The following is a 56013-nucleotide window of genomic DNA, read 5'->3' as shown; positions in this document are numbered from 1 at the left end:
GGCCGTCTTTGCAGCGACCTGATCGCACGCGTCGATCACCGCGCCGACTCCTTCGGGGAGGATCGACGGCCAGTTGGCCGGTTCGACGAAGTCTTCGATGCAATGGACCTCGCAACCGGGATGGATCAAGGCGATGCGCTCGCGCATCGCCTCGACCTTGGCCTGCCCCACCGTGTTGGACAGGGCGTGGATCTGGCGGTTGATGTTCGACTCCGACACATTGTCGAGGTCGATGAGGGTCAGCCGCCCGACGCCGCTGCGTGCAAGCGCTTCCACGGCCCAGGAACCTACGCCGCCGACCCCGACGACCGCCACGTGCGATGCGCGGATGCGGGCGGCCCCTTCCGTGCCATACAGACGGTCGAGCCCGCCGAATCTGCGTTGCAGGTCAGCCTCGATGCCAGGCGGTGGCAAGGACACTGCACCTGCGACCGCTTCCGCCGCGGCGCTCGGCAACATGCTCGCCGTCACCGCAGTCGGGCCAGGCGTTCCTTGGCCGCGGCCGCGGCCTCCGCCTGCGGATAGACACGGATGAGGTCTTCCAGCGTCTTGCGCGCGGCGCGCGTGTCCTTGAGCTCGATCTGGCAGTTGGCGATCGACAGGGCCGCTTCCGGTGCACGGGCGTGGTCGGGCGCAGCCGCCAGCAAGGCCTTGAAGTTGTTGATGGCTTCCTTGTAGTCGCGGGTGGCGTACTGGGCATTGCCCAGCCAGAACCGCGAGGAAGGCACATAACCACTGCGCGGATACTGGCGAATGAAGTTGCCGAACGCCGTGACCGCATCCGGGAATTTGCCGGAGCGGAAAACAGCCAGTGCCGCTTCGAAATCGCGCTTCTCCGCAGGATCGGCCTGAAACTCCTGGCCGTCCGACGTGACCTTGACGGGCTCGAACTGCCGCAGCCGTTCTTCCATGCCCTGGGCCATGTCCTTCTGGCGGCGCTGCAGATCCGCCACGTCGCGCTGGAGCTGTTCGTTCTGCCCGCGCAGGCTGGCCTGCTCGGAACGCAGCGCTTCGATCTGCGACTGCAGGTCGATCAGGCTGCGGCGCATCTGCGCGCCTTCTTCCGATGTGCGGCGCTGGTCATCGCCACCCCGCTGCTGCAGCGCGTCGATGCGCTGGCGCAGTTCAAGGATGGCGCGGCGCGCCTCGTCATCCTCGAACAGCGCTGCGTGGCTGGAAGAAGCGCCGAAGGCAGCGGCAAGCGACAGGGCCGCCAGCGCCACCGCATTGCGGGCCCGGGCCCGCTGCTGCACGAAAGTGGTCATCAACGGTAGGACAGTTCAGCGCGGCGGTTCTGGGCGTAGGAGTCTTCGGAACCGCCTTGGGCAGCCGGCTTTTCCTTGCCGAAGCTCACGGCTTCCACCTGGCTGTCCGGCACACCCAGCAAGCCCAGGGAACGGCGCACGGCTTCGGCGCGCTTCTGGCCCAGCGCCAGGTTGTACTCGCGGCCGCCGCGCTCGTCGGTATGGCCTTCGATCATGACCTTGCGGCCCTGGTTGGCCTTGATGAAGCGGGCGTGCTGTTCGATGAGCGATTGGTACTCGGGCTTGACCACATAGCTGTCGAAGTCGAAATACACGATACGGCTCACGCCCGCAGGACCGGCGGCGTCGCGTGCGGACTGGCTCAGGTCCACCGGAGCCACGCCGCTCTGCGAGCTGCCGTTGGCATTGGCGCCGTCGGGCACGGTGGACGTTGCGCCCTTGTTCTCGACGGGCACGTCTTCCAGCTTCACACCGGAGCTGCAGCCGGCCATGACGGCGGCCACGGTCAGGGCCAGGGAAATACGCTTGAAGGGAAGGCTGATCATTGGGAAGGTTCTCCTCTAGTCCAGATTGTCGATATCAAAAATTGCGAAAGGGTTCAGATCATTGTTTCTGGAACGGGCCCCAGTCCGGCTCGCGGATGTCTCCGCCCTGCCCTGCGAGGCGCGCCTTGATCTTGCCGTCCAACGTCGCGGTCATGAGCGCCTCGCGGCCCTGCTGCTGGGTCGCGTAGACGATGAGGCGGCTGTTGGGTGCGAAGCTGGGATTCTCGTCGGCGGTGGTGTCCGTGATGGCGTTGACCGTGCCTGTCGCCAGGTCCATGACGTGCAGTTTGAAAGCGCCTCCCACCCGGGAGATGTAGGCCAACCACTTGCCGTCGGGGCTGATGCTGGGAGAAATGTTGTAGGTGCCCGTGAAGGTGACACGCTCTGCACTGCCCCCCGAAGCCGGCACGCGGTAGATCTGCGGTGCCCCACCCCGGTCGCTCACGAAGTAGATGCTGCGCCCGTCGCTGGAATAGGTGGGCTCCGTGTCGATGCCGGAACTCTGCATGAGGCGGCGCGGCTCGCCGCCGTTGGCGTCGATCGTGTAGAGCTGCGAATTGCCATCGCGGCTCAAGGTGACGGCCAGCGTGCGACCATCGGGCGACCATGCCGGAGCGCTGTTGGAACCCCGGAAGTTCGCTATCAACCGGCGGCGGCCCGACGCCACATCGTGCACATAGACGACCGGCTTGCGCGATTCGAAGGAGACGTAGGCCACTTGCGATCCGGAAGGCGACCATGCCGGCGAGATGATGGGCTCGGGGCTGGAGAGCGCCGACTGCGCGTTCTCGCCATCGGCATCGGCAATCCACAGGCTGTAGCGGCTGCCCGCCTTGGTCACATAGACGATACGGGTCGAGAAGATGCCGCGCTGGCCCGTGAGCTTTTCATAGACGTAATCGGCCACCCGGTGGGCCACCAGGCGGAGGTCTGCTTGCGTCACCACGAAACTCTGGCCGCCCAGGTCTTCGCCGCGCACGGTCTCCCACAAACGGAAACGCACGTCGTACCGCCCGTCGGGCAGGCGCGTGATGCTGCCGGTCGTGAGGGAGTCGGCGCCCTTTTGCTTCCACAGCGCCACGTCGGGCCGGGAGGTCTCGTCGAGTTGCTGGCCGGACGCGTCCACTGCACGGAACTGCCCGCTGCGCTCCAGGTCGGCCTGCACGATGGCAGAAATCTTCTGGGGCGCGCTCCCCTCACCACGGAACGGCGCGATGGCCGTCGGCAACTGGGTGAGCCCGACGCCCGTGATTTCGACACGGAACTGCGCGAGCGCGGAAGCAGAGGATGAAGCAGCGGCGAGGGCCACGATGGCGTGGCGTCGCGTGGACAGCGGCAGGGCCGCGAGGAGAGATTGGGATGGGCGGTCTGAAGTCATTGACAGCGTTGGGATACCGGGCCATTCGCCGGAGGAAGCCGGAAGGACAGGGCCCGAATGTTACACACAGGGCGCATACCCCTGTGACAAACTGTGCATGTTGGCGGCATGGTCCTACGTAGAATCCGCCCCTCATGCAAGCTCCTGCCCCCCCGAAAGCCGCTGCGCCGGCGCCTGCCGCCGCCCCCCCTGCCCCTGCGCTTCCCTTGAGCACGCGATTGAGGCGCCTGTCCGTGTATTTCGGGGGACAGCGCCTCGCCTGGGCGCTGGCCGTTCTGGCCACCCTGGTCGGCGCCGCCACGGAGCCGCTCATGCCCGCCCTGCTGAAGCCCCTGCTCGACGAGGGATTCACCGAAGGCTCGCTGAAGCTGTGGATGGTGCCCATCGCCGTGATCGGCGTGTTCCTGGTGCGCGGCTTCGCGCAGTTCGCGGGGCAATACGCCCTCGCCCGCATCGCCAACGAGGGCATGCTGAAGCTGCGCGAATCGCTTTTCGAGCGCTTGCTGGCTGCCGACATGGGCCTCTTCTCGCGGCAATCGGCCAGCACGCTCTCGAACACCGTGGTGTACGAGGTGCAGACGGGCTCCACCCTGCTGGTGCAGGCGCTCATGGGTATTTCACGCGATGGTTTCACCCTGGTCGCGCTGCTGGGGTACCTGGTGTACCTGAACTGGCAACTGACGCTGATCGTGGCCGTGGTGGTGCCGGGCGTCGCCTGGATCATGAAGACGCTCTCGCGCCGCCTCTACCAGATCACCAAGACCAGCCAGCAGGCCACCGACCAGCTCGCCTACGTGGTGGAAGAGAACGTGCTCGCGCACCGCATGGTGCGCCTGCACGGCGCGCAGGCCGGCCAGACGCAGCGCTTCGGCACCTTGAGCCACAGCCTGCGCCGGCTCGCGATCAAGGCCACCATCGCCTCCGCTGCGATGACGCCCCTCACCCAGCTGCTGGCGGCCGCGGCGCTCTCCGGAGTGATCTGCGTGGCCCTCTGGCAAAACAACGCCAGCGACACACGCGCGGTCACCGTGGGGGGGTTTGCCGCATTCATCACGGCGATGCTGATGCTGATCGCGCCGATCCGCCGGCTGGCCGATATCGCCAATCCGCTCACGCGCGGCGTCGCGGCACTGGAGCGTGGCCTGTCGCTGCTGGAAGGCACCCCTGCCGAGACCGGCGGAAGACACGCTCCCGCTGCGCGTGCGCAAGGCGCACTGGTGCTGGACGGCGTCAGCGTGGCCTTCGGTACCGACCTGGCTCCGGCGCTGGACCGCGTGCACCTCACCGTTCAGCCGGGCGAGATCGTTGCGCTGGTGGGCCCGTCCGGCGCGGGCAAGACGACGCTGGTGAACCTGCTGCCCCGCTTCCTACAGCCCACCGAGGGCCGCGTGCTGCTCGACGGCCAGCCGATCGCCGACTGGGATCTGCAGGCCCTGCGCGCGCAATTCGCGATGGTCAGCCAGGACGTGGTGATGTTCAACGACACCGTGGCAGCCAACGTGGCCCTGGGCCATGGGGTGGATGAAGCACGCGTGCAGTCCTGCCTGGAGGCCGCCAACCTGGCAAGCCATGTGGCTTCGATGCCGCAAGGCATCCACACGGTGGTGGGGCACAACGCAACCCAGCTGTCCGGTGGACAGCGGCAGCGCCTGGCGATCGCCCGCGCGCTCTACAAGGATGCGCCGATCCTGATCCTGGACGAAGCCACTTCGGCGCTGGACACCGAATCGGAGCGTCTCGTGCAGGATGCGCTGCAGCGCCTGATGCGCGGGCGCACCACGCTCGTGATCGCCCACCGCCTCTCCACCATCGAGCATGCGGACCGCGTGGTGGTGATGGAGCGCGGCCGCATCGCGGAGCAAGGAACGCACGCAGAACTCATGGCCCGTGGCGGGCTCTACGCTCGCCTGCAAGGCCTGGGTCACCCCTGATCCGGGGTCCGGCAGCAGCCTTTCAGCCGCCGGCGCGGCCTACCACTTGCCCTGCTGGGGCTGGCGCCGCCGGATGGCCTCACCCACCAGATCCGCCATATCCTGCCGCGCGGCGCGGCGCGCGAAATCGGCGGCGGTCAGGCCGACCTGGTTCTTGATCGTCGGATCCGCCCCCTGCTCCAGCAGAAAGCGCGCCACGTCGGCGCGGCCATAGCTCACGGCCATCATGAGGGGCGTGGTGCCGTTGGGCGATTCGGCATCGATGTAGGCACTCTGCTCGATGAGCATCTGCGCCAGCTCCAGTTGCCGATCGGTCGTGCCCGACGCGGCGTAGTGCAGCGGCGTCCAGCCGGTCTTGTTGACATCGGCATCCTTGGCGATGAGTGCGCGCGCCGCGGCGACCTGCCCGCGCAGGCAGGCAATCATCAGCGGGCTCTCGTCCTTGGCGTTGCGCGTTTCCACCTTGATGCCGGGCGCTGCCATGAGCGCATTGAACGCCTGCATGGAGCCCTGCTGCAGCGCGAGCGTGAGGCCGACCTCGCCCTTCGCATTGCGCGTGTTGGGGTCGAAGCCCCGGCGGATGAGCGCCGTGATGTCCCGGGCTTCGTCGCGCACGATGGACGTGAAGAAGTCGTCGTAGGCGCCCGCATGCGCGCAGGCGCTGCACAGGCCGGCAGCGGCCACGGCGATGGAAGAGGCGAAAACCCGGCGCGACAGCGTAGGGGTCATGGGGCGGCCTTTCGGAAGAACAGCGTATCGAAATTGCGGCTCGTGGCCTCGCCCACGGCCTCGGCATCCAGCCCCTTCAGCGCGGCGATCTGCTGCGCCACGAAGGGGACATAGGACGGGTTGTTGGTCTTGCCGCGGTAAGGCACCGGTGCGAGGTACGGACTGTCGGTTTCGATCAGGAGCCGGTCGAGCGGCACGAAGGCGGCCACGTCGCGCAGCGGCTGGGCATTCTTGAAGGTGAGGATGCCCGAGAACGAGATGTAGTAACCGAGGTCCAGCGCGGCCCGCGCCACCTCGGCGCTTTCCGTGAAGCAGTGGAAAACGCCACCCGCACGGTTGCCCGGGCCGTCTTCCCCTTCCTCGCGCAGGATCGCCAACGTGTCGTCGGAGGCACTGCGCGTGTGGATGACCAGTGGTTTGCCGCAGGCCCGCGCCGCGCGGATGTGGGTGCGAAAACGCTCGCGTTGCCATTCCAGATCGGCCACGCTGCGGCCGCCCTTGCGGTCTTCCATGCCGTAGTAGTCCAGCCCCGTTTCACCGATGGCGATCACGCGCGGCAGAGCGGCGCGGCCGAGGAGGTCCTGCACGGAAGGTTCGGTGACGCCTTCGTTGTCCGGGTGCACGCCCACCGTGCTCCAGAAGTTGTCGTACCCGAGCGCCAGCGCATGGACGCTGCCGAATTCCTCGATGGTGGTGCAGATGCAGAGCGCGCGGGTCACGCGGGCCTCCGCCATGGCCTCGCGGATGGTGGGCAGTTGCGCGGACAGCTCGGGAAAACTCAGGTGGCAATGCGAATCGGTGAACATGGCGGAAGGGATGTTAGGCGGGCCGGATCGCCGCGCCCGTAGGAAAACCGGCTGCATGGACGCATGCGCCAGCCCGGATGCCATCAGCGCGCCCTGGCCGCTGCGGTCAAGCCGGCAGGGGTGCCGCAGGCTGCGGCAAGGCGGCGCGGTGCTGCTGCGGGCCGCAGGCTCAGATGGTCTGCGTGGGCCGCTCGGAGCCCAGGGCCGAGCCCAGGATCTCTTCGATGCGGGCCTTGAGCACGCGGGACTTGTCGTCCTTCGGAAACTGGATGCCCACACCCTGCGTGCGGTTGCCGGCAGCACGGGCCGGCGTGACCCAGGCCACACGGCCGGCGACGGGGTAGCGCTGGGTGTCTTCGGGGAGGGTGAGCAGCACGTACACGTCGTCGCCCAGACGGTAATCGCGCTGGGTGGGGACGAAGATGCCCCCTTCGACGAAGAACGGGATGTATGCCGCGTAGAGCGCCGCCTTCTCCTTGATGGCCAGCTGCATGACACTGGGGCGGGGGGCGCTGGGGGGGGTGCTCATGGTGGGGCTTGGCGGTCGATCAATGGCGGGAGTTTAGGGCGTTTCGCGCCTGGGCAACAAGCGCCTCCAGCATGAGGCCGGCGTTGAACGGATGGTCCGCGGTGCGGGCTTCCTTGGCCAGGGCACGGGCCCAGCGCGTGAGCGGCCCCACACCCGGAGGGGTCGGCAGGTCGGCCTCCGCGAAGTACCGGGGCGCCGCGCCCACCCGCCGTGCGAGCAGGTCATGGCAGAGCTTCTGCAGTGCGTCCACGGCCTCGGGCGGCGACATCTCCGCCAGCGCGGTGGCATCGCCACGCGCCACCGCCCGCGGAATCTGCGCCCACGTCTGCGGGCTGCGCCCGCCCTGCGACAGGGCCAGCGCGTCCTCGGGCCGCCCGCCGGCCGCGCGCAGCAGCGCCGCAGCGGCGTCGGCCGCCACGCCCTGCTCCGCCAGCCAGGCGAGCGATTGCGCCTCGTCGGGCCATTGCAGCGTATGGCCCAGGCACCGGCTGCGGATGGTGGGCAGCAACTGGTGCGCGGCCTCGCTCGCCAGCACGAAGCGCACGTCGCCGGCGGGCTCCTCCAGCGTCTTCAGCAGCGCATTGGCGGCGATGGTGTTCATCTGTTCGGCGGGGTACACCAGCACGGCCTTGCCCCGTCCGCGCGCGGAGGTGCGCTGCGCGAACTGCACCGCATCGCGCATGGCCTCCACGCGGATCTCGCGGCTGGCCTTGCGCTTCTTGTCGTCGATCTCCGCCTGCGCCTTCTCGGGCAGTGGCCAGCCGCGCGCCACCATGTCGGTTTCGGGCATGAGCACGCACAGATCGGCGTGCGTGCGCACTTCGATGGCATGGCAGCTGCCGCACTGGCCGCAGGCGCCATCCGGCGCAGGCGCTTCGCACAGCCAGGCGCGCACCATCTCCAGCGCCAGCGTGTATTGGCCCAGGCCGGACGGGCCGCTCAGCAGCCAGGCATGGCCCCGCTGGGCGAGCAGTTGCCGCCGCTGCGCGGCGATCCAGGGCGGGAGGGAAGCAGCCATGGTCATGCGGGGCTCCCTTGCGCGCCCAGCACACCCCGGTCGCGCAGAGCCGCCATGAGCTGGGCCCGCACCGCTTCGCGCGGCTGGTCGGCATCGAGTCGCGCGAAGCGGCCAGGGTCGGCGGCCTCGCGGTCCGCGTACCCCCCGGCCACCCGGCGGAAGAATTCGGCGGGCTGGGCCTCGAAGCGGTCCGGCGCCCGGGCGCCGGCGAGGCGCGCCGCCGCCACGTCGGCCGCCAGGTCAAACCACAGCGTGAGGTCTGGATTCAGGATCGAATCACCTTCATGCCGCAGTCCCGACTGGGTTATCTGCTCCAAATTTGATAGCACCGTGCGATCGAAGCCCCGCCCAGCGCCCTGGTACGCGAAGGTGGCATCGGTGAACCGGTCGCACAACACCGCTTCGCCCCGTTCGAGCGCCGGGACGATCACGGTGCGCAGGTGGTCGCGCCGGCCCGCGAAGACGATCAGCGATTCGGTGAGGGCGTCCATGGCCTCGTTCAGCAGCAGCGTCCGCAGGTTTTCGGCCAGCGGCGTGCCGCCCGGCTCGCGGGTGACCGTGACGGTGCGGCCCTCGCTGCGCAGCGCCTCGGCCACGGCTTCGATGTGCGAGGACTTGCCCGCACCGTCGATGCCTTCGAATGTGATGAACCAACCCCGTCGCTGCATGGAAGAAAGACCTCTGGTAATGCGTGCCGCGTGCCTGCCGTGCCGAACCCGGGGCGGCCCTGCGCCCCGCCCCGGTGCTACGGCTGGAGCCCCTGCCCCCGCTGGAAGCGGTTCACGGCGCGGTTGTGCTCGTCGAGCGTGGGACTGAACTGGCTCGTGCCGTCGCCCCGCGCCACGAAGTACAGCGCCTGCGTGCGCTCGGGCTGCACGGCCGCGATGAGCGAGGCCTTGCCGGGCATGGAGATGGGCGTGGGCGGCAGGCCCGCCCGGGTGTAGGTGTTCCAGGGCGTATCCGCCAGCAGGTCGCGCCGGCGCAGGTTGCCGTCGAACTTCTCGCCCATGCCGTAGATGACGGTGGGATCGGTCTGGAGCAGCATGCCGGTGCGCAGCCGGTTGCTGAACACACCGGCGATCTGGCCGCGGTCGGAGGCACGGCCGGTTTCCTTCTCCACGATGCTCGCGAGGATGAGCGCCTCGTCCGCGGTCTTGAGCGGCGTGTCGGCCGCACGCTGCGCCCAGGCCGCCTCCAGGCGCCGGTCCATCGCATGCAGCGCGCGGCGCAGCACGGCCAGATCGCTCGTGCCCTTGGCGTAGGTGTACGTGTCGGGAAAGAAGCGGCCCTCCGGGTGCACGCCCGGGCGTTCGAGCCGCACCATGATGGCGTCGTCGGCCAACCCCTGGGTGTCGTGCCGCAGCTGCTCTTCGCGGCCGAGGGCCTGCCGGAACTGGCGGAAGGTCCAGCCTTCCACCAGGGTGATGGCGCGCAGCGCCTCTTCGCCGCGCACCAGTTTCTGCAGCAGGCCGAAGGGCGTCGTACCCGGGGGGATTTCGTAGTTGCCGGCCTTGATGAGGCGGTCCTTGCCCGAGATGCGGAACCACGCATACAGCAGGCGCGGATCGGTGTCCACGCCCGCGGCCACGGCGGCCGCGGCGACACCGCGCGGGGTGGTGCCGGGCTCGATCTCGAGTTCCAGCGCCGGCGGTGCGCCCGCACCCGAGCCTGCGGCCGCGCGCAGCGGCAAAGGCTGGTTCAGCCACCAGTAGCCGGCGCCGGCCGCCGCGAAGGCCACCAGCACGATGAATAGGAATAGACGGCGCACGACCCGAGAAGCAGAAGGGAAAGAGCCGGGCATGATAATTCACGGCATGACGTCCCCCCTGAATGGCCTGGCCCCCCTCAACGGGCTCGGCGTGATCCGCGTGCAAGGCGAAGACGCGGCGCAGTTCCTCCACGGCCAGCTCACCCAGGATTTCCTGCTGCTGCCGCCCGGGCAGGCCCGGCTGGCGGCCTTCCTCTCGGCCAAGGGCCGCATGCAGGCCAGTTTCATCGGCTGGCGCCAGGGCGATGCCGAGGTGCTGCTGGTCTGCAGCCGCGATCTGCTCGCCCCCGTGCTCAAGCGGCTTTCGATGTTCGTGCTGCGCGCCAAGGCAAGGCTCAGCGACGCCACGGCCGACTTCGCGCTCTGGGGCCTGGCGGGCGACGCCGTGCAGGGCGGCGCGCAGGCCCCCTGGAGCCGCGCCGACACGCCCCAAGGCACGCTGATCCATCTCTACCCCGCGGCCGGCCAGCCGCGGGCGCTGCTGGTGCAGCCCGCCGGGCAGCCCGCTCCCGCCGGCACGCCCCTGGCGCCCGGCCTCTGGGAGTGGGGTGAAGTGCAGAGCGGCGTGCCCACCCTCACGGCGCCCCTGGTCGAGCTGTTCGTGCCGCAGATGCTCAACTACGAATCCGTGGGCGGCGTGAATTTCAAGAAGGGCTGTTATCCGGGCCAGGAGGTGGTGGCGCGCAGCCAGTTCCGCGGCACGCTCAAGCGCCGCACCTACGTGGCCCATGCGCCCGAACCCGTGGACGTGGGCGCCGAGGTGTTCGCGGCCAGCGACGCCGAGCAGCCCTGCGGCACGGTGGTGCAGACAGCCCCCGCGCCCGGCGGCGGCTTCGACGCGCTGGTGTCGCTGCAGGTGGCCTCCACGGGAGAGGCGCTGCGCGCGGGCGGCCCGGAAGGCGTGCCACTCGCCCTGGGTGATCTGCCTTACGCGCTGCTCGAAGACATCTGAACGTGGCCGAGCCGCCGCGAACTGGTGATCGAGCGGTCGCCCTGCGCCAGACGCGTTGAAACCACCACGGCTTTTCCGGTCAGAGGGCCGCGGAGCAGGCCAGGCCAGCGGACGCCGTGGAACGGGCTCTGCCCGGCCACCGGCGTCGTCCCCCTTCCCGCGCGCCAGCGCGAGAGAAGGGGGAAGCGGCGTCAGCCGCTCAAGGGGATGCTCATATTCACGTGCGGAAGCCCGGCTTCCTCGTAGCGCTCGCCATCCACCTCGAAGCCCGCGCGGCGGTAGAAGTTCTCGGCGGTGCACTGGGCATGCAGCGTGACCCGCCGGTCGCCGCGCGCCCGCGCCGCATCCACGAGCGCATCGAGCACGGCCCGGCCCCAGCGCTGGCCGCGCACCGTGCGGTCCACGGCCATGCGGCCGATGCGGGCCTCGCCAGGCGCGGGCTGCAGCAGCCGGCCGGTCGCCACCGGCAGGCCGATGCGGTTGTAGGCGACGGCGTGCAGGGCCTCCGCGTCCAGCGCATCGGCCTCCAGTGCCGGGTCGATGCCCTGCTCCTGCACGAACACGGCCATGCGCAGCCGCAGCGCATCCGCGCCCAGCGTGGCCCAGTCGCCCACGCGCATCTCCACCACCCCGTGCCCGGCCTCGTGGGCCTCGATGAGCGCGCGCAGCGCGCCCGGCACCGGGCGCGAGGTCTGGCTGGCCGGGTCGGCGAACACGTAGACCAGCTCGCCCGACACCAGCAGGCGCTCGCCCGCGAAGATGCCGGCCTGGAACTGCATCGAACTGGTGCCGATGCGCGCGCAGCGCAGGCCCACGTCCAGCACGTCGTCCAGCCGCGCCGAGCCGTGGTATTCGAGCGTCGCCTTCTTCACGTACAGCTCGCCGCCCAGCGCCTGCATGCCCGCTTCGTAGGGCATGGCCAGGGCCCGCCAATAGGCCGACATGGCGGTGTCGATGTACATCAGGTAGTGGCCATTGAAGACGATCTTCTGCATGTCCACCTCGGCCCAGCGCACGCGCAGGCGTTCGGTGCAGCGGAAATCAGCGCGGCGCATCATGGGGTTTCCTCCGTGTCGGGATCGGGCAGTCCGAAGGCCGCACGCAGCGCGGCGGCGGCATGGGCATGGGCCGTGCGCGCCTCGGGAATGGCGCGGCCCATCTTGATGAATTCGTGCGTCACGCCGCGGTAGATCTCCAGGTCCACCGCAACGCCCGCGGCGCGCAGCCTGTCGGCGTAGGCGATGCCCTCGTCCACGAGCGGATCGCATTCCGCCAGGCCGACCCAGGCGGGCGCCACGCCGTCCACGTCGGGCGCGTTGAGCGGCGCGAAGCGCCAGTCGTCACGTTCGCCGCGGTCGATGTAGTGGCTGAAGAACCAGGTGATGGCCGGCTCCTCCAGCACGAATCCGCGGGCGTAGGCCGCATGCGACGGCGTGTCCTGGTGGGCCGTGCAGCCCGGGTAGAACAGCAGCTGCAGCGCGATCGGCAGGCCCGCATCGCGCGCCTGCAGGGCGGCCACCGCGGCCAGCGTGCCCCCGGCGCTGTCGCCGCCCACCGCCAGCCGGGCGGGGTCGAGTCCCAGGGACGCGCCCTCCGCGGCCAGCCAGGCCAGCGCGTCCCAGGTGTCGTGCACGGCGGTCGGAAAGCGGTGCTCGGGCGCGAGCCGGTAATCGAGCGAGACCACCGCGCAGCCCGCACGCCGGGCGATTTCGCGGCAGAGCGTGTCGTGGGTGGCGATGCTGCCCACCGTGAAGCCGCCGCCGTGCAGGTAGAGCAGCGCCGGCAGCGGCTCTCCGCCCTGGCGGGGGGCGTAGAGGCGCGCGGGCAAGGCATGGCCGTCCCGCGCGGGCAGGCGCAGTTCGTCCACGCGGGCCAGCGCGGGCTTGGGGATTTCGAGCACGCCGGCACCCAGTTCGTAGGCGGCTCGGGCCTCGGCGACGGGCACGGTTTCCATGGGCGGGCGGCGCGCGCGGTGCATGCGGTCGATCACGCTGCGCATCTGCGGCGTGAGGCGGTGCGCGGCGGCGGCGTTGGCCTGCAAGGCGGAGGAAGAATGAGAGGGAGCGGTCACGGAACGGAAACGGAAGAACGGGTCGGCAGGAAACGGGCAGGAACGGAAGGCGGAAGACCGGGACGGCGGCACCGCGGAGAACGCGAGATTACCGGCGCAGCCGAGGCCGCCGCCGATCATCCCTGAAACCGGCGGCCGGCGCAGCCCCGCACGTACCACGCCCCGCACGGCAGGGCCTGCGCTCCGCCGCGGAGGCTGCACTATTTGAACTGGACACGCACGGGCGCTGCCCCAGGCAGGCCGGCGAAGGTGGCCGTCACGGCCAGCCCGGGCTTGGGCGGCAGCAGCGCGGAGAACGAGCCGAGGCTCACGAGGTCGCCCGGCTGCAGCGTGATGTCTTCCTTCTGCAGCGCCCCGGCCAGCCAGACCACGGCCTGCAGCGGGTGACCCAGGATGTCGCTGCCGCGCCCGCCGCCCAGGCGCATGCCGGCGTCATCGGTGAGCGTGACCGCCATCGAGGCCAGCGCGTCCAGCAGCGCGTAGCGCTCGGCACGCAAGGCCGGCACGGCGATGGGCGTGCCGGCCACGCCCAGGCGCGCGCCCACATTGATCGCCGCCACGCCCGCGCCGTCGAGCTGCGGTGGGGCCTGCACGAGCAGATCGGGCAGTTCGATGAACGGGATCACCTGGTCGATGGCGTCCAGCACCTCCAGCGGCGTGCGCGCATGGTTGATGGCCGCACTCTTCACACGCACGAGCATGTCGGCTTCATAGAGCGGGCGCGCGCCGAAGGCCGCGTCCACCGCGCTGCCGGAGGGCAGAACCATGCCCGCGTAGAGCTTGCCCCAGACCGGCTGGTCGGTGCGGAACCGCTGCTGCACGGCCGGGTTCGTGAGCCCGGCCTTGTAGCCCACGGGCTTGCCGAGCCGCTGCGCGAGCAGGGCATTGAATTTGGCGCGCGTGCAGGCGGCGTCGGCCGCATCCATCGGCGGCGGATTGGCGGCCGGCGTGCGCGCGGCATAGTTCGCCGCAAGGTCGGCCACCTGCGCGTCGTCCAGGCAGGCGGCCTGCGCGCCTGTCGCACAAGCGACGGCCACCAGGGCCGCTGTGAGGGTTTGCTGCAGGACCATGGAAAGCTCCGGGGTAATAGATTGGTGGATGGAACCGGCGCTGCTGCCACCGGCAGAATGGCGCCGCCGCCATCAGACCACCAACGCGCCCGGCGCGCATTCTGGCAATCACCACCATGGCCCTCATCCACTACATCACCCAGATCCAGATCGAATTCGGCGCGGTGCGGCTGCTCGCGCAGGAGTGCGAGCGCGCGGGAATCTCCCGCCCCCTCGTCGTGACCGACCCCGGCGTCAAGGCGGCCGGCGTGCTGCAGCGTGCGCTGGATGCGCTCTCCGGCCTGCCCGTGGCCGTGTTCGACCAGACGCCGGCCAACCCCACCGAGGCGGCCGTGCGCGCGGCCGTGGAGGTCTACCGCGCCCATGGCTGCGACGGGCTCGTGGCCGTGGGCGGCGGATCGGCCATCGACTGCGCCAAGGGCATCGCCATCGCGGCCACGCACGAGGGCCCGCTCACGCACTACGCCACCATCGAGGGCGGCTCGCCGCGCATCACGGAGCGCGTCGCGCCGCTCATCGCCGTGCCCACGACGGCCGGCACCGGCAGCGAGGTGGCGCGCGGGGCGATCATCATCGTGGACGACCACCGCAAGCTCGGCTTCCACTCGTGGCACTTGGTGCCCAAGGCGGCCATCTGCGACCCTGAACTGACGCTGGGCCTGCCGCCCCACCTCACCGCCGCCACGGGCATGGACGCGATCGCGCACTGCATGGAGACCTTCATGTCCTCGGCCTTCAATCCGCCGGCGGACGGTATCGCGCTCGACGGGCTGGCGCGCGGCTGGGCCCACATCGAGCGGGCCACGCGCGACGGCCAGGACCGCGAGGCGCGCCTGCAGATGATGAGCGCGAGCATGCAGGGCGCCATGGCCTTCCAGAAAGGGCTGGGCTGCGTGCATTCGCTGAGCCACAGCCTGGGCGGCGTCAACCCGCGACTGCACCACGGCACGCTCAACGCAGTCTTCCTGCCCGCGGTGGTGCGCTTCAACGCCCAGGACGCCGCAGTTCGCCGCGACCGCCGGCTGGAGCGCATGGCGCATGCGATGGGCCTGGGCTCGGCGGCCGACGTGCCCGACGCCATCCTTGATATGAGCGCCAGGCTGGGCCTGCCCACGGGGCTGGCCGCGATGGGCGTCACGCCCGATGCGTGGGACGGCGTGATCCGCGGCGCCATGGCCGACCACTGCCACAAGACCAACCCGCGCGAAGCCAGCGTGGACGACTACCGGGCGATGCTGGCGGAATCGATGTAGGAACATGTTCAAAGTCTCGCCTGCCTGACGTGAGAAGCTCGAGTGGTGAGAAAAGGCTGCCCGTTCGACTGGCTGCGCTTGTGCAACAAAGCCCTTGCGCGCCAAACGGCGAGGCGCCAGCGGCCGAGAAGATGTACTCGTCGGCACAAGTCCTGAGTTGTAGGATTAGCGAATGCCATTGATCATGCTCCTACTTGGATTGATTTTTATGTCGCTGTGCTTGCCCACCGCAGCCCAAATCTCGTCCGGCAGCATTCGGGATGCAAGCGAATATCAAGGGGTGACGTCTGACGCACAACTCAATAAGCTCAAGGCGATCCTGAAGCAGCCGGAATCCAGCATGGATTTAGCTCGCGTGAAGCTGTCCATCGATCACATGATCGATCCAAAGATCGATGAGCAAGAGGTCTTGGCTCGCCTTGATGCCATGGCTAATGAAGTCCGAAGGCTTTACCCTGCGAATTCCAGCAAGCAGATTGCGGTCGAAACGCTACGCGCCTACCTGCATGGGCCAGATCCGAAGCATCCACGCCCGTTCCAGTACGACTTGGACGACCCGTTGGGTACAAAGGTCTCTAATAAACTGTTGGCGACCTACTTGCGAACCAAGAAGGGCAACTGCGTGTCAATGCCGATTCTGTTTGTCATCTTGGGGCAGAAACTCGGAATCGATGTCACTCTTGCGCGCTCGCCCGAACACATTTTTGTGAAGTACCGGGATGAGCAAGGCCGACTGTTTAATCTGGAGACGACATCCGGGGGCTTCCCGCGCATGGACGCAAGCTATCAGCGTGACACGCCCATGACGCCCCAAGCGTTGACCAACGGCGTCTATAAGCGACCGTTGAGCAAGCGGGAATCGGCCGCTGCCATGGCAGAAACGCTACGACAGCATTTTTTCGAGCAAGGGCAGGTGCCTCGCGGGCTCGCTGTTGCTTCCGTGATGCTTGAACATTCTCCGAATGACGCACCGACGATGGCCAGCAAAGGCTACGGCTATTGGCTGCTGGAGCAAAAGAACTTCCATACTCAGTACCCGAATCCCAACGCCATGCCGCGAGAGCTTCGGCCATACTTACTCGATATGCAAGAAAAGCAGGCGCTCTGGCGAAGCAAGGCAGAGGCACTTGGGTGGCGCGAGCCAGACCGCTTGCAGGGAGATCGCTATAGGCAGATTGTCAACAAGGCTCGTAGCCCGTCATGACGACAAAGGGGGATAGCAAATGATGAACGCTCAAAGAATCCTAGGTCTTACTGCGGTAGTACTGGCGCTCTGTGGTAGTGGGAATGCGACAGCTCGCTATTTGCAAGCTGATCCGATTGGCCTTGATGGCGGGTGGAACCGATTCGGTTATGTTGACGGCAACCCCATGAACTACATAGATCCCACAGGTCTCGACCTGGTGGTCATCACCGGCGGGCGCCGCGAAACTACGAACCCCTTTGGTCACACGGCGATTGGCGTGACGGGAGCGGGGATTTATAGCTATGGCAACAACACTCCGCTCGGGGGCTCCCCGTTGGGCTATCTACAGTCGCAAAGTCAATTCAGAAATCAGCAAGTGACGATCATCCCTCGTTCACCCGAGCAGGATCAAGCGGCACTTGAAAACTTGTCACAGAACGGTTGCAGAAACTGTGTTGGTACTTTTGACAACTGTGCCGTGAGAACAGATTCTGCGCTTCGCGCGAGTGGGATAAGGACAAACATGTCGCCATTCCCTGGTGGGGTAGCGCGTGACGCCGCACGTGCCCCAGGTGCCGTTGACTACCGTATTCCCAGGGGTGGCCCGATTCCCCCTGAGGTCGTGGATGCACTTAGACCGTTCAACCCGCCGAACGTGCCATGAAAACTCGATCACAGCGCATCTACTGGTGGACTGTCGTTGGTTGGCTCATCGTCGTTTGCATCCATGCGGCTTGGTCGATTTTGCAGCACCGCACTCAGGTGCCGACAGACGAAACCTACGCGCAGTTGCTTTCTTTTCAGATTGCAAGCTTCGCTCTAACTACCTTCCCATTTTGGCTTTGCGCTCTACTTGCAACTCTTGTCTTTGAGATTGCCGTACTCGGGCGCAAGGCCCAATGACTCAAGCGCCGGCTATGGACTGAAGCTGATGTTCTGCATCCGGAATGCAGGCATCCAGTTCAATAATCCGTTCAAGGCCATCACATCTTAGAACGTGTTCACGATCTTTGTCTGGCCGCTGACAATGACGTGGTGCGAAGCAAGAAACATCCAAGCGACACGAGCCGCGAGCAATTCGAGATCATCAAGCCGATGCTGGAGAGTGCGCGCAAGAAGACCAAGCCGCGCACCGTTGACTTGTACGAGGTGTGGTGCGCAGTGCTGTATCTGCTGCGCACGGGCTGCCAATGGAGGGCACTGCCCAGCGACTTTCCCAACTGGCGCACCGTGCATTCGTACTTCGCCACGTGGAGCTTGCCCGATGAGCAGGGCGTCAGCCTGCTGGAGCAGGCTTTAAAAAATCAGGTTGGCGCGGCCCGTGGGAGACTGGGGCGCAACGCCTCAAGCGCGTTCTTGATCATCGACGCGCAGAGTGTGAGAGCACTGAACCGGCGGCCTTGAAGGGCTATGACGCAGGCAAGAAGGTCTCGGGCATCAAGCGCCACATCGCGGTGGATACGCAGGGTCTGCCGCACGCGGTGGCGGTGACGACGGCCGAGGTGACGGATCGCAAGGGAGCACTGCTGGCGCTCACGCGCTGCAAACCCACACTGAGCCGGGTGCAAAGCCTGCTCGCCGATAGCGGCGATGTTGGCCAGCCCTTCGCGCAAGGTGTGCAGGAAATCCTGGGTGGGCATGTGACAGTGCAGATCGCCAAGCGCAGCGAACTGCACACGTTCAAAGTTATGCCCAAGCGCTGGATTGTCGAGCGCAGCTTTGCTTGGCTGGAGAAGAACAGGCGGTTGTGGAAGAACTGCGAGCGGCTGCTCAATACCAGCCTGCAGTTCGTCCATCTGGCCTCCTCGCTCTGCTGCTCAGGAGATCGTGAACACGTTCTGAGATCTTCAGCCGCCGGAGCGATGCGGACACGCGGACAGGAAATCCGAATCGGATTGGCCACATGTCGCCGTATTCATTGAATAGTTTGCTATTTTTTTCGAAGCACCAACCTTGCCACCGGACCGGTGCGGGGGTCGTCGGCGATGCCGCCGTCCAGGCAGGCGCCCCGCGCATCACACCATGTAGGCGCTCGCGTCCGCGTGCGCCGTCCAGTCGATGGAGTCCTGCTGCAGCACCATGTCGATGTCCAGGCCCAGCGGCAGCCCGACTTCCGCGGGGAACGACACGGCCAGTTCCTTGTCGCCCCATCCGGCCTCGCGCGCCCAGGCCCGCCAGGCGGCGAGGTGCAGGACGCCCGCCAGGGGCTCGTAGACGCTGTTGTCGAACGGCGCGTGCTGGTACTGCAGCGCATCGACCACCACCTGCGGCAATTGCCAGCGCCGCGCCATGGCCGCGCTCACCTCGCCGAAACCGTAGCCGAGCAGGCGCTGCTCCAGCGCCGCGCGGCGCGGGTCAAACAGGCCCACCAGCGAGTCGATCGACACCAGCCGCTCGGGGTGGCCCAGGTGGATCAGCAACTCGCCCAGGCCGTGCAGCAGGCCGGCCGTGTAGGCCGCCAGCGGGTTGTGCCGCACGATGCCCGCCAGCGAGCGCGCCATCTTGGCCGTGTGCAGGCTGTAACGCCAGAACTGCTGCAGGTTCACGCCCGGCACCGAGCGCGAGGTGGTGCCCAGCGCCGCCGAACCGACCAGCGTCTGCAGTTGCGGCACGCCCACCAGCGCCAGGGCCTCGGGCACGCCGCAGATCGCGCGCGCGGCTTGGAAGGCGGGGGTGTTGGCCAGTTCCAGCAGGCGCGCCGCCAGGGCGGGGTCGGTGCAGAAGATCTGCGTGAGGCGGCGCAGGCTGGGCTCGACGTGCGCGAGTTCGGCCATCAGCAGCGCCACCGCGCGCGGATGGCTCGGCAGCGCCACGGGGATTTCCAGCAGGGCGTTGAGTTCCATGGCGTGGGGCGGGCGGGGACCGGCCCATTATCCATGCCCGCAACGCCTTTTACCGTTTGTGACCTTGGAGCTTCGCGAAGGCCGACGCCATGGCCGACGGTGCCGCCGGCTCCGGTGCGCGGCGCTGCGGCTGGGCATAGCCCCGGCCCGCGCCTTCGAAGCGGTTGTCGCGCGCGCCGCGGCCGTCCGCATCGCGGCGGGCCGGCGCGGCGTCGAGCTTCATCGTGAGGCTGATGCGCTTGCGCGGGGCGTCCACCTCCAGCACCTTCACCTTGACGATGTCGCCCGTCTTCACGACCTCGCGCGCATCCTGCACGAACTTGTGGCTGAGCTGGCTCACGTGCACGAGGCCGTCCTGGTGCACGCCCAGGTCCACGAACGCGCCGAACTGCGCGACATTGCTCACCGTGCCCTCGAGCACCATGCCTTCCTTCAGATCGGCGATGTCCTCCACGCCATCGTTGAAGCGCGCCACCTTGAAGTCCGGGCGCGGATCGCGGCCGGGCTTCTCCAGCTCGGCCAGGATGTCCCGCACGGTGATGACGCCGACCTTCTCGTTGGCGAACAGCTCGGGCTTGAGCTGCTTGAGCATGTCGGCGCGGCCCATCACCTCGTTCACGGGCTTGGCGGCGTGCGCCAGGATGCGCTCGACGACCGGATAGGTCTCGGGGTGCACACCCGTCATGTCGAGCGGGTTGTCGCCACCGCGGATGCGCAGGAAGCCGGCGGACTGCTCGAAGGTCTTCGCACCCAGGCCCGCCACCTCCATGAGTTGGCGGCGGCTGCGGAAGGCGCCGTTGGCCTCGCGCCAGCGCACCACGGCCTTGGCCACGCTGCCCGAGAGGCCCGACACGCGCGAGAGCAGCGGCGCGCTCGCGGTGTTGAGGTCCACGCCCACGGAGTTCACGCAATCCTCGACCACCGCATCCAGCGTGCGCGCCAGCTCGCTCTGGTTCACGTCGTGCTGGTACTGGCCCACGCCGATGCTCTTGGGGTCGATCTTCACCAGCTCGGCCAGCGGGTCCTGCAGGCGCCGCGCGATGCTGGCCGCGCCGCGCAGGCTCACGTCCACGTCGGGCATCTCCTGGCTCGCGTATTCGCTCGCCGAATAGACCGACGCGCCCGCCTCGCTCACCACGACCTTCTCGAACGCAAGGTCGGCCTTCGCCACCAGCTTGAGCAGATCGGCCGCCAGCTTGTCGGTCTCGCGGCTCGCGGTGCCGTTGCCGATGGCCACGAGCTGCACGCCGTGCTTCTGCACGAGGCGCGCGAGCGTGTGCAGCGAGCCGTCCCAGTCGCGGCGCGGCTCGTGCGGGTAGACCGTGGCGGTCTCCACCAGCTTGCCGGTGGCATCGACCACGGCCACCTTCACGCCGGTGCGGATGCCGGGGTCCAGCCCCATCACCGCGCGCGGGCCGGCGGGCGCGGCCAGCAGCAGGTCGCGCAGGTTGTCGGCGAACACCTTGATGGCCACCTTCTCGGCGTCCTCGCGCAGGCGCGAGAACAGGTCGCGCTCGGTGGAGAGGCTGAGCTTCACGCGCCACGTCCAGGCCACGCACTTGCGGATCAGGTCGTCGGCCGCGCGGGCCGCATGGCTCCAGCCCAGGTGCAGCGCAATGCGGCCCTCGGCGATGCTGGGCTTGCCCGGCTCGGGCTCCACGGGCAGCACGAGCTTGGCTTCGAGGATCTCCAGCGCGCGGCCGCGGAACACCGCCAGCGCGCGGTGCGAGGGCACGCGGCCGATGGGTTCGTCGTATTCGAAATAGTCGCGGAACTTGGCGACCTCGGGGTCGGCCTCGTTCTTCGCATCCACCTTCTTGCTGCGCAGCAGGCCCTCGGTCCAGAGCCATTCGCGCATGGACTGCACGAGGGCCGCGTCCTCGGCCCAGCGCTCGGAGAGGATGTCGCGCACCCCGTCGAGCACCGCGAAGACGGTGGAGAAATCGGCGCCGGGCTTGCCGTCGTCCAGCACCTCGGGCGGCCGCAGGAAGGCCTGTGCCTCGGCGGCCGGGTCGAGCGTCGGATCGGCGAAAAGGCGGTCGGCCAGCGGCTCGATGCCGAACTCGCGGGCGATCTGGCCCTTGGTGCGGCGCTTCTGCTTGAACGGCAGGTAGATGTCCTCCAGCTCCTGCTTGGTGGGCGCGGCGGCGATCGCGGCACGCAGCGCGTCGGTGAGCTTGCCCTGCTCGTCGATCGCCTTCAGCACCGCGCCGCGGCGGTCGTCCAGCTCGCGCAGGTACGCCAGGCGCGCGTCCAGTTCGCGCAGCTGCACATCGTCCAGCCCGCCCGTGACTTCCTTGCGGTAGCGCGCGATGAACGGCACCGTCGCCCCACCGTCGAGCAGCTCCACCGCCGCGCGGACCTGCTTTTCCTCCACCCTGATTTCCGTGGCAAGTTGCCGGATGATCTGCTGCATATCCCTTGCGAAAGAACGCCGAAAAACGAAGCGGGCGAGTGTGCCATAGCGGCGCGGAAGGCCGCGGCGAGCGCGGAGGCACGGTCCTTTGGGGGCCAACAATTCGTGACATTGTGGCCAGGCAACCGCCAAGCCAGGGGTCCGAAAATCCGGGCCTCCGCACCCAGCCCGAGCATGGCCGCTCCGATGCAAGAATCTCTCTTCGGCGACGACCTTCCGCCCCCTCCTCCACCGCCGTCCCCGCCGCCAGGTCCGGCTGCGGACCCGGCTCTCTCGCACGCGAAGCCCTCCGCCGCACCGGCGCGGCGCGGCACCGGCGGCGTCCGGCCTGTGGCACCCGATGGCGACCTGCTCGCCCTCGCCGCAGCGCTGCCGCCCACACTGCGGCTCGGCGGCTCTTCCTGGAGCTATCCCGGCTGGAAAGGCCTCGTCTGGGAAGGAGACCATTCCGAGTCCACGCTCGCACGGCAGGGCCTGGCCGCCTATGCGCAGCATCCGCTGATGCGTACCGTGAGCATCGACCGGGGGTTCTACCGCCCGCTCACGGTGAGCCAGTACGCAGGCTATGCGGCCCAGGTGCCGGAGGACTTCCGCTTCATCGTGAAGGCGCCCAGCCTCGTGACCGATGCGCTCGTGCGCGCCGAGGACGGCCGGGGGCGCGCGCCCAACCCGGCCTTCCTGGACGCTGCGCTAGCGCTGCAGGAGTTCGTGGCGCCCGCTCTGGAGGGCCTGGGGGCGAAGGTCGGGGCGCTGGTGTTCCAGCTGAGCCCCCTGCCGCTCGCGCAGCTGGACCGCCTCGAAGCCACCATCGAGCGCCTCGGCGCCCTGCTGCGCGCCATGCCGGCGCTCGCGCCTGCCGCGCCAGACGGCGTGCTGGCCGTGGAGGTGCGCGATCCGCAATGGCTGTGGCCGGAGTACGAGCCGCTGTTCGCGGATGCCCTGCGTTCGGCCGGTGCGACCTACTGCCTGGGCCTGCACGCCAAGATGCCGCCGCTCGAAGAGCAACTGCGGCTGCTGCGGCGCCTGTGGCCCGGCCCGCTGGTGTGCCGCTGGAACCTCAACCCCGTGCATGGCGCCTACGGCTACGAAGATGCCGAAGCGCTCTACAGCCCGTTCGACCGCATCGTCCACCCCGCGCCGGAGGTGCAGGCCGTGCTGGCCCGCGCCCTATCCGGCATCACCGGCGCCGGGCAGAACGCCTTCGTGGCGATCAGCAACCACGCGGAGGGTTGCGCGCCCCTCACGATACGGGCCCTGGCCACGCAGGTGGCGGCGCTGCGCGCTCCGCCGCCCTCACCGTCGGCAGACTGATTTGCTATATTTTTAATAGCGAACTATTGAATGGATCCGGCGGCATGGGGGCCATTCAATGCCCATCCATGCGTGGCATGCCGGCAGGGCGCAGGCGCAGCACGCTGCACACGCCCGCCAGCACCGCGCAGCCCGCAGCAAGCCACAGCGCCACGGTTTCCGCACGGCCGCCGTGGGTGCCCCACACCGCGAAGATCACGGCCAGCAGCACCGCGCCCAGCGTCTGGCCGGTCAGGCGCGCCGTGCTCAGCATGCCGCCGGCCGCGCCCGAGCGCTGCAGCGGCGCCGAGGTCACGATGGTGTGGTTGTTGGGCGACTGGAACAGCGCGAACCCGGCACCGCACAGCGCCATCCGCCAGACGACGCCCAGCGCGCCCGGATCGGCCGGCAGGGTGGCCAGCGCGGCGAGCCCCGCCGCCAGCACCGCCATGCCGATGCCGCCCAGCACGCCGTCCGGCACGCGCCCGATCAGCCGGCCGGCCAGGGGCGCGACCGCCACGATGGCCAGCGGCCACGGCGTGATCAGCAACCCGGCCTCCACATGCGAGCGCCCGTGCGCCTCCAGCAACAGGAACGGCAGCGAAAGGAATGCCAGCATCTGCGCGCAGAACGCCGCCACCGAAGCCCCCATCGACAGCGCGAACACCGGGATGCGCATCAGGTCCACGGGGAAAAGCGGTGTGGCGTGGCGCCGTTCGAGCGCGATCTGCCGGCGCAGGTAGACCACACCCACCGCCACGCCCGCCAGCAGCATCGCCGCGCCGGCGAGCGGCGAGCCGCCCGCCTCGGCGCGCACGCCCAATTGGTCGCCCCCGATGAACACCAGCGCGAACATCAGCACGTTCAGCGCCACGTCCAGCACCGAGAACCGCGCCGCGCCGGCACCGGGGGCACTGCCCGCCGGCCGCTGCGGGTTGAACGGCAACGCGCGGCGACCGAGCCAGAGCGTCACCAGCCCCAGCGGCAGGTTGATGGCGAACAGCATCGGCCACGACGACACCGACAGGATGGCCGCGGCCACCGACGGCCCGGCCACCGACGAGGCCGCCACCACCAGAGAGTTGATGGCCAGCCCCTGGCCCAGGCGGGCCCGCGGATAGGTCAGCCGCACCAGTGCCGCGTTCACGCTCATGATCCCGGCTGCCCCCAGGCCCTGCACGGCACGCGCCGCGATGAGCGTGGTGAGCGACGAGGCGAGCATCGCGCCGATGGACGACACGGCGAACAGCAGCATGCCGATGAGGTAGACGCGCCGATACCCGATGCGCTCACCCAGCGCCGCCAGCGGCAGCAGCATGCCGAGCGTGGCGATCTGGTAGGCGTTCACCACCCAGATGGCCTGCGGCGCGCCGGCATTCAACTCGCGCGCGATGGCGGGCAGGGCGAGGTTGACGATGCTGCCATCCAGCACCGCGACCGCGATGCCCAGGATGATCACCAGCATGGCCCGCGCGCGGGCGGGCGGTTCGAGCCCGTCCGGCACGCCGGCAGGAACGCCGGCGCTGGCAGCGGCGGCCGGAGCCGGGGCGCCGGGGGGCGGGGCGGCGTCGCGCCTCAACCCCGTGCCCCCTGCCCTGCTGCCGAGGCTGCCGGGCCGCCGCGGCCGAGGGTGATCCAGCAGAGCGCCACACCCAGAAAGGCCCCCGTGGCCATGCCGGCCACCATGGGCAGCGGCCGGCCATCGGCGAACATGCCGACCAGCGCCATCGCCACGGCGCCCGTCAGCATCTGCAGCGTGCCCATCAGTGCGGAGGCCGTGCCGGCGATCGCACCATGGTCTTCGAGCGCGAGGACCGACGTGGTGGGAATCACCAGCCCCATCAGGGCGCTGGCCACGAAATACAGTGCGATCAGCACGGCCAGCCGGTCGCCGCCCAGCAGGTAGTACGTGAGCATCGCGGCCATCACCAGCCCCGACGCCGTGGCGGCCACCTTCACCAGCGGCACGAGTCCATAGCGCGCGCTCAGCATGCCGTTGAACTGCGCCATCGCGAAGAACGCGGCCGCGTTGAAGGAGAACGCCAGGCTGTACTGCAGCGGCGTGAGCCCGTAGTGGTTGATCAGCACGAACGGCGAACCGGCGAGGTAGACGAAGAAGCCCGCCATCGCGCAGCCGCCGATGAACACCAGGCCCATGTAATGCGGATCGCGCAGCAGTTGCGCATAGCCGCGCAAGGCGCCGGCCAGATTGCTGCCTGCCCGGTCGGACGCGGGCCGGGTTTCCTGCAGGGCAGATCGCACCAGCAACAGGCCGGCCACCGCAGCCACCGCCACCGCCCAGAAAACGCCGCGCCAGCCCGCGACGGCGATCACCCCGCTGCCGGCCAGTGGCGCGAGCAAAGGCGACACGCTGAACACCAGCATGAGCAGCGACATCAGCCGGGCGGCCTCGGGGCCGGTGTGCAGGTCACGCACCACCGCGCGCGGCACCACCATGCCCGCCGCGGCCCCCAGGCCCTGCAGGAAGCGCAGCACCAGCAAGGCTTCGATGCTGGTCGCCAGCGCGCAGCCGATGCTGGCCACCGTGAAAAGCCCCAGGCCGAAATACAGCGGAGGCTTGCGCCCCGCCATGTCGGACACTGGGCCGTAGAGCAACTGGCCTGCACCGAGCGACAGGAAGAAGGCCGTCAGGCTCCATTGCACGGCACCCACCGGGGCATCCAGGCCACGCCCGATTTCCGGCAGCGCGGGCAGGTACATGTCGATGGCGAAAGGCCCGATGGCCGAAAGCAGGCCCAGAACCAGGGCCATGCGCAGAAAAGGCGAAGAAGACATCACCGCATTGTCGCCAGTCAGGGAGTCCTCCGCAGGCCTGCGGCGTGTGGCGGCCGACAGCGGCGCTACTACAGATACTTCAGCCAGGCCAGGTCTTTGCGGCGGGCCTTGAACGCCCCGAATGCCCGCACCGGCCGGTAGAGCAGCACGGCCAGCAACGCCGTGCAGAGCCAGATCTGCCACATCGCATCGAAGCCGAAAACCGCCCCCTGGTTGGGCCCCCACACCGCGAAAGCCCCCAGATACAGGGCCTTGAGCACGTACAGGTGCAGTACATAGAAGAACATCGGCGCGGCGCCGAAGGCCACCAGAACGCGCAGCCATCGCGCAGCCGGCACGCGCTCGAAGGCCCAGAGAAGCCCCAATCCCACACCCAGCGTGAGTGCCACGAACAGCAGCGAAGGCGGGTACTTCGTCACGTTGAGAAAGCCCATTGCGGTTTGCAGCGCCGTACCGCCCACCGTCCATGGCTTGTCGCCGTAGATGTTCAGGCAACGCACCGCGACGAACAGCACCAGCAGCCCCAGCGCCCAGGCGATCAGCCGCCGCTGCCGGGTTGCCGCATCCTGCGATGTGGCGAACCAGGGCCCTGCGGCATACCCCAAGGCGATCACGCCGATCCAGGGCAAGACCGGATAGGAGGTCCGCAGGCGCAGCACCCCTTCTTCGCCCAGCCAGCCACGGTCATGGAGAATCGCCCAGGGCACATGCAGCGCGTGCCCGGCGGGAAAGTGCCATCCATCCAGCAGGTTGTGCCCGGCGACCACGGCCAGGCCCACTGCTGCCAGCACGCCGCGCGGCAACCACAGCAGGGCCGCCAGCGCCAGCATGCTGAGACCGATCGCCCAGATCACCTGCAGATAGATGACGCGCGGAGGCCACTGAAAGGTCCAGGCTAAATTGACCAGCGTGACTTCGAGCAGCACGAGGAACAGCCCGCGCTTGAGCAAAAAGACCGATGCCGCCGTCCTTGCATCGGTCTGCCGCGACCCGTAGAGGAAAGCGGACAGCCCGGTCAGGAAGACGAAAACCGGAGCGCACACGTGCGCGAGCAAACGGCTGAAGAAGACCGCGGGAGACGTGTCGGCAACCACCATCGGGTCCATCACCTGCTGGTGCAGGAAGAATGTCTCCCGCACATGGTCGAGCAACATGAACAGGATCACCAGCCCCCGCAGCGCATCGATGGATTGCAGGCGCGATGAGGCAGGTACAGGCACAGGCGAGGAAACGTAAGACACGGCGGGACGGCAGGATGGATGGACGAATGCGCAGGCAAAAACCTGTCGCCGCGATCGGCAGGCGAATGCGCGGCAACGGTATGCGCATCGCTCTTCGCAAAGCCTGCGATTGTGCCGTCCAGTTGCTGGCCAAAAAGGCCCCGGCAAAACCCTTTCAGCTTTCGCCCTGAAATGCGCACCTGTTACGCAAACAACCTCGACCCCGTGCCGCCAGCAAGACTGGGCGTTGTCCCCTCCCGCACCAGCACCAGCACCAGCACCAGCACCAGCACCAGCACCAGCACCAGCACCAGCACCAGCACCAGCACCAGCACCAGCGGCGAAAAAACGGTTCGGAAAAAACAAAAGCCGCAACGACGAATCGCTGCGGCTTTGATTATGTTTTTGACGCCTGATTTCAATCAGGCTTCGATTAACTGGCGGAGTGGACGGGACTCGAACCCGCGACCCCCGGCGTGACAGGCCGGTATTCTAACCAACTGAACTACCACTCCTGGCAGGCAGCGTTTGCTTGCACATCCGTGCAAACCAAGTGCTACAAACTTGGCGACCCTACGGGGATTCGAACCCCGGTACTCACCGTGAAAGGGTGATGTCCTAGGCCTCTAGACGATAGGGTCAAAACCTGGAACCAACGATTGGCTAACTCTCAGTGGTGGAGGTAAACGGGATCGAACCGATGACCTCTTGCATGCCATGCAAGCGCTCTCCCAGCTGAGCTATACCCCCACTTGGACAGAACCCGTATTAACTACCGGCGCCATCTTCTGAGCCTCGAATTATAGACAGCTTTTTATGCGTTTCGCAATCTGGCGGCAATTTTTTCACGCCCCAGCAATTCAAGTACGGCATCGACCGAGGGAGTATGCGCAGTGCCCACGGTCAACACGCGAACGGGCATGGCCAGTTGCGGCATCTTGAGGCCATGGGCGGTGAGGACTTCCTTGAAGGCGGCGGAAATGGAAACCTTGTCCCATGCACATCCTGCCAAAGCTTCGGAGAGCGCACCGATGGCGGGCTTCACGGCGTCCACCACGTGTTTGGCACGCTCCTCTTCGTTGGGCACCACATCGCCATAGAAAACGAAAGCCCAGTCGCACAGCGACACCAACGTGTCGCAACGGTCTTTGAAAAGCGCGCAGATGCGGGGCAGCCGTCCATCGGCGAGGTCCGCCTCCGCGATCCCACGCGCCAGCAAGCGAAGAGCGATCAACTCCGCCAGCCGCTCATCGGAAGAAGCCTTCATGTGCTGGGCATTCACCCAGCGCAGCTTGGCTTCGTCGAACTGCGCGGCGCTGCGCCCGAGATGGTCGAGATCGAACCATCCCAGGAACTGCTCGCGCGAGAAGATCTCGTCGTCGCCATGGCTCCATCCCAGGCGGGCAAGATAGTTCACCATGGCTTCCGCCAGATAGCCTTCCTCACGGTACTGCGTCACGGCCTTGGCGCCATTGCGCTTGCTCATCTTCTCGCCCTGCTCGTTGAGCACGGTCGGCAGGTGGGCGTACACGGGCGGCTCCTTGCCCAAAGCGCGAAAGATGTTGATCTGCCGCGGCGTGTTGTTCACGTGGTCATCGCCGCGGATCACATGCGTGATCGCCATGTCGATATCGTCCACCACCACGCAGAAGTTGTAGGTAGGCGTGCCATCGGGACGCGCGATCACCAGATCGTCCAGCTCTTCGTTGCGGATCTCGATGCGGCCTTTGACCTTGTCCTCCCACACGACCGATCCGCCGATGGGGTTGCAGAAACGCAGGACCGGCTGCACGCCCGCGGGAATCGCCGGCAGCGTCTTGCCGGGTTCCGGCCGCCACGTGCCGTCGTAGCGCGGCTTTTCCTTTGCCTGCATCTGGCGCTCGCGCAGGGCATCGAGCTCCTGCACGCTCATGTAGCACGGGTACACGAGGCCCTGCGCCTGCATCTGGGCCAGCACTTCCTTGTAGCGATCCATGCGCTGCATCTGGTAGAACGGGCCCTCATCGGGCTGCATTCCCAACCACTGCATGCCTTCGAGAATCACATCGACGGCCGCCTGGCTCGATCGCTCTACATCGGTGTCTTCGATGCGCAGGATGAAATCCCCGCCCGTGGCGCGGGCGAACGCCCAGGGATAGAGAGCAGACCGGATGTTGCCCAGGTGGATGAAGCCCGTGGGCGACGGAGCGAAACGGGTGCGCACGCGTTGCGTGCCGCCAGCGGAAGCTGCGGAAGAAGGGCTTTGGCTCATTGCAAGGTATCCAGGCCGCGCGCAAGGTCGGCCTTCAAGTCGTCGATGTGTTCCAGGCCCACGGCCACGCGGATCAGGCCCTGCCCGATGCCCGCGGCCTGGCGCTGGGCTTCGCTGAGCCGTCCATGCGAGGTGCTCGCGGGATGGGTGATGGTCGTCTTCACGTCGCCCAGGTTGGCCGTGATGCTGCATACCTGCGTGCTGTCGATCACGTGGAAGGCGCGCAGGCGCGCCTGCGCGGCATCGCCTTGGGTCTTCACGTCGAAGGAGAGCACCGCGCCGCCGAGACCCGACTGCTGGCGCATCGCCAGCGCGTGCTGCGGATGGGAGGCAAGGCCAGGGTAGTACACCCGGCCCACGGCCGGATGCGTTTCCAGCCAGGTGGCCAGGCGCAGCGCGTTGTCGGCCTGTGCCCGCACGCGGATCGAGAGCGTTTCCAGCCCCTTGAGCACCACCCAGGCGTTGAAGGGCGAAAGGTTCATTCCCGCGCTGCGGATCATCGGACCGAGCTTCTCGTCGATGAGCGACCGCGGGCCGCACACGGCGCCTGCCATCACACGCCCCTGCCCATCGAGGAACTTGGTGCCCGAATGGATGACCAGATCCGCGCCCAGCTTCGCAGGCTGCTGCAGTGCCGGCGACGCGAAGCAGTTGTCCACGGCCAGCAGCACGCCGGCCTCCCGCGCGATCGCCGACAGCGCAGCGATGTCGCACAGGTCGGTGAGCGGGTTGGTGGGCGTCTCGGCAAAAAGAAGGCGGGTTTCGGGCCGCAGCGCGGCTTTCCATGCGGCGGCATCCGCCTGCGGCACGAAGGTGGTCTGCACACCGAACCGCGACAGCTCTCCGCCGATCAGCTTGATGGTCGATCCGAACATCGACTGCGAGCAGACGACATGGTCGCCGGTCTTGAGCAGGGCCAGGCACATCAGCAGGATGGCGGACATGCCCGTCGCGGTACCGATGGCGGTCTCGGTGCCCTCCATGGCCGCGAGGCGGCGCTCGAACGCCGTCACGGTGGGATTGCCGGTGCGGGTGTAGGTGTAGCCCTCTTCCTCGCCAGCGAAGCGCAGCGCGGCCGTCTGCGCATCGGGTTGCACGAAACTGCTGCTGAGGTAGAGCGCCTCGGAGTGTTCGCCGTACTGGCTGCGCGCAATGGACTCCCGTACGGCCAGCGTGTCGGGATGCAGCCCTGCTGGCAGGCTGCTGCGGTTCGATTCGGAACTCATGGAACGACCCCTCTCAAGCGTCCTGTGCGTTGGGCAAAGCCAGGCGGGATGTGTCTTCTTCCTGCTCTTCCTTGCCGACGCGGCCTTCGTTCAAGCGCGCGATGTCCTGGGCCGTGATGTCGCCCGTGACGTAAATGCCGTCGAAGCACGACGCGTCGAACCCCTGGATGCGGCCATTGAGCGAGCCCACGGATTTCTTCATGGCATTCACATCCTGGTAGATGAGGGCATCACAGCCGATCGCCTCGCGGATTTCCTCCACGGTGCGGCCATGCGCGACGAGTTCGTTGCTCGTGGGCATGTCGATGCCGTACACGTTGGGATAGCGCACCGGTGGCGCGGCACTGGCCAGGTAGACCTTGCGCGCGCCGGCATCGCGGGCCATCTGCACGATCTCGCGCGAGGTGGTGCCGCGGACGATGGAGTCGTCCACGAGCAGCACGTTGCGGCCCTTGAACTCGCTGCCGATCACATTGAGCTTCTGGCGGACCGACTTCTTGCGCACGCCCTGCCCCGGCATGATGAAGGTGCGGCCCACATAGCGGTTCTTCACGAAACCTTCGCGGTACGGAATGCCCAGCAGATGCGCGAGTTGCGTGGCGCTGGGGCGGCTGGATTCGGGGATCGGGATGATCACGTCGATCTCGTTGGGCGGCACGGTGGACACCACCCGCTTGGCGAGCGACTCGCCCAGATTCAGGCGCGCCTGGTAGACCGAGATGCCATCGAGCACGGAGTCCGGCCGGGCGAGGTAGACGAATTCGAAGATGCACGGATTGAGCTGCGGCGCCGCGGCGCACTGCTCCGAATGCACGGTGCCGTCGGGCGTGATGAACACGGCCTCTCCGGGCTGGACATCGCGCTCGAACACGTGGTTGGTGCCTTCGAGCGCCACCGATTCGCTGCCCACCATCACCGCGCCGTCGCTACTGCGGCCCAGGCACAGGGGGCGGATGCCGTGCGGATCGCGGAACGCCAGCAGACCGTGGCCGGCGATCAGCGCGATCACCGCGTACGAACCCTTGACGCGCTTGTGCACCGCACGCACCGCCGCGAAGACGTCCTTGACCTGCAGGGGCACCCCATGGGTGGAGCGTTCGAGCTCGTGCGCGAAGACGTTGAGCAGCACTTCGGAGTCGCTCTCGGTGTTCGTGTGGCGATGGTCCGTAGAGAACAGTTCGGCGCGCAGGGACTGTGCATTGGTCAGGTTGCCGTTGTGCACCAGCACGATACCGAACGGGGCATTCACGTAGAAAGGCTGCGCTTCTTCCTCGCTGTAGGCGTTGCCGGCCGTGGGATAGCGGACCTGACCCAGGCCCACCGTGCCGGGCAGCGCGCGCATGTTGCGGGTGCGGAACACGTCGCGCACCATGCCCTTGGCCTTGTGCATGAAGAACTTGCGTTCCTGCTGCGTGACGATGCCCGCGGCATCCTGGCCCCGGTGCTGCAACAACAGCAAGGCGTCATAGATCAGCTGGTTGACGGGAGCCGTACTGACCACACCGACGATTCCACACATAGTTAGCGTTCCATCCAAAGGCGGGCCCGGCCCGCGATACACACCAAAGAAACCCGCCGCGGCGCCCTTGTCGGGATGGCCGCCACGCGCACGAAACAAACCTGCTCAACCCGGCAGATGCCGCCCGAGCGATTCAGGAAGCGCCGGCTTGAGCACCACCAGCATCTCGGTCCATATGGGGACCGTTGCGGACTCTTTCCACCATGCGGCCTCATGGACCGGTGTCCACAGGGCCACGAGCGTGGCGGCCAGCAACAGCACCAGCCCGCGCAGCAACCCGAAGGCCGCGCCCAGCGTGCGGTCCGCAGGTCGCAACCCCACGGCCTCGATGAGCTTCTTGGCAAGCCACGCAAGAAAACCGCAGGCGAACACCGTTCCCACGAACACCACCAGAAATCCCGCCGCATGGCGGATCGAACCCGCCGATTCGGCGATGGGCAGCCAGGCGGCCACATCGGCCGCGAACCACTGCGCCACGAAGAAAGCGAGCACCCATCCCGCCAGCGAAAGCACTTCGTACACCAGGCCGCGCCATGCCCCCAGCAGCAGCGATGCCAGCAACGCTGCCACGAAGATCCAGTCCAGCGCCGACATACCTCAGAAAGCCCGCCCCACCCTGCCTACAGCGCGAGGACCGAAGCGGACAGACCCAGGCCCTTGATGCGTGCCGCCGCCTTGTCGGCCTCGGCCTTGCTGGCAAAAGGCCCCACCCGCACGCGCGTGCGCTTGCCATCCTTGGTGTCCACGACCTGCGTGTAGGTCTTGAGCCCCGATCGCTCCAGCGACTGCCGCACTTCGCGGGCCTTGTCGGCATCCGCGAAGGCGCCCACCTGCACGATCAGGCGTCCGCCATCGTCGGGCTTCGCCGCAGCGGTGGCGGCAGCGCCTGCGGCCCCGTCACGGCCTTCGAGCAGGGCACGGGCACGGGCCGCGTCGTCGCGCGACACCGCCGCAGGGGCCGCCGGCCGGGCTTCGGCCACGGCGGGCTTGGGCTCCGGCTTGGGTTCATGGGCCGGCTTGGCGGCAGGCTTGGTTTCCGGCTTGGATGCGGATGCGGCCGCGGAGCGTTCGGCATGGGCCTCCGCCCTGTGCGCCGGGGCGGAAGAAGAAGCCGCGGCGGCGGCCGTGCCGCGCGAAGGCTGGATGACCTCTTCCCCGTCGGACAGGCCAGCCGTGGGCGGGCTGGCAGCCGTGCGGCCGGCCGCAGGGGCGGCGGCCGGCCCCGGGGCTGGCGAAGACGCCGCAGCCTGGGCGGGCTCAGGAACGACGAGCGGCGCGACCTTGTTGCGGTCGGGAATGTCGATCGGGATGTCCACCGGGATGGGCCGGGGCTGCGTATCGAAGAGGACGGGGAAGCCGATGATGCCGGCCAGCACCAGGACGGCGGCGCCGATCAGGCGATGGCGGGCACGCCGACGCATCGCCTCGATGCTCTCGGCCTGGGCGCCGCTGCCGCCGCGTGACCGCTTGGCGGGCTTTTCGGGCTGCTCCTTGCGGCCGGGCCAACGAAACTTGAAAAATGCCATGGATGCGGTGCGGGGAGGTGCGCTGTAGGGTTTCAAGCGCCCAGGTGCTTGGCCTGCAGGCGGGGCGTTCCGTGGACCAGCACACCGCCTACCGTGTAGAAAGAGCCAAAGACCACGATTCTATCAGTCGGCTCCGCGGCGGCCACCGCAGCATCCAGCGCCTGCTGGGGCCCCGCATGCAGGCTGGTACGCACGTCACGCCGCCCTCCCGCCACGATCTGGAGCGCATTCCATTTCTGTTGCAGCGCAGCGGCGGTTTCCGCGCGCGGCGTCGGGAGATCGGTGAAATACCACCGGTCCACCAGCGGCCCGATCTTGGCCAGCATCGGTGCCAGGTCCTTGTCGGCCATGGCTCCGAACACTGCGTGGGTCGTCGGGAAGAAGCCCATGGCGTCGAGATTGGCCGTGAGGGCGGCCACGGAATGCGGGTTGTGCGCCACGTCCAAAACCAACGTCGGCTGCCCGGGAACGATCTGGAACCGGCCGGGCAGCTCCACCATGGCCAAGCCGGTCCGCACGGCCTGGGCCGTGATGGGCAGGCGGTCGCGCACCGCCTCCAGCGCCGCCAGCACGCCCGAGGCATTGACGAGCTGGTTGGCGCCCCGCAGCGCCGGATACGCCAACCCCGCATACCGCCGCCCGCGCCCGGCCCAGCCCCACTGCTGCTTGTCGCCCGAGAAATTGAAATCCTGGCCGAAACGCCACAGGTCCGCGCCGATGGCCTGGGCATGGTCGATCACGCTCTGCGGCGCCATGGGGTCGCTGACCACGGCCGGCCGGCCCGCGCGCATGATGCCGGCCTTCTCGCGGCCGATGGTTTCACGGTCCGGCCCGAGGAATTCGGTGTGGTCGATGTCGATGCTGGTGATGACCGCGCAATCGGCATCGATGACGTTGGTGGCATCGAGCCGCCCGCCGAGGCCGACCTCCAGGATCGCGACGTCCAGCCGCGCCTGGCTCATGAGCCGAAGGATGGCGAGCGTGGTGAACTCGAAGTACGAGAGCGAGACTTCCTGCCCGTTTTGCGTCCGTGCCGCCTCGACCGCTGCGAAGTTTGCTATCAATTCAGGAGCATCCACGCTGTCGCCCCGGATCCGGCACCGCTCCTCGAAGCGCACGAGGTGGGGCGAGGTGTACACCCCGGTCCGGTAGCCCGACTGCAGCGCCACCGCCTCCAGCATGGCGCAGGTGGAGCCCTTGCCGTTCGTGCCCGCGACCGTGATCACGGGGCAGTCGAAGCGCAGGCCGAGGCGGCGAGCCACTTCGCTCACACGATCCAGGCCCATGTCGATCGTTTTCGGGTGGATGCGCTCGCAGTGGGCCAGCCATCCGTCCAGGGTGTCGAAAGTGCTTTGCATAGAGCAGGCGATTGTCGCCGAGCCCGCGTTGCCCGATGATCCGGCGCATGAGTACCCCCACCCCCATCGTCTACGGCATTCCCAATTGCGACACGGTCAAGAAGGCCCGCGCCTGGCTGGCGGACCGCGGCATCGAATACCGCTTCCACGATTTCAAGAAACAGGGCGTCCCCGTGGAGCGCCTTTCTGCCTGGATGGCGTCGCTCGGCTGGGAACCGCTCGTGAATCGCCAGGGCACGACCTGGCGCAAGCTGGCGCCGGAAACCCAGGCGGCCGTGCAGGACGCGCCCAGCGCCGCCGCGCTGCTGCAGGCCCAGCCCAGCGCCATCAAGCGGCCGGTCGTGGAGTGGGCCGGCACGCCCGAAAGCGCGACGGTGGGCTTCCAGGAGGCGCAGTGGAACGAACGTGCGCAGGCGGCCTCCAAGCGGTGAACCGGCCCGGCCTGCCGCCCACGAGGGGGCGGAAACTTTACGGAGTTTTACGGCGTCCCCCCACGGACTACACACGGGGCGCCTAAACTTTTCAGCAGGCCGGAGCGTTGTATGCCGACCGAAAGGAGCTTCTCCATGAAAAAGACCATCGTGTTGACCGCCCTCGCCGCCCTGGCTGCCGGCGCCAACGCCCAGGAGCAGGGCCGCGTGCTCTCCGCCACCCCCATCACCCAGCAGGTGGCCGTTCCCCAGCAGTACTGCGGCAACGAAACGATCTATTCCGAATCCCGCCCCACCGGCGCGGGTGCCGTGCTCGGCGCGGTGGCGGGCGGCGCGGCCGGCAACGCCATCGGCAAGGGCAGCGGCCGGGCCGCCGCGACGGCGCTGGGCCTCATCGGCGGCGCGCTGCTGGGCAACAACATCGAAGGCGGCGGCCGCCCCGATTACCAGAACGTCACGCGCTGCACCAACCAGACGCGCTACGAGAACCGGGTCACGGGCTACGACGTGCTGTACGAATACGCAGGCCGGCAGTACACCACGCGCACCCAGCACGATCCGGGCGCCTGGATTCCGCTGAGCGTGCAGCCCCTGGCAAGCGCCCCGCAGCAGCCCGTCTACGGCAACACCACGACCTACGTGCAGCCCGGCGTGGTGGTTTCCACGGTGCCCGGCCCGCCGGCCTACGTGACGCCGCCCGCCGCCACGGTGATCGAGTACCGCGACGCCTACGGCCGCCCCTACGGCCCGCCGCGCGACCCCTACTGGCGCTGACACGGCCTTCGCCGCCTCGACAAGGAGCCTCCGGGCTCCTTTTTTCATGCCGGTCCGGGCCCGGCGCGCGGCCCGTCCGTGGGGCCGTGGCGGCAGCGAATCGCCCTAGAATCTTCGGTTTGGCCTCTTCCACCCTCCCTTTCACTTCCCAGAGCAGCGCATCCATGACGACCGAAAAGATCGACGGCGTGTCCGTCACCACCCGAGCCAATGTGTATTTCGACGGCAAGTGCGTGAGCCACGGCATCACGTTCCCCGACGGCACGAAGAAGTCGGTGGGCGTGGTCCTGCCGTCCACACTCACGTTCAACACGGGTGCGCCGGAGATCATGGAATGCGTGGGCGGCGCCTGCGAATACAAGCTGGACGGCACGGACACCTGGGTGAAGTCCGCCGAGGGCGAGAAGTTCAGCGTGCCGGGCAATTCCAAGTTCGAGATCCGCGTGGCCGAGGCCTACCACTACATCTGCCATTTCGGCTGAAGCCTCCCGACGAGAAAAGAGATCCCATGGCCACCATCCTCCAGAACCTGCCCGCCGGCCAGAAAGTCGGCATCGCCTTTTCCGGCGGCCTCGATACCAGCGCCGCGCTGCACTGGATGAAGCTGAAGGGCGCGGTCCCCTACGCCTACACCGCCAACCTCGGCCAGCCCGACGAGCCCGACTACGACGCCATCCCGCGCAAGGCGATGGAATACGGCGCGGAGAAGGCCCGCCTGGTCGACTGCCGCAAGCAGCTCGCGCACGAAGGCATCGCCGCACTGCAGGCCGGCGCGTTCCACATCAGCACGGCCGGCATCACCTACTTCAACACCACGCCGCTCGGCCGCGCGGTGACCGGCACGATGCTCGTGGCCGCCATGAAGGAAGACGACGTCCACATCTGGGGCGACGGCTCGACCTTCAAGGGCAACGACATCGAGCGCTTCTACCGCTACGGCCTGCTCACCAACCCGTCGCTCAAGATCTACAAGCCCTGGCTCGACCAGACCTTCATCGACGAGCTGGGCGGGCGCGCCGAGATGTCGGCGTTCATGACCAAGGCCGGCTTCGGCTACAAGATGAGCGCCGAGAAGGCCTACTCCACCGACAGCAACATGCTGGGCGCCACGCACGAGGCCAAGGACCTGGAGAACCTGAACTCCGGCATCCGCATCGTGAACCCGATCATGGGCGTCGCCTTCTGGAAGGACGATGTGGCGGTGAAGGCCGAGGAAGTCTCCGTGCGCTTCGAGGAAGGCCAGCCCGTGGCCCTGAACGGCCGCGAATTCCGCGACCCCGTGGAGCTGATCCTCGAAGCCAACCGCATCGGCGGCCGCCACGGCCTGGGCATGAGCGACCAGATCGAGAACCGCATCATCGAGGCCAAGAGCCGCGGCATCTACGAGGCCCCGGGCCTCGCGCTGCTGCACATCGCCTACGAACGCCTCGTGACCGGCATCCACAACGAGGACACGATCGAGCAGTACCGCGTCAACGGCCTGAAGCTCGGCCGACTGCTCTACCAGGGCCGCTGGTTCGACCCGCAGGCCATCATGCTGCGCGAGACCGCGCAGCGCTGGGTGGCCCGCGCGGTCACCGGCACGGTGACGGTGGAGCTGCGCCGCGGCAACGACTATTCGCTGCTCGACACCGAATCGCCCAACCTGACCTACGCGCCCGAGCGGCTGTCGATGGAGAAGGTGGAGAACGCGCCGTTCTCGCCCGCAGACCGCATCGGCCAGCTCACGATGCGCAACCTCGACATCACCGACACCCGCGACAAGCTGGGCGTGTATGCACGCGCCGGGCTGCTCTCGCTGGGCGGCGACGCCGCGCTGGCCCAGCTTTCGGACTACAGCACGCCGCGCTGAGGCATTTTCATGCTCTGCAGGCTTCATGCCGGCGGAAACATTGAAAAGTTTGCTACCAAAGAGATAGCAAAATAACAGCCGAACCGCCCCGCCTCCTGGCCGGGCGGTTTTTTCATGCCATGGCGGCGCAATCCGTCTTGATGGCATGAACACCGACTTCCCCGACTCTTCGCCCGCATTCCCGACTGGCGGCGACTACGGCACCGCCTTCGATGCGCGCGAATGCGCGGCCCTGGCGTGGACCGAGGCGCTCACGCTCGTGGCCTCCTCGCAGGTGCCCGACAGCGCCTACGCGGAGGTCTCGGAGCAGTTCACCGAGGCGGAGATCGTCGAGCTGTCGATGGACATCGTCGCGATCAACGGCTGGAACCGCCTGATGGGGGCGTTCCATGCGCCCCCGGGCGGCCACCCCGTGGCGTGAGCGCGCGAACGCCGGGCCCGGGACTGCCACCTACCTACCAGCGCACGCCCGCGAAACGCTCCACCAGGAAATCGAGCAGCGCCCGCACCGCCACGGGCAGGTGCTTGCGCGATGGATAGAGCGCATACACGGTGAGTTCGGGCGGATGCCAGCGCGGCAGCAGCGCCTCCAGCGCGCCGGCGGCGATGCGCGGACGCGCGAGGTAGGTGGGCTGCAGCGCCACGCCCGCACCCGATTCCGCGGCGGCCAGCAGCAGCACCGCATCGTTGGCGGTGAAGCGGGTGGTGACGGGCACCTCCACCGTCTCGGCGTCTTCCGTGAAGCGCCACCGGCTGCGGCCGAAGGTCGCGTGGCCCAGGCAGGCGTGGTCCGCCAGTTCGGACGGGTGCGCCGGCCGGCCCGCGCGGGCCAGGTACGCCGGCGAAGCCACCAGCACCGAATCGCACACCGCGAGCGGCCGCGCGATCAGTGCGGGATCGGGGTCATCGCTGATGCGGATGGCCAGGTCGATGCGCGACGCGACCAGGTTCAGATTGCCCTCGCTCACGTCCAGGTCCACCTTCAGGTGCGGATGGCGGGCCAGGAAATCGCCCAGCGCGGCCGCCAGCTGCGCCACGCCGAACGACATGCTGCAGGTCAGCCGGAGCTGGCCGCGCAGCATGCCGTCCGCGGGCGAGGTTTCGTCCACCACCTCCCGGGCGATGTCGATCATCTGCAGGCAGCGGCGCAGGCATTGCTCGCCCGCGTCGGTAAGCGTGACGCGCCGGGTGGTGCGCTGCAGCAGCCGCGCGCCCAGCCAGCGCTCCATTTCGGCCACGTAGCGCGTGACCATCGCCCGCGACATCTGCAGCCGCTCCGCGCTGGCCGTGAAGCTGCCGGTGGAGGCCACGTCGGCGTAGACCTGCATGGCGGTGAGTCGGTCCATGGTATTTGATCGATCGATGCAACAAATAAGGGCATTCTGGGCCGTTTATTCGATCGGACCAAGTACATAGAGTCACGGCTTTCCTGCCATTTCCGGAAACCACCATGACCTCGACCTTTGCCAACGCCTCCGTCCGCGCCACCGTGCTCGCCGCCACCCTGTCCGTCGCCTTCGGCACGGCAACGGCCGCGCAGCCGCTGGAACTCAAGGTGTACAACGCCCCCGCCAGCAGCTTCCTCGTGAATTCGGCCCTCATCACGGGCCCCCGGGAGGCCGTGGTGATCGACGCCGGCTTCAGCCGCGCCGATGCCTACCGCATCGCCGCCAACGTGCTCGACAGCGGCAAAACGCTGACCACGGTCTTCGTGAGCAACGCCGACCCCGACTATTACTTCGGCGCCAAGGTGCTGAAGGCCATCTTCCCGCAGGCGAAGGTGCTCACCACCCCCGCCGTGCGCGAGAAGATCGTCGCCAAGCTGCCTGCCAAGGTCGCTTTCTGGGGGCCCAAGATGGGCGCCAACGCCCCCACCCAGCCCATCGTGCCGGAGGCCATGCCGGGCGACCGGCTGACCGTGGACGGCGAGGCGATCGAGGTGCGCGGCACCACCGGCCTGCTGGCGCAGCGGCCATACGTCTGGGTACCGTCGCTGCATGCCATCGTGGGCAACGTGGCGGTGTTCGGCAACATGCACGTGTGGACCGCCGACACGCAGAAGCCCGCCGAACGCCAGGCGTGGATCGCGCAACTCGACGAGATGAAGGCCCTGCAGCCGCGCGTGGTGGTGCCCGGGCACATGGCGCCCGGCACGCCGCTCGATGCCGGCGCCATCGATTTCACGCGCGGCTACCTCGTGAAGTTCGAGTCCGTGCTGCAGCAATCGAAGGACAGCGCCGGCGTGGTGCGCGCCATGCGCGAGGCGTATCCGCAGCTCGGCGAAAGCTCGTCGCTCGAGCTGGGGGCGAAGGTGCTCAAGGGCGAGATGGCCTGGTGAGGCCGCACCGCGCGCCGCAGGGCGCGCGTCCTGCGGCTCAGACCACCACGGGTTCGGGTTCGAGCCGGATGCCGAAGCGCTCGTAGACGCTGGTCTGGATCGCCTTGGCGAGCGTCATCACTTCGCCGCCCGTGACGCTGTCGCTGCCGCCGCCCCGGTTCACCAGCACCAGCGCCTGCTTCTCGTACACGCCGGCCTTGCCCACGGTCTTGCCCTTCCATCCGCAGGCGTCGATGAGCCACCCGGCCGCGAGCTTGATGGTGCCGTCGGGCATCGGGTAGTGCACGATCTTGGGGTCGCGCGCGATGATGTCCGAGCACTGCTCAGGCGTCACGGTGGGGTTCTTGAAGAAGCTGCCGGCGTTGCCCAGCACAGCCGGGTCGGGCAGCTTGGCGCGGCGCACCTCGCACACCCAGTCGAAGATCTGGCGCGCGGTGGGCGTGTCCACGCCGGCTTCCACGCGCTTGCGCTCCAGGTCCAGGTAGCCCAGCGCGGGCTTCCAGGGCTTGGGCAGGCGAAACCGCACGTGCGTGATGGCGGCGCGCCCCGCCAGGCCCATGCCGCGCGGCAGGCCCGTGGCCGGCTCTGCACCGGAAGGCGCATGCTTGAAGACGGAATCGCGGTAGCCGAAGGCGCACTGGGACGCCTGGAGCGTGAAAGGCCGGCCCGTGGAGAGGTCGATGGCGTCGAGCGACTCGAACCGGTCCTGCAGCTCCACGCCGTAGGCCCCGATGTTCTGCACGGGCGCCGCGCCCACGGTGCCCGGGATGAGCGCCAGGTTCTCCAGCCCCGGGAAGCCGTGCTCCAGCGTCCAGGCGACGGCATCGTGCCAGCGCTCGCCGGCGCCGGCCTCGACGATCCAGGCGCGCGGAGTCTCCTCGACCAGGCGGATGCCGAGGATCTCCATCTTGAGGACGGTGGGCTTCACGTCGCCCGTGAGGACGATGTTGCTGCCGCCGCCGAGCACGAACAGCGGGCCCGTGCCCAGTTGCGGATCGGCCACCAGGTCCTGCACGTCCTGCACCGAGCGCGCCCGGACCAGCGTGTGGGCCCGCGCCACGATGCCGAAGGTGTTGCAGGCCTGCAGAGGGGCGTTTTTCTCGACTAACATCCACCGGATTGTCGCATCCGGCCTCCCCGCGCGAGGCCACCCACCCGAGATACCGAGAGCGAAGCCATGCCTTCTTTTGATACCGTCTGTGAAGCCAATCTTGTCGAAGTGAAGAACGCCGTGGAGAACTCGGCCAAGGAAATCGGCACCCGTTTCGATTTCAAGGGCACCTCCGCCGCCATCGAGATCAAGGACAAGGAAATCACCCTGTTCGGCGATGCCGACTTCCAGCTCCAGCAGGTCGAGGACATCTTGCGCAGCAAGCTCACCAAGCGCAATGTGGACGTGCGCTTCCTCGACAAGGGCGCCGTGCAGAAGATCGGCGGCGACAAGGTCAAGCAGGTCATCAAAGTGCGCAACGGCATCGAGAGCGAGCTGGCCAAGAAGATCCAGAAGCTGCTCAAGGAAAGCAAGCTCAAGGTGCAGGGAGCCATCCAGGAAGACAAGGTGCGCGTCACCGGCGCCAAGCGCGACGACCTGCAGACCGCCATGGCGCTGATTCGCAAGGACGTCACCGACGTGCCGCTGTCGTTCGACAACTTCCGCGACTGACTCGCGTCCACCCTCCCCGCCCGAGGCACGCCATGCGCTCCCTGCCCCGCTTTCCGCGCGCCGCGTGGGCCTACGCCCTGGCGCTGGCCCCGGCACTGGCGGGTGCGCAGGCCGTCGCGCTCACGGGCATCCTGGGCAGCAAGGCGCTGATCGTGGTCGATGCCAACCCGCCGCGCGCGCTCGGCGCCGGGGAGAGCTTCCAGGGCGTGAAGGTGATCTCCGTCGGGCGCGACGATGCCGTGCTCGAAACCGCCAGCGGGCGCCGCACGGTGCTGCTGGGCGAAGCGCCCGTGAGCGTGGGCGGCCGCGGCGCGGGCACCGGCCGGCGCGTGGTGCTCACCGCCGACGGCCGGGGCCATTTCGTGAGCAACGGCACCATCAACGGAAAGGCCATGCAGTACCTCGTGGACACGGGGGCCAGCACGGTCGCCATCGGCCAGCCCGACGCGGACCGCATGGGCCTCGATTACCGCAGCGGCACGCCCGTGGCGCTGGGCACCGCCAACGGCACGGCCCGGGGCTGGCGCGTGAAGCTCGATTCGGTGCGGCTGGGCGATGTCGAGGTGTTCGGCGTGGACGCGGTCGTGACGCCGCAGGGCATGCCCTTCGTGCTGCTGGGCAACAGCGTGCTCAACGAGTTCCAGATGACGCGCTCCAACGACCAGCTGGTGCTGGAAAAGCGGCGCTGAGCCCGCCGCCGCGGCCCATGGCTTCCACCGGCATCCCGACGCACCCTTCCGCGCTGCACGCGGAATCGTCCGACAGCGAGTACGAAGACCTGCTCGGGCTCTGGTCCGACCTCGAATCCGCCATGTCCGTGCTGCTCGCTCGGCCCGCCCAGGTGGTGGATTTCGCCGCGAAGGTGCGGCAATGCGACCGCTGGCTGCAGGACCTGGTGGCGCACGACACCGATGCGGCGCTCTACCTCATGTTCCAGTTGGCCGCCACCTCCAGCGTGGGCTACAGCGCCTCGCACGCGCTGGTCTGCGGCACGCTCTGCCACATCCTCGCGCACGAATTGCAGCTGCCGCCCGCCGAGCGCGACAGCCTCGTGCGCGCGGCGATGACGATGAACATCGGCATGACCTCCCTGCAGGACGAACTGGCCAACCAGCGCGAGCGCCCCACGCCCGCCCAGCAGAAATCCATTGACGAACACCCGCACCGCAGCCGCCAGCTGCTGCACCACCAGGGCATCCGCGACCCGCTCTGGCTCGACGTGGTGGGCCACCACCACGCGCTGCCGCCCGAAGGCGACGCACGCCCCCTCGCCACGCTGCCGCCCGCGCAGCGCCTCAACCGCATCCTGGGCACCATCGACCGCTACGCGGCCATGATCAGCCCGCGCAAATCGCGCGCGGGGCGCAGCGCCACCGATTCGGTGCGCGCCATCGTGGGCAACGACGAGGAGCGCCGCGACGAGGTGACCTACGCGCTCGTGCGGTCGGTGGGCCTGTGCCCGCCGGGCACGTTCGTGCGGCTCGACAACGGCGAGACGGCGCTCGTGCTGCGCCGCAGCGAGAAGGTCAACTCGCCCCTGGTGGCGAGCCTGCTGGACCGCAATGGCGAGCACCGCCGCCAGCCCGCGCTGCACCAGACGGCCACGGGCCGCCCGCGCATCCAGTCGGCGCTGGCGCGCTCAGCCGTGCAGGTGGAACTGGACCACCGCATGCTCGTGCGGCTGGGGCTCTACGCAGCGCGCCAGTACCGCGGCCTGGCACGCCTGGGCAATGCTCCGGCCGCGCCGCGCTGACGGAACACGGGCCGCCTGAAGAGGACTTCAGCCCTTGCCCGCCTTCTTCCTGCCCAGCCGCGATTCCGTCCCCGCCATGAGGCGGCGGATGTTCTCGCGGTGGCGCCAGATCAACAGGCCCGACATCACCGCGATGGCCACGCCCACGGGGGCCTCCGCATACCAGGCCACGCCGCCGCCCAGCACGTAGTAGAGCGGCGCGAACAGCGCGGCGGCGATCGAGGCCAGGGACGAATAGCGGAAGAAGAAGGCGATGAGGGCCCACGTGAGCAGCGTGGCCAGGCCGAGCCAGCCGCTCACGCCCATCAGCACACCCAGCGCCGTGGCCACGCCCTTGCCGCCTTCGAATCGGAAGAACACCGGCCAGAGATGGCCCAGGAAGGCCGCCAGGCCGACGAGCGCCACGGTGCCGTCGCCCAGTCCGTAGCGCGGCCCATAGGCCTGGGCCAGCACTACCGGCAGCCATCCCTTGAGGGCGTCGAAGAGCAGCGTCACCACTGCCGCGGCCTTGCTGCCCGAGCGCAGCACGTTCGTGGCGCCGGGGTTCTTGCTGCCGTAGGTGCGCGGATCGTTCAGGCCCATGGCACGGCTCACGATGACGGCGAAGGACAGCGAACCCAGCAGGTAGGCGGCGACGGTGGCCAGGAGGGAGTACACGGCGGTCAAGATTTCGGTCCTTGTGGGTCGACGACGGTGCGCGGCAGGAGCGGAGCGGCGCCGCCGCGCGCGGGCCGGCTATTCTGCCAGCGCGCACTGCACCGGGCGCGCTCCCAGCCACTGTACGCAGGCCTGCGGATCGAGCTGCACCAGGAAGCCGCGGCGGCCGCCGTTGATGGCGATGCGCGGCAGCGCCAGGATGGTGTCCTCGATGTACACCGGCATCTCGCGCCGCAGGCCGAAGGGCGAGGTGCCGCCCACCAGGTAGCCGCTGTGGCGGTTCGCGACCTCGGGCTTGCAGGGCTCCACCGATTTCGCGCCGATCTGCCGCGCGAGGTTCTTGGTGGACACCTTGCGGTCGCCGTGCATGAGCACGATCAGGGGCCGCGCATCCTGGTCCTGCATCACCAGCGTTTTCACCACCGCGTGCTCGTCCAGGCCGAGCTGGCGCGCCGACTCGGCCGTGCCGCCGTGCTCCACGTAGTCGTAGGGGTGTTCGGTGAACGCCACGCCGTGCCGGCGCAGGAACTGCGTCGCGGGCGTCTCGCTCACATGCGCGGCCGCCCGGTCCCGGCGGCTCACAGGGCCGGGTCCCGCAGGTCCCAGCGGATGGCGTCGATGGCGGCCAGCACTTCGGGCGACAGCGCCACGTCCCAGGCGGCGATGTCTTCCTCGAACTGCGCCAACGAGGTCACGCCGATGATGGTGCTCGCCACGCGCCAGTTGCGGTAGCAGAACGCCAGCGCCAGTTGCGTGGGGGTGAGGCCGTGCTCGCGCGCGAGCTGGTTGTAGCGGCGCGAGGCGACCAGCGCTTCGGGTCGGCCCCAGCGCTGCTTGCGCACGGACTCGTAGCGGGCGATGCGCCCGTCCTGCGGCGCCCCCGGGTCGGCGGGCGCATGCTGGTCGTACTTGCCCGTGAGCAGGCCGAAACCCAGCGGCGAATAGGCCAGCAGCGACACGCCCAGGCGATGGCAGCTTTCGTCCATCGCGTTCTCCCAGGTGCGGTTGATGAGGCAGTACGGGTTCTGCACCGTCGCCACGCGCGGCAGGCCGTGCGCCTCGGCCAGCCGCACGAATTCATGCACGCCGTAGGGCGTTTCGTTGGAGAGGCCCACGTGGCGCACCTTGCCGGCCTGCACGAGCTTGGCGAGCGCTTCGAGCTGCTCCTGGATCGGCGTGGCCGAGGTTTCCTTGGCCGGGTCGTAGGTCATGGTGCCGAAGGCGGGCACGTGGCGCTCGGGCCAGTGGATCTGGTAGAGATCGATCACGTCGGTCTGCAGCCGGCGCAGGCTGGCCTCGCAGGAGGCCTGGATGTCGGCCGGGGTCATGCCCTTGCCTTCGCGCACCCAGGGCATGCCGCGCGACGGGCCGGCCACCTTGGTGGCCAGCACGGTCTTCCCGCGGGCGCCGGGGGTCTTGGCGAACCAGCGGCCGATGATGGTCTCGGTGGCACCGTAGGTCTCGGCGCGCGCCGGCACGGCGTACATCTCGGCCGTGTCGATGAAATTGATGCCGGCGGCCAGCGAGCGGTCCAGGATGGCATGCGCATCCGCTTCGCTCACCTGTTCACCGAAGGTCATGGTGCCGAGGCAGATGGGAGTGACCTGGAGCGCGCTGGCTCCCAACGTGACTTTTTGCATGGATGAAGGCCTAGAAGCGGCGAAAGTGGCTGGCGAGAATAATGGATTTTCCCGATCCCCGCAGACCGCCCCATGCCCGAAGGCCCGCCCCTGCCCAAGGAAGCCGCGCAGCCCCTGGTCGGTGGCGTGCGGCGTGGAAGAAGACGCGGGCCCCAACGCGCCCGCCGCGTTGTTGTCCCTGCCTTGACTGCCTCGCGCGGGCTGGCTATCAATAATCGGCCGATGTACCAGCCCCTCCGAGCTTCGCGCAGCGAACGCCTGCCCATCCGCACCCTCGACTACCACGTCCGCCTGTGGGAGGGCGGCGGTGCCGCTGCCGCCCCGCCGCTGGTGATGGTGCACGGCTGGATGGATGTCGGCGCGTCCTACCAGTTCGTGGTGGACGCCTTCGGCGAGGCCTTCGCCGCGGGGCGCCGCATCGTCGCGCCGGACTGGCGCGGCTTCGGCCACAGCATGCCGCCCGCCCGCTGCGACCACTACCCCTTCGCCGACTACCTCGCCGACCTGGACCGGCTGCTCGACCACTACGCCCCCGGCCAGCCCGTGGACCTGGTGGGCCACAGCATGGGCGGCAACGTGGCCATGGCCTACGCCGGCGTGCGGCCGCAGCGCATCCGGCGCCTGGTCAACCTCGAAGGCTTCGGCCTGCCGGCGACCGAGCCCACCCAGGCGCCGGCGCGCTATGCGCAGTGGCTGGACGAACTGCGCGGCCTGGATTCCGGCGACAAGCACCTGAAGGCCTACGCCAGCGCCGAGGCGGTCGCGGCGCGGCTCATGAAGACCAACCCGCGGCTGGGGCGCGGCCAGGCCGAGTGGCTGGCGCGCGAGTGGGCGCAGCCCGATGCCCAGGGCGCCTGGCACATCCTGGGCGATGCCGCGCACAAGGTGGTCAACCCCCTGCTCTACCGCGTCGAGGAAGCGCTGGCGCTCTACGCCGCCATCGCCGCCCCGGTGCTGGCCGTGGAGGCGAGCGACGACAGCATGGGCCTGTGGTGGAAGGGCCGCTACGACCTGGACCAGTACCACGAGCGCCTGAAGCACGTGCCCGATTGCCGCGTGGCCGTCGTGCAGGACGCGGGGCACATGCTGCACCACGACCAGCCCGCCGCGGTGGCACGGCTCATCGAGGACTTCCTTCAGGCCCCCTGACGCCTCTGTGGGTCGAATATGCCCGATGCCGCCGGTTCCATTCAATAGTTTGCTATCAATTAAATAGCAAATCATTCAGATCCCGAGTCGGTCGTTCCTTTTCGGAGAGGCGTTCCGGACCGCGAAGGGGCATTGGAAGGCACCGGCGTCCGCGCGTGAGAAAATCGCCGGTTACTCCAACGAACCGACATCAGGACACACCATGGACGCAGAACGCATCAACCTCATCGGCACCACCCTCGACGACCTCTCCCAGCGGACGCAAGAGTTACGGAGGTATCTTTGACTTCGATGCCAAATTCGAACGTCTGAGAACCGTCAACGCCTCGCTCGAGGACCCCGCGGTCTGGAACGATCCGAAGCGCGCCCAGGAACTGGGCAAGGAAAAGAAATCCCTCGACAGCGTGGTGCTCACGCTGGACAAGCTCACGCACGAGCTGGCCGACAACATCGAGCTGTACGAGATGAGCAAGGAAGAAGGCGACGAGCCGGGCCTGCTCACCATCGAATCCGAAACCGCCAAGCTGCGCCCGCTCATCGAGGAGCTGGAGTTCCGCCGCATGTTCAGCAACGAGGCCGATCCGCTGAACTGCTTCGTGGACATCCAGGCCGGCGCGGGCGGCACCGAAGCCTGCGACTGGGCCGGCATGCTGCTGCGCCAGTACCTCAAGTACGCCGAGCGCAAGGGCTTCAAGTCGACGGTGGAAGACGAAACCCCGGGCGACGTGGCCGGCATCAAGAGCGCCACGATCAAGATCGAGGGCGAATACGCCTACGGCCTGCTGCGCACCGAGACCGGCGTGCACCGCCTGGTGCGCAAGAGCCCGTTCGACTCCTCGGGCGGCCGCCACACGAGCTTTGCCTCGCTGTTCGTCTATCCCGAGATCGACGACTCGATCGAGATCAACATCAACCCGGCCGACGTGCGCACCGACACCTTCCGCGCTTCCGGCGCGGGCGGCCAGCACATCAACAAGACCGATTCGGCCGTGCGCCTCACGCACATCCCGACCGGCATCGTGGTGCAGTGCCAGGACGGCCGCAGCCAGCACAGCAACCGCGACGTCGCCTGGCAGCGCCTTCGCTCGCGCCTGTACGACTTCGAGATGCGCAAGCGCATGGAAGAGCAGCAGAAGCTCGAAGACACCAAGACCGATGTGGGTTGGGGCCACCAGATCCGAAGCTACGTGCTGGACAACAGCCGCATCAAGGACCTGCGCACCAACGTCGAAATCTCCGCCACCCAGAAGGTGCTGGACGGCGACCTCGACGTATTCATCGAAGCCTCCCTCAAGCAGGGCGTGTGAGGCGGCGATGAGGCTCACGAATGCGCATGTCCGCCACTACCGCAGCGTCTCCGACGTCAATGTGGATCTGCATCCTGCAGTCACGGTGTTGGTTGGCCCCAATGCCTCGGGTAAAAGCAATTTCGTGGATGCCTTGCGTTTTCTGCGCGACGCGGCTCGGGATGGCTTGGACCATGCCATCGTGGCTCGTGGGGGGATCGCGCGCATTCGGCAGAACTCATCTGGTCGGCCTTACAACCTAGGGCTAACCATTGGAACGCTTCAACGGTTCGATCAAGACATCGAATTTCCGGGTGCATATGCCATGGAAATAGGCAGCACTTCGGGAGGCAACTTCCGGGTGGAAAGAGAAGAAGCGTCTTGCTACCAGGAAGAGGTATTCAGCAATTCACACCCAGATAGTTGGGAGAAAGAGTTCGGGTATGTCCTCGAAGGCTTCAGCCGCGACAAATCCGGCAAGATCATCCAAAAGAATTCCGTACCAGCCAGAACCTACTCCTTGGATGAGCATGATCGGCTAGCACTTGGAACTCTTATCGGAGATTACGCTTTCCATGGCCTCGCAGAGCCCCTGGAAAGCTATATCCGCAGTTGGAAGTTTTCGGCTCTTTATCCCAATACTCTCAGGCAACTCACCACGCCAGATGCCGAAGCGGAGTTGCGCGAAGATGGCAGCAACTGGGCATCCGTCATCCGTGCCGCAAAGCGTTCCCATAAGGGCAAGCAGATGTTAGACCGCATCTACGAAATGATGCGTGTGGTGTTGCCGGATTTCATCGATGTCTCTGTTACCACGGCGGGCAGCTATCTCGTACCCAACTTCCGCTTCGAATCAAAAGACAAGACCTCCCGACAATTCGACCCGGTTCAACTCTCCGACGGCACTCTGCGCATATTCGGCATCCTGCTCTCTCTCTACCAGACACCTGCGCCCTCCCTCATCGTGATCGAGGAGCCCGAACAGACCGTCCACCCGGCGGTCCTTTCCATGCTAGCCGAAGCCTTCAAGGAAGTCGCGGAGTTGACGCAGATCATCGTCACCACACACAGCCCGCAGCTCATCGAGCACTTCGAGCCTGGCAATATCCGCATCGTCACCATGCAGGACGGCGCAACGCGGATCGCTCCCATCAAGGCGTCGCAGCGCGAGGCGGTGCAGCGCGGCCTCATGACGCTGGGCGAATTCATGGCGGCGGAAGGTCTTCAGCCGGAAGAGAGCCGATGACGGCGATCCGCCAGCGCCTGCTGGCCATCGTGGAAGGGGACGGCGACGAACGTGCGGTGCCCGTGCTGCTGCGGCGGATTCTCGAGCACCATGGCCGCTACGACGTGCAGGTGTTGAAGCCGCAGCGCCGGGGCGAGCTGCCTAAGGTGAAGGCAAATTTCGCCCGTTTCTTCGAGGCCGCCATGCTGGAAAACGCCGCCGTGCTGTGCGTGCTGGACTTCGACTGCGAATGGTGCCTCGACGTGGAGCAGGAAGAGCGGAACCTCAAATCCATGGCCCAGGGTATCCGGACCGATTACCCTTTCGAGGCCTGTTTCATCGTGAAGGAATTCGAGTCGCTTTTTTTATGCGACGAGGCGACCACGCGATCGGCCCTCCCCGCCATATCAACAGAAACGGCCTTCCCGTCCGACCCAGAATGCGTGAGGGATGCCAAAGGCTGGCTTTCCGCCGCACAGCCCAAGGGCATGGCTTACAAACCCACCACGCATCAGGCAAAAATAGCGTCCCAACTGAATCTGACTTACCTCGGACAACATTCGCCGAGTTTCCAGCGCCTCAGTCGCGCGGTATTGAACCTCGTCCAATGATTCTTATGCCCCCCATGCCCGCCGTGAGACGGCTTGCGCCCAACCTGGAGATTACGCCCCATGCGTGAAGGACAACCCGTCGCCATCCACCGCGCCGACTACACCGCCCCCGCGTTCTGGATCGACAACGTCGACCTCACGTTCGACCTGGACCCCGCCAAGACCCGCGTGCTGAGCCGCCTGCGGGTGCGCCGCAATGCCGATGTGGCACCGGCCCCCCTTCGCCTGGACGGCCAGGAGCTGAACCTCGCCCGGGTGCTGGTCAACGGGGCGGGCACGTCCTTCAAGCTCGAAGGCAGCCAGCTGGTGCTGGAGAACCTGCCCGAAGGCCAGGAGCCTTTCGACCTGGAGATCTTCACCACTTGCGCGCCCGTGAAGAACACCCAGCTCTCGGGCCTCTACGTGAGCCAGGGCACGTTCTTCACGCAGTGCGAGGCCGAGGGCTTCCGCCGCATCACCTACTTCCTCGACCGGCCCGACGTGATGGCGAGCTACACGGTCACGCTGCGCGCCAGCAAGGCCGAGTACCCGGTGCTGCTGTCCAACGGCAACCTGGTGGACCAGGGCGAGCTGGCCGACGGCCGGCATTTCGCGAAGTGGGTCGATCCGCACAAGAAGCCCTGCTACCTGTTCGCGCTCGTCGCCGGCAAGCTCGTGGCGCGCGAACAGCGCATCCGCGCGCGGTCGGGCAACGACCACCTGCTGCAGATCTTCGTGCGCCCGGGCGACCTGGAGAAGACCGAGCACGCGATGGAATCGCTCATGGCCAGCATCGCCTGGGACGAGGCGCGCTTCGGCCTGCCGCTCGACCTGGAGCGCTTCATGATCGTCGCCACCAGCGACTTCAACATGGGCGCGATGGAGAACAAGGGCCTGAACATTTTCAACACGAAGTACGTGCTGGCGAGCCAGGCCACGGCCACCGACGTGGATTTCGGCAACATCGAATCGGTGGTCGGCCACGAGTACTTCCACAACTGGACCGGCAACCGCGTCACCTGCCGCGACTGGTTCCAGCTGTCGCTGAAGGAAGGCCTCACAGTCTTCCGCGATCAAGAATTCAGCCAGGACCTCTCGGGCAGCCCGTCGGCGCGCGCGGTCAAGCGCATCGAGGACGTGCGGGTGCTGCGCACCGTGCAGTTCCCCGAGGACGCGGGCCCCATGGCCCACCCGGTGCGCCCCGACAGCTACGTCGAGATCAACAACTTCTACACCGTCACCATCTACGAGAAGGGTGCCGAGGTCGTGCGCATGATGCACACGCTGGTGGGCCGCGACGGCTTCGCTGCGGGCATGAAGCTCTACTTCGAGCGCCACGACGGCCAAGCCGTGACCTGCGACGACTTCGCCCAGGCCATCGCCGATGCCAATCCCGACAGCGAACTCGCGCGCCTGCTGCCGCAGTTCAAGCGCTGGTATGCCCAGGCCGGCACGCCGCGCGTGCGCGCTGCCGGCACCTACGACGCTGCCGCCCGCACCTACACCCTCACGCTGTCGCAGAGCCTCGCACCGACGCCCGGCCAGCCCGTGAAGGAGCCCATGGTCATCCCCGTGGCGCTGGGCCTGCTCGGCGGAGACGGCAGTGCCCTGCCGCTGCAGTTCGAAGGCGAGGCAGAGGCCGGCGGCGCGGACCGCACCGTCGTGCTCACCGAGCCGAGCCACACCTACACCTTCGTGAACGTGGCCTCCGAGCCCGTGCCATCGCTGCTGCGCGGCTTCAGCGCGCCCGTGCTGCTGGACATCGACTACCCCGACGAAGCCCTGCTCGCCCTGCTCGCCCACGACACGGACCCGTTCAACCGCTGGGAGGCGGGCCAGCGCCTCGCGCTGCGGATTGCTATTAAAACAATAGCAAATTATCCAATAGATCCGGCGGCATCGGGCACGATCGATGCAGAACTGCTGCCCGCCAGCTTCGTGGCGGCCATGCGCGACGTGCTGCGCCATCCGACGCTGGACGCGGCCTTCAAGGAACTGGTTCTCGCCCTGCCCTCCGAGGGCTACATCGCCGAGCAGCTCGACGTGGTCGATCCGCAGCGCGTGCACGCCGTGCGCGAAGCCATGCGCCAGCAACTGGCCGTGGCCCTGCAGCCCGACTGGGAATGGACCTGGGAGCAGCACCACGACACCGGCGGCTACCGTCCCGATGCGATTTCCGCGGGGCGCCGGGCGCTCGCGGGCATGGCGCTCTCGATGCTGTGCCTGGCCGCTCGCCGCACGGGCGACACCGTATGGCCCGGCAAGGCCTACCAGCGCTTCAAGGATGCCGGCAACATGACCGACCGCTTCAATGCGCTGAGCGCATTGGTCGCGACCGGCCAGCCCCTGGCGGCGCAGGCCCTGGCCCGGTTCCACGCGATGTTCAAGGACGAGGCGCTGGTGCTGGACAAATGGTTCGCCCTGCAGGCCGGCACGCCCGACCGGGGCGGCGACGTGCTGCCCGCCGTGAAACAGCTCATGTCGCACCCCGACTTCAGCCTCCGGAACCCAAACCGGGCGCGCAGCCTGATCTTCAGCTACTGCAGTGCGAACCCGGGCGCCTTCCACCGCCAGGACGCTGCCGGCTACGCGTTCTGGGCCGACCGCGTGCTCGAACTCGATGCGATCAACCCACAGGTGGCTGCGCGGCTGGCGCGCGCGCTCGACCGCTGGAGCAAGCTCGCCGAGCCCTACCGCGCCGCCGCACGCGAGGCCATCGCCCGCGTGGCCGCCAAGCCCGACCTGTCCAACGACGTGCGCGAAGTCGTCAGCCGCGCGCTGGCCGACTGACCGCCCGATCGCCCGACCCAACGCACACCGACCCGAGAGAGACACCCTCCCCATGGCACAACGCATCAGCCTCACCCGCTACCTCGTCGAACAGCAACGCGTCGACGGACTCATCCCCTCCCAATTGCGCCTGCTGCTCGAAGTCGTCGCCCGCGCCTGCAAGGGCATCAGCCAGGCCGTCAACAAGGGCGCGCTGGGCGGCGTGCTCGGCTCGGCCGACAGCGAGAACGTGCAGGGCGAAGTGCAGAAGAAGCTCGACATCATCGCCAACGAAGTGCTCATCGAGGCGAACGAATGGGGCGGCCACCTGGCCGCGATGGCCTCGGAGGAAATGGACAGCATCTATGTCGTACCCAACCGCTATCCGCAGGGCGAATACCTGCTGATGTTCGACCCGCTGGACGGCTCGTCCAACATCGACGTGAACGTGAGCATCGGCACCATCTTCAGCGTGCTCAAGAAGCCCGAAGGCCACCCCGGCGTGACCACCGAGGACTTCCTGCAGGCCGGCAGCCGGCAGGTCGCCGCGGGCTACTGCATCTACGGCCCGCAGACCACGCTGGTGCTGACCGTGGGCGACGGCGTGGCGATGTTCACGCTGGACCGTGAACAGGGCTCCTTCGTGCTGGTGGAAGAGAACGTGCGCATCCCCGCCGACACCCGGGAATTCGCGATCAACATGAGCAACATGCGCCACTGGGATGCCCCCGTGAAGCGCTACATCGACGAATGCCTGGCCGGCACCGAAGGCCCGCGCGAGAAGGACTTCAACATGCGCTGGATCGCCAGCATGGTGGCCGACGTGCACCGCATCCTCACGCGCGGCGGCATCTTCCTCTACCCCTGGGACAAGCGCGAACCCAACAAGCCGGGCAAGCTGCGCCTCATGTACGAAGCCAATCCCATGGCCTGGCTGGTCGAACAGGCCGGCGGCGCCGCCACGAACGGCCACGATCGCATCCTCGACATCCCGCCCAAGCAGTTGCACGAGCGCGTCAGTGTGATCCTGGGTTCAAAAAATGAAGTGGAACGCGTGACACGCTACCATTCCGATATATAATTCAAGTCTTCGCCGGTGTAGCTCAGTCGGTAGAGCAGCTCATTCGTAATGAGAAGGTCGGGTGTTCGATTCATCTCTCCGGCACCAAAAATAAAAACCCCTGATTCGCAAGATTCAGGGGTTTTTTTCTTGTCTGCCGTAATCTGCTTCCCCGGGTGGCCGATGGGCGGGCGATCGCCGATCCGGGCGTAACCATCGCCCTTGCCTCGAAAATCAGGCGATCGCCGGGCCCGTAGCGTCCGATGGTCCGTCCACCAGCGCGGCACTGGCATGCAGGCAGATCGCCGCGGCCGCCCCGACATTGAGCGACTCTTCACCGCCCGGCTGGGCAATGCGGATCAGGTGGCGTGCACGCTGCTGCAACGCGTCCGAAACGCCCTGCCCTTCGTGGCCCATAATCCAGCCGCACGGCCACGGGAGACGGGCGCGGTGCAGCAGGTCGCCGCCGTGCGAGCTGGTCGCCAGCAGAGGGATTTCCAGTGCGTCGATGTCCTCGATCGCCAATCCCTCGACGAGTCGCAGGGCGAAGTGCGCGCCCATGCCGGCACGCAGCACCTTCGGGCTCCAGAGCGCCGCGGTGCCCTTGAGCGCGGCAATCTGCCGGAAACCGAAAGCCGACGCGCTGCGGAGGATCGACCCCACATTGCCGGCATCCTGAAGGCGGTCCAGCACCACCGTGGGCGCACCGGTGTCGAGGCCGCAGGCCTCGGGGGCCTGCACCACGAAACCCATGCGCGCAGGGGATTCGAGCCCGCTGACGTCGGACCACAGGGCATCCGCCAGGACGATATTCCTGGCAGCGAAGCCGGCCCACTGCTCCAGGGCCGCCGCCCCGTACGATTCTGCGTAGACGCCGATGGCCGGCCGCACGCCGCGTTCGAGCGCGGCACGGCACAGATGGTCGCCCTCCAGCCAGATGCGCCCCTGCCGCCGGTAAGCTCCGCTGTCGTGCGCGAGTCGGCGCAGATCCTTCAGGAATGCGTTGTCGCGCGACTGGATGAAGGTGGGTGCAGCGGGCGACAGGCCGGCACCAGCAGAGCGTTCATCCGTCATGCAGGCACGCCCTCCCGGGATGGCGGCATGGCGGCCATCAGGTCCCCCACCGCCACGGCGGCGGGTGCCGCCATGTCGCCGGAGTTCAACAACATTCCGCGTCGGGCTGCGGCCGCCACCGGGGCGAACGAGCGGCGATGCTCAGGGCACACGCCATGCGCCTGGAGCGCCGCCATGTGCTCCGCCGTGCCATAACCCTTGTGCGACGCGAAGCCGTAGTGCGGATAGGCCTCGTGCAGGCGGGCGCACCAGCGATCGCGCGTCACTTTGGCCAGGATGGAGGCCGCGGAGATCGACTGGACCAATGCGTCGCCCTTCACGATGGCCTCGGCCGGCACGTCGAGGGCAGGCAGCCGGTTGCCATCGACCAGCACCCGGACCGGCTTGAGCCGCAGGCCGAGCACGGCGCGGCGCATCGCCAGCATCGTCGCCTGCAGGATGTTCAGCGCATCGATCTCATCGACGCTGGCCTCGGCCACGCTGCAGCACAGCGCCTTGGCGCGGATCTCGTCGAACAGCGCTTCTCGGCGCGCCGCAGACAGCGTCTTGGAGTCGGCCAGGCCTTCGATCGGCTGCAGATCGTCCAGGATCACGGCGGCCGCGACCACCGGCCCGGCCAACGGCCCACGGCCCGCTTCGTCCACTCCGGCGAGGAGGCCTGGCGGATGCCAGGGGAGATGGGCCTGGTCAGCCTTGGGCAAGGATTTTCTGGATCGCATCGGCAGCCAATCGCGGGGTATCCCGGCGCAGTTCTTCGTGGAGCGCAGTGAATCGCTGCTCCAGCGCACCGCGCACCGCGGGAGGAG

At 67.8% G+C, this 56013-nt stretch carries 55 protein-coding genes, 4 tRNA genes and 1 pseudogene (2 of these 60 only partly in view); 24 read left to right on the top strand and 36 right to left on the bottom strand.

The window, feature by feature from the left end; all coding sequences use genetic code 11:
• The 4 genes in view from BM144_RS15485 to tolB are tightly spaced (at most 58 nt apart) and all read right to left on the bottom strand, a layout consistent with a single transcriptional unit that may run on beyond the window.
• A protein-coding gene (locus BM144_RS15485) for a tRNA threonylcarbamoyladenosine dehydratase (RefSeq protein ID WP_092954186.1) crosses the window boundary here: on the bottom strand, positions 1-459 show its 5' portion. Its footprint begins 378 nt before the window's first position; 459 of the gene's 837 nt are visible here — the first part of the coding sequence; its start codon is at positions 457-459; its stop codon lies beyond the left edge, outside the window.
• Between the two features lie 8 nt (positions 460-467).
• Positions 468-1265, bottom strand: coding sequence for a tol-pal system protein YbgF (gene ybgF / locus BM144_RS15480; protein WP_092953977.1), 798 nt, complete (start codon positions 1263-1265; stop codon positions 468-470).
• Positions 1265-1810: a peptidoglycan-associated lipoprotein Pal gene (gene pal, locus BM144_RS15475; protein WP_092953974.1), complete on the bottom strand. Its 546-nt coding sequence runs from the start codon at positions 1808-1810 to the stop codon at positions 1265-1267. Before pal ends, ybgF begins: the two co-directional genes overlap by 1 nt.
• Positions 1811-1868: 58 nt before the next feature.
• Complete coding sequence (gene tolB, locus BM144_RS15470; RefSeq protein ID WP_092953971.1) at positions 1869-3188, bottom strand: Tol-Pal system beta propeller repeat protein TolB; 1320 nt, start codon at positions 3186-3188, stop codon at positions 1869-1871.
• Between the two features lie 134 nt (positions 3189-3322).
• Between tolB and msbA the strand changes: the two genes are divergently transcribed.
• Entirely contained in the window at positions 3323-5119 is a 1797-nt protein-coding gene (gene msbA, locus BM144_RS15465) for a lipid A export permease/ATP-binding protein MsbA (RefSeq protein ID WP_092953968.1), read from the top strand.
• A 39-nt stretch (positions 5120-5158) separates the two neighbouring features.
• Here the strand turns inward: msbA and BM144_RS15460 are convergent, their stop codons facing one another.
• The 6 genes from BM144_RS15460 to mltG form a co-directional block, all read right to left on the bottom strand.
• Positions 5159-5848 (bottom strand): ankyrin repeat domain-containing protein, encoded by a 690-nt coding sequence (locus BM144_RS15460; RefSeq protein ID WP_092953965.1) that lies wholly within the window; start codon positions 5846-5848, stop codon positions 5159-5161.
• Complete coding sequence (locus BM144_RS15455) at positions 5845-6654, bottom strand: TatD family hydrolase (RefSeq protein WP_092953961.1); 810 nt, start codon at positions 6652-6654, stop codon at positions 5845-5847. The genes BM144_RS15460 and BM144_RS15455 overlap by 4 nt, the downstream gene beginning before the upstream one ends.
• A gap of 169 nt (positions 6655-6823) precedes the next feature.
• The gene (locus BM144_RS15450; protein WP_092953958.1) at positions 6824-7183 is read right to left on the bottom strand and encodes a PilZ domain-containing protein; all 360 of its coding nucleotides are present in this window, start codon (positions 7181-7183) and stop codon (positions 6824-6826) included.
• A 19-nt stretch (positions 7184-7202) separates the two neighbouring features.
• On the bottom strand, positions 7203-8201 hold the full coding sequence (locus BM144_RS15445; protein ID WP_092954183.1) for a DNA polymerase III delta subunit-related protein: 999 nt from the start codon (positions 8199-8201) through the stop codon (positions 7203-7205).
• A 2-nt stretch (positions 8202-8203) separates the two neighbouring features.
• Positions 8204-8869, bottom strand: coding sequence for a dTMP kinase (gene tmk, locus BM144_RS15440; protein WP_092953955.1), 666 nt, complete (start codon positions 8867-8869; stop codon positions 8204-8206).
• A gap of 77 nt (positions 8870-8946) precedes the next feature.
• Positions 8947-9969 (bottom strand): endolytic transglycosylase MltG, encoded by a 1023-nt coding sequence (gene mltG, locus BM144_RS15435; RefSeq protein WP_092953952.1) that lies wholly within the window; start codon positions 9967-9969, stop codon positions 8947-8949.
• A 46-nt stretch (positions 9970-10015) separates the two neighbouring features.
• Here mltG and ygfZ point away from each other — a divergent pair, with 46 nt between their 5' ends.
• Positions 10016-10921 carry a CAF17-like 4Fe-4S cluster assembly/insertion protein YgfZ gene (ygfZ, locus tag BM144_RS15430; protein ID WP_092953949.1) on the top strand — a complete coding sequence of 302 codons (906 nt, stop codon included), beginning with the start codon at positions 10016-10018 and terminating at the stop codon, positions 10919-10921.
• Between the two features lie 191 nt (positions 10922-11112).
• Here the strand turns inward: ygfZ and BM144_RS15425 are convergent, their stop codons facing one another.
• From BM144_RS15425 to BM144_RS15415, 3 genes are all read right to left on the bottom strand, one after another.
• Entirely contained in the window at positions 11113-11976 is an 864-nt protein-coding gene (locus BM144_RS15425; protein WP_092954181.1) for a YbgC/FadM family acyl-CoA thioesterase, read from the bottom strand.
• On the bottom strand, positions 11976-12920 hold the full coding sequence (locus BM144_RS15420; RefSeq protein WP_092954178.1) for an alpha/beta hydrolase: 945 nt from the start codon (positions 12918-12920) through the stop codon (positions 11976-11978). Before BM144_RS15420 ends, BM144_RS15425 begins: the two co-directional genes overlap by 1 nt.
• Positions 12921-13192: 272 nt before the next feature.
• A complete protein-coding gene (locus tag BM144_RS15415; RefSeq protein ID WP_092953946.1) occupies positions 13193-14062 on the bottom strand; it encodes a 2-keto-4-pentenoate hydratase in 870 nt (289 codons plus the stop codon).
• A gap of 116 nt (positions 14063-14178) precedes the next feature.
• Here BM144_RS15415 and gbd point away from each other — a divergent pair, with 116 nt between their 5' ends.
• From gbd to BM144_RS15395, 5 genes and pseudogenes are all read left to right on the top strand, one after another.
• Entirely contained in the window at positions 14179-15315 is a 1137-nt protein-coding gene (gene gbd / locus BM144_RS15410) for a 4-hydroxybutyrate dehydrogenase (protein WP_092953943.1), read from the top strand.
• 172 nt (positions 15316-15487) lie between these two features.
• Positions 15488-16519 (top strand): transglutaminase family protein, encoded by a 1032-nt coding sequence (locus BM144_RS15405; protein ID WP_092953939.1) that lies wholly within the window; start codon positions 15488-15490, stop codon positions 16517-16519.
• A gap of 19 nt (positions 16520-16538) precedes the next feature.
• Positions 16539-17165, top strand: coding sequence for an RHS repeat-associated core domain-containing protein (locus BM144_RS23615; protein WP_092953936.1), 627 nt, complete (start codon positions 16539-16541; stop codon positions 17163-17165).
• Positions 17162-17404 (top strand): hypothetical protein, encoded by a 243-nt coding sequence (locus tag BM144_RS22835; RefSeq protein ID WP_139225738.1) that lies wholly within the window; start codon positions 17162-17164, stop codon positions 17402-17404. The genes BM144_RS23615 and BM144_RS22835 overlap by 4 nt, the downstream gene beginning before the upstream one ends.
• A 192-nt stretch (positions 17405-17596) precedes the next feature.
• Positions 17597-18332, top strand: a pseudogene (locus BM144_RS15395) (IS5 family transposase).
• 184 nt (positions 18333-18516) lie between these two features.
• Here BM144_RS15395 and BM144_RS15390 read toward each other — a convergent pair.
• Complete coding sequence (locus BM144_RS15390) at positions 18517-19344, bottom strand: HDOD domain-containing protein (protein WP_092953933.1); 828 nt, start codon at positions 19342-19344, stop codon at positions 18517-18519.
• Positions 19345-19393: 49 nt separating this feature from the next.
• Positions 19394-21760: a Tex family protein gene (locus BM144_RS15385; protein ID WP_092953930.1), complete on the bottom strand. Its 2367-nt coding sequence runs from the start codon at positions 21758-21760 to the stop codon at positions 19394-19396.
• Positions 21761-21946: 186 nt separating this feature from the next.
• Between BM144_RS15385 and BM144_RS15380 the strand changes: the two genes are divergently transcribed.
• Positions 21947-23071 carry a DUF72 domain-containing protein gene (locus BM144_RS15380; protein ID WP_092954174.1) on the top strand — a complete coding sequence of 375 codons (1125 nt, stop codon included), beginning with the start codon at positions 21947-21949 and terminating at the stop codon, positions 23069-23071.
• 55 nt (positions 23072-23126) lie between these two features.
• Here BM144_RS15380 and BM144_RS15375 read toward each other — a convergent pair whose 3' ends face one another.
• From BM144_RS15375 to folC, 13 genes are all read right to left on the bottom strand, one after another.
• Positions 23127-24515, bottom strand: coding sequence for an MFS transporter (locus BM144_RS15375; RefSeq protein ID WP_092954171.1), 1389 nt, complete (start codon positions 24513-24515; stop codon positions 23127-23129).
• Between the two features lie 110 nt (positions 24516-24625).
• Positions 24626-25846, bottom strand: a complete 1221-nt coding sequence (locus tag BM144_RS15370; RefSeq protein WP_092953927.1) for a multidrug effflux MFS transporter — start codon at positions 25844-25846, stop codon at positions 24626-24628.
• Positions 25847-25914: 68 nt separating this feature from the next.
• Complete coding sequence (locus BM144_RS15365) at positions 25915-27066, bottom strand: acetyltransferase domain-containing protein (protein WP_092953924.1); 1152 nt, start codon at positions 27064-27066, stop codon at positions 25915-25917.
• A 203-nt stretch (positions 27067-27269) separates the two neighbouring features.
• Entirely contained in the window at positions 27270-27488 is a 219-nt protein-coding gene (locus tag BM144_RS23185; protein WP_175526044.1) for a hypothetical protein, read from the bottom strand.
• 16 nt (positions 27489-27504) lie between these two features.
• A tRNA-Asp gene (locus BM144_RS15355) sits at positions 27505-27581 on the bottom strand.
• A 50-nt stretch (positions 27582-27631) separates the two neighbouring features.
• A tRNA-Glu gene (locus BM144_RS15350) sits at positions 27632-27707 on the bottom strand.
• A gap of 33 nt (positions 27708-27740) precedes the next feature.
• Positions 27741-27816, bottom strand: a tRNA-Ala gene (locus BM144_RS15345).
• 64 nt (positions 27817-27880) lie between these two features.
• Complete coding sequence (gltX, locus tag BM144_RS15340) at positions 27881-29317, bottom strand: glutamate--tRNA ligase (RefSeq protein ID WP_092953918.1); 1437 nt, start codon at positions 29315-29317, stop codon at positions 27881-27883.
• Complete coding sequence (locus BM144_RS15335; RefSeq protein ID WP_092953916.1) at positions 29314-30543, bottom strand: O-succinylhomoserine sulfhydrylase; 1230 nt, start codon at positions 30541-30543, stop codon at positions 29314-29316. The genes gltX and BM144_RS15335 overlap by 4 nt, the downstream gene beginning before the upstream one ends.
• A 13-nt stretch (positions 30544-30556) precedes the next feature.
• Entirely contained in the window at positions 30557-32062 is a 1506-nt protein-coding gene (purF, locus tag BM144_RS15330; RefSeq protein ID WP_092953913.1) for an amidophosphoribosyltransferase, read from the bottom strand.
• 105 nt (positions 32063-32167) lie between these two features.
• Positions 32168-32656, bottom strand: a complete 489-nt coding sequence (locus BM144_RS15325) for a CvpA family protein (RefSeq protein WP_092953910.1) — start codon at positions 32654-32656, stop codon at positions 32168-32170.
• A gap of 26 nt (positions 32657-32682) precedes the next feature.
• Positions 32683-33588, bottom strand: coding sequence for an SPOR domain-containing protein (locus BM144_RS15320; protein ID WP_092953907.1), 906 nt, complete (start codon positions 33586-33588; stop codon positions 32683-32685).
• 32 nt (positions 33589-33620) lie between these two features.
• Positions 33621-34946 (bottom strand): bifunctional tetrahydrofolate synthase/dihydrofolate synthase, encoded by a 1326-nt coding sequence (gene folC, locus BM144_RS15315; protein WP_092953904.1) that lies wholly within the window; start codon positions 34944-34946, stop codon positions 33621-33623.
• Positions 34947-34993: 47 nt separating this feature from the next.
• On the opposite strand from folC, the gene BM144_RS15310 reads away from it, so the two are divergent.
• From BM144_RS15310 to BM144_RS15290, 5 genes are all read left to right on the top strand, one after another.
• Positions 34994-35377, top strand: a complete 384-nt coding sequence (locus tag BM144_RS15310; RefSeq protein WP_092954168.1) for an ArsC family reductase — start codon at positions 34994-34996, stop codon at positions 35375-35377.
• Between the two features lie 135 nt (positions 35378-35512).
• The gene (locus BM144_RS15305; protein ID WP_092954165.1) at positions 35513-36151 is read left to right on the top strand and encodes a glycine zipper 2TM domain-containing protein; all 639 of its coding nucleotides are present in this window, start codon (positions 35513-35515) and stop codon (positions 36149-36151) included.
• A 164-nt stretch (positions 36152-36315) separates the two neighbouring features.
• Positions 36316-36633 (top strand): pyrimidine/purine nucleoside phosphorylase, encoded by a 318-nt coding sequence (gene ppnP, locus BM144_RS15300; protein WP_092953901.1) that lies wholly within the window; start codon positions 36316-36318, stop codon positions 36631-36633.
• A gap of 26 nt (positions 36634-36659) precedes the next feature.
• Positions 36660-38003: an argininosuccinate synthase gene (gene argG / locus BM144_RS15295; protein WP_092953898.1), complete on the top strand. Its 1344-nt coding sequence runs from the start codon at positions 36660-36662 to the stop codon at positions 38001-38003.
• A 145-nt stretch (positions 38004-38148) separates the two neighbouring features.
• Positions 38149-38424 (top strand): carboxymuconolactone decarboxylase family protein, encoded by a 276-nt coding sequence (locus tag BM144_RS15290; protein ID WP_245783682.1) that lies wholly within the window; start codon positions 38149-38151, stop codon positions 38422-38424.
• A gap of 34 nt (positions 38425-38458) precedes the next feature.
• Here BM144_RS15290 and BM144_RS15285 read toward each other — a convergent pair whose 3' ends face one another.
• The gene (locus tag BM144_RS15285) at positions 38459-39349 is read right to left on the bottom strand and encodes a LysR family transcriptional regulator (RefSeq protein WP_092953895.1); all 891 of its coding nucleotides are present in this window, start codon (positions 39347-39349) and stop codon (positions 38459-38461) included.
• A gap of 104 nt (positions 39350-39453) precedes the next feature.
• Between BM144_RS15285 and BM144_RS15280 the strand changes: the two genes are divergently transcribed.
• Positions 39454-40341 (top strand): MBL fold metallo-hydrolase, encoded by an 888-nt coding sequence (locus tag BM144_RS15280; RefSeq protein ID WP_092953892.1) that lies wholly within the window; start codon positions 39454-39456, stop codon positions 40339-40341.
• Between the two features lie 37 nt (positions 40342-40378).
• Here the strand turns inward: BM144_RS15280 and murB are convergent, their stop codons facing one another.
• Positions 40379-41452 (bottom strand): UDP-N-acetylmuramate dehydrogenase, encoded by a 1074-nt coding sequence (gene murB / locus BM144_RS15275; protein ID WP_092953889.1) that lies wholly within the window; start codon positions 41450-41452, stop codon positions 40379-40381.
• A gap of 66 nt (positions 41453-41518) precedes the next feature.
• Between murB and BM144_RS15270 the strand changes: the two genes are divergently transcribed.
• The 3 genes from BM144_RS15270 to BM144_RS15260 are packed head-to-tail and all read left to right on the top strand — an operon-like array spanning position 41519 to position 43757.
• Positions 41519-42004: a YajQ family cyclic di-GMP-binding protein gene (locus BM144_RS15270; protein ID WP_092953886.1), complete on the top strand. Its 486-nt coding sequence runs from the start codon at positions 41519-41521 to the stop codon at positions 42002-42004.
• A 32-nt stretch (positions 42005-42036) separates the two neighbouring features.
• The gene (locus BM144_RS15265; RefSeq protein WP_092953883.1) at positions 42037-42693 is read left to right on the top strand and encodes a retropepsin-like aspartic protease family protein; all 657 of its coding nucleotides are present in this window, start codon (positions 42037-42039) and stop codon (positions 42691-42693) included.
• A 17-nt stretch (positions 42694-42710) separates the two neighbouring features.
• Positions 42711-43757 (top strand): HD-GYP domain-containing protein, encoded by a 1047-nt coding sequence (locus BM144_RS15260; protein ID WP_092953880.1) that lies wholly within the window; start codon positions 42711-42713, stop codon positions 43755-43757.
• A 27-nt stretch (positions 43758-43784) separates the two neighbouring features.
• On the opposite strand, the gene plsY is transcribed toward BM144_RS15260, so the two are convergent.
• From plsY to BM144_RS15245, 3 genes are all read right to left on the bottom strand, one after another.
• Positions 43785-44423 (bottom strand): glycerol-3-phosphate 1-O-acyltransferase PlsY, encoded by a 639-nt coding sequence (gene plsY, locus BM144_RS15255; RefSeq protein ID WP_092953877.1) that lies wholly within the window; start codon positions 44421-44423, stop codon positions 43785-43787.
• A 69-nt stretch (positions 44424-44492) separates the two neighbouring features.
• A complete protein-coding gene (locus BM144_RS15250) occupies positions 44493-44996 on the bottom strand; it encodes an aminoacyl-tRNA deacylase (RefSeq protein ID WP_092953874.1) in 504 nt (167 codons plus the stop codon).
• Positions 44993-46054 carry an aldo/keto reductase gene (locus tag BM144_RS15245; protein WP_092953871.1) on the bottom strand — a complete coding sequence of 354 codons (1062 nt, stop codon included), beginning with the start codon at positions 46052-46054 and terminating at the stop codon, positions 44993-44995. Before BM144_RS15245 ends, BM144_RS15250 begins: the two co-directional genes overlap by 4 nt.
• Positions 46055-46276: 222 nt before the next feature.
• On the opposite strand from BM144_RS15245, the gene BM144_RS15240 reads away from it, so the two are divergent.
• The 7 genes from BM144_RS15240 to BM144_RS15210 all read left to right on the top strand — a co-directional run bounded on the left by BM144_RS15240 (position 46277) and on the right by BM144_RS15210 (position 54241).
• A complete protein-coding gene (locus tag BM144_RS15240; RefSeq protein ID WP_092953868.1) occupies positions 46277-47203 on the top strand; it encodes an alpha/beta fold hydrolase in 927 nt (308 codons plus the stop codon).
• A 202-nt stretch (positions 47204-47405) separates the two neighbouring features.
• Positions 47406-48510 (top strand): peptide chain release factor 2 gene (gene prfB / locus BM144_RS15235; protein ID WP_139225737.1). Its coding sequence is split into 2 segments (ribosomal slippage): positions 47406-47486 and positions 47488-48510, totalling 1104 coding nucleotides; the frame shifts between segments, so codons are not numbered across the junction.
• A 7-nt stretch (positions 48511-48517) separates the two neighbouring features.
• Positions 48518-49735 (top strand): AAA family ATPase, encoded by a 1218-nt coding sequence (locus BM144_RS15230; RefSeq protein ID WP_092953865.1) that lies wholly within the window; start codon positions 48518-48520, stop codon positions 49733-49735.
• Complete coding sequence (locus BM144_RS15225; RefSeq protein WP_092953863.1) at positions 49732-50325, top strand: DUF4276 family protein; 594 nt, start codon at positions 49732-49734, stop codon at positions 50323-50325. The genes BM144_RS15230 and BM144_RS15225 overlap by 4 nt, the downstream gene beginning before the upstream one ends.
• A gap of 60 nt (positions 50326-50385) precedes the next feature.
• A complete protein-coding gene (gene pepN / locus BM144_RS15220; RefSeq protein WP_092953860.1) occupies positions 50386-53094 on the top strand; it encodes an aminopeptidase N in 2709 nt (902 codons plus the stop codon).
• 52 nt (positions 53095-53146) lie between these two features.
• A complete protein-coding gene (locus BM144_RS15215; protein WP_092953857.1) occupies positions 53147-54154 on the top strand; it encodes a class 1 fructose-bisphosphatase in 1008 nt (335 codons plus the stop codon).
• Between the two features lie 11 nt (positions 54155-54165).
• Positions 54166-54241 (top strand) — tRNA-Thr (locus BM144_RS15210).
• A gap of 126 nt (positions 54242-54367) precedes the next feature.
• Here BM144_RS15210 and BM144_RS15205 read toward each other — a convergent pair.
• The 3 genes in view from BM144_RS15205 to lpxB are tightly spaced (each overlapping or abutting the next) and all read right to left on the bottom strand, a layout consistent with a single transcriptional unit that may run on beyond the window.
• Positions 54368-55207 (bottom strand): TrmH family RNA methyltransferase, encoded by an 840-nt coding sequence (locus tag BM144_RS15205; RefSeq protein WP_092953854.1) that lies wholly within the window; start codon positions 55205-55207, stop codon positions 54368-54370.
• Positions 55204-55926 carry a ribonuclease HII gene (gene rnhB / locus BM144_RS15200; protein WP_245783681.1) on the bottom strand — a complete coding sequence of 241 codons (723 nt, stop codon included), beginning with the start codon at positions 55924-55926 and terminating at the stop codon, positions 55204-55206. Before rnhB ends, BM144_RS15205 begins: the two co-directional genes overlap by 4 nt.
• Positions 55895-56013 carry the 3' portion of a lipid-A-disaccharide synthase gene (lpxB, locus tag BM144_RS15195; protein WP_175526048.1) on the bottom strand. The gene runs 1009 nt beyond the window's last position, so 119 of the gene's 1128 nt are visible here — the last part of the coding sequence; its start codon lies beyond the right edge, outside the window — the gene reads right to left on this strand; the stop codon is at positions 55895-55897. Before lpxB ends, rnhB begins: the two co-directional genes overlap by 32 nt.

This window comes from Paracidovorax konjaci (assembly GCF_900112675.1).
Taxonomy (GTDB): domain Bacteria; phylum Pseudomonadota; class Gammaproteobacteria; order Burkholderiales; family Burkholderiaceae_C; genus Paracidovorax; species Paracidovorax konjaci.
This window is presented reverse-complemented; position numbering and strand designations above follow the sequence as displayed.

Bases quoted from the DNA above. Each gene is read 5' to 3' on its own strand.
- ybgF (WP_092953977.1), bottom strand. From the start codon at position 1,265: ATGACCACTTTCGTGCAGCAGCGGGCCCGGGCCCGCAATGCGGTGGCG.
- pal (WP_092953974.1), bottom strand. From the start codon at position 1,810: ATGATCAGCCTTCCCTTCAAGCGTATTTCCCTGGCCCTGACCGTGGCC.
- tolB (WP_092953971.1), bottom strand. From the start codon at position 3,188: ATGACTTCAGACCGCCCATCCCAATCTCTCCTCGCGGCCCTGCCGCTG.
- msbA (WP_092953968.1), top strand. From the start codon at position 3,323: ATGCAAGCTCCTGCCCCCCCGAAAGCCGCTGCGCCGGCGCCTGCCGCC.
- BM144_RS15460 (WP_092953965.1), bottom strand. From the start codon at position 5,848: ATGACCCCTACGCTGTCGCGCCGGGTTTTCGCCTCTTCCATCGCCGTG.
- BM144_RS15455 (WP_092953961.1), bottom strand. From the start codon at position 6,654: ATGTTCACCGATTCGCATTGCCACCTGAGTTTTCCCGAGCTGTCCGCG.
- BM144_RS15450 (WP_092953958.1), bottom strand. From the start codon at position 7,183: ATGAGCACCCCCCCCAGCGCCCCCCGCCCCAGTGTCATGCAGCTGGCC.
- BM144_RS15445 (WP_092954183.1), bottom strand. From the start codon at position 8,201: ATGGCTGCTTCCCTCCCGCCCTGGATCGCCGCGCAGCGGCGGCAACTG.
- tmk (WP_092953955.1), bottom strand. From the start codon at position 8,869: ATGCAGCGACGGGGTTGGTTCATCACATTCGAAGGCATCGACGGTGCG.
- ygfZ (WP_092953949.1), top strand. From the start codon at position 10,016: ATGACGTCCCCCCTGAATGGCCTGGCCCCCCTCAACGGGCTCGGCGTG.
- BM144_RS15425 (WP_092954181.1), bottom strand. From the start codon at position 11,976: ATGCGCCGCGCTGATTTCCGCTGCACCGAACGCCTGCGCGTGCGCTGG.
- BM144_RS15420 (WP_092954178.1), bottom strand. From the start codon at position 12,920: ATGCGCAGCGTGATCGACCGCATGCACCGCGCGCGCCGCCCGCCCATG.
- BM144_RS15415 (WP_092953946.1), bottom strand. From the start codon at position 14,062: ATGGTCCTGCAGCAAACCCTCACAGCGGCCCTGGTGGCCGTCGCTTGT.
- gbd (WP_092953943.1), top strand. From the start codon at position 14,179: ATGGCCCTCATCCACTACATCACCCAGATCCAGATCGAATTCGGCGCG.
- BM144_RS15405 (WP_092953939.1), top strand. From the start codon at position 15,488: ATGCCATTGATCATGCTCCTACTTGGATTGATTTTTATGTCGCTGTGC.
- BM144_RS23615 (WP_092953936.1), top strand. From the start codon at position 16,539: ATGATGAACGCTCAAAGAATCCTAGGTCTTACTGCGGTAGTACTGGCG.
- BM144_RS22835 (WP_139225738.1), top strand. From the start codon at position 17,162: ATGAAAACTCGATCACAGCGCATCTACTGGTGGACTGTCGTTGGTTGG.
- BM144_RS15390 (WP_092953933.1), bottom strand. From the start codon at position 19,344: ATGGAACTCAACGCCCTGCTGGAAATCCCCGTGGCGCTGCCGAGCCAT.
- BM144_RS15385 (WP_092953930.1), bottom strand. From the start codon at position 21,760: ATGCAGCAGATCATCCGGCAACTTGCCACGGAAATCAGGGTGGAGGAA.
- BM144_RS15380 (WP_092954174.1), top strand. From the start codon at position 21,947: ATGCAAGAATCTCTCTTCGGCGACGACCTTCCGCCCCCTCCTCCACCG.
- BM144_RS15375 (WP_092954171.1), bottom strand. From the start codon at position 24,515: ATGCTGGTGATCATCCTGGGCATCGCGGTCGCGGTGCTGGATGGCAGC.
- BM144_RS15370 (WP_092953927.1), bottom strand. From the start codon at position 25,846: ATGTCTTCTTCGCCTTTTCTGCGCATGGCCCTGGTTCTGGGCCTGCTT.
- gltX (WP_092953918.1), bottom strand. From the start codon at position 29,317: ATGAGCCAAAGCCCTTCTTCCGCAGCTTCCGCTGGCGGCACGCAACGC.
- BM144_RS15335 (WP_092953916.1), bottom strand. From the start codon at position 30,543: ATGAGTTCCGAATCGAACCGCAGCAGCCTGCCAGCAGGGCTGCATCCC.
- purF (WP_092953913.1), bottom strand. From the start codon at position 32,062: ATGTGTGGAATCGTCGGTGTGGTCAGTACGGCTCCCGTCAACCAGCTG.
- BM144_RS15325 (WP_092953910.1), bottom strand. From the start codon at position 32,656: ATGTCGGCGCTGGACTGGATCTTCGTGGCAGCGTTGCTGGCATCGCTG.
- BM144_RS15320 (WP_092953907.1), bottom strand. From the start codon at position 33,588: ATGGCATTTTTCAAGTTTCGTTGGCCCGGCCGCAAGGAGCAGCCCGAA.
- folC (WP_092953904.1), bottom strand. From the start codon at position 34,946: ATGCAAAGCACTTTCGACACCCTGGACGGATGGCTGGCCCACTGCGAG.
- BM144_RS15310 (WP_092954168.1), top strand. From the start codon at position 34,994: ATGAGTACCCCCACCCCCATCGTCTACGGCATTCCCAATTGCGACACG.
- BM144_RS15305 (WP_092954165.1), top strand. From the start codon at position 35,513: ATGAAAAAGACCATCGTGTTGACCGCCCTCGCCGCCCTGGCTGCCGGC.
- ppnP (WP_092953901.1), top strand. From the start codon at position 36,316: ATGACGACCGAAAAGATCGACGGCGTGTCCGTCACCACCCGAGCCAAT.
- argG (WP_092953898.1), top strand. From the start codon at position 36,660: ATGGCCACCATCCTCCAGAACCTGCCCGCCGGCCAGAAAGTCGGCATC.
- BM144_RS15290 (WP_245783682.1), top strand. From the start codon at position 38,149: ATGAACACCGACTTCCCCGACTCTTCGCCCGCATTCCCGACTGGCGGC.
- BM144_RS15285 (WP_092953895.1), bottom strand. From the start codon at position 39,349: ATGGACCGACTCACCGCCATGCAGGTCTACGCCGACGTGGCCTCCACC.
- BM144_RS15280 (WP_092953892.1), top strand. From the start codon at position 39,454: ATGACCTCGACCTTTGCCAACGCCTCCGTCCGCGCCACCGTGCTCGCC.
- murB (WP_092953889.1), bottom strand. From the start codon at position 41,452: ATGTTAGTCGAGAAAAACGCCCCTCTGCAGGCCTGCAACACCTTCGGC.
- BM144_RS15270 (WP_092953886.1), top strand. From the start codon at position 41,519: ATGCCTTCTTTTGATACCGTCTGTGAAGCCAATCTTGTCGAAGTGAAG.
- BM144_RS15265 (WP_092953883.1), top strand. From the start codon at position 42,037: ATGCGCTCCCTGCCCCGCTTTCCGCGCGCCGCGTGGGCCTACGCCCTG.
- BM144_RS15260 (WP_092953880.1), top strand. From the start codon at position 42,711: ATGGCTTCCACCGGCATCCCGACGCACCCTTCCGCGCTGCACGCGGAA.
- BM144_RS15245 (WP_092953871.1), bottom strand. From the start codon at position 46,054: ATGCAAAAAGTCACGTTGGGAGCCAGCGCGCTCCAGGTCACTCCCATC.
- BM144_RS15240 (WP_092953868.1), top strand. From the start codon at position 46,277: ATGTACCAGCCCCTCCGAGCTTCGCGCAGCGAACGCCTGCCCATCCGC.
- BM144_RS15230 (WP_092953865.1), top strand. From the start codon at position 48,518: ATGAGGCTCACGAATGCGCATGTCCGCCACTACCGCAGCGTCTCCGAC.
- BM144_RS15225 (WP_092953863.1), top strand. From the start codon at position 49,732: ATGACGGCGATCCGCCAGCGCCTGCTGGCCATCGTGGAAGGGGACGGC.
- pepN (WP_092953860.1), top strand. From the start codon at position 50,386: ATGCGTGAAGGACAACCCGTCGCCATCCACCGCGCCGACTACACCGCC.
- BM144_RS15215 (WP_092953857.1), top strand. From the start codon at position 53,147: ATGGCACAACGCATCAGCCTCACCCGCTACCTCGTCGAACAGCAACGC.
- BM144_RS15205 (WP_092953854.1), bottom strand. From the start codon at position 55,207: ATGACGGATGAACGCTCTGCTGGTGCCGGCCTGTCGCCCGCTGCACCC.
- rnhB (WP_245783681.1), bottom strand. From the start codon at position 55,926: ATGCGATCCAGAAAATCCTTGCCCAAGGCTGACCAGGCCCATCTCCCC.